The following is a 57,055-nucleotide window of genomic DNA, read 5'->3' as shown; positions in this document are numbered from 1 at the left end:
ACGAAAAGGGGCGGGCACATCCGCCACGGCAAGGCGTTCGCGGATGGCGGCAAACAGAACCATCACTAATGAAAAACCGACGGCGGCGGAAAATCCGTACAGCGCCGACTGAAGAAAGTGATGACCGAGATTAATATTCAGTAACGCTACGCCCAGAACCGCACAGTTAGTGGTAATCAGTGGTAAGAAGATGCCTAACAAGCGGTATAACGCCGGGCTGGTTTTCCGCACAACCATTTCGGTAAATTGCACGACCACAGCAATGACGAGGATAAAGGCCAGCGTCCGCAGATAAATCAGATCCAGCGGAATAAGTATCCAGGTGTCGATAAGCCAGGCGCATATCGACGCCAGCGTCATGACAAAGGTCGTCGCGAGGCCCATCCCCATGGCGGTTTCCAGTTTTTTGGATACGCCCATAAAGGGACAAAGGCCCAGGAATTTGACCAGTACAAAGTTATTGACCAGTACAGTTCCGACAAAGAGCAGCAGGTAATCAGTCATGTTTCGGCCTGAAATAAAAAAGCCGCCTATTATCTGTCAAACTACCACAGGCGACAACAGGTTAACTGTAGGGTTATTACGGATTAACAAACGTTGTTTTAACGCGAGCTGAACGTTTGAGATAAGGCACAATGAGCGCCGTCGCCAACAGTGGGAAGAGTAACTGACGCACGGCAAAGGCATCTGAGACGGGCGAAAAGGCAAATGCTTTAACCGCCAGTAACACCGACACCAGCAGCCAGATAATGTAATGCTTCGGCACGCAGCGTCTGCGTTTGAAGAATGCGATTGTCAACCACAGGGTATAGTACCACATGGCGATAGCGGTAATAAATGAAATGCCCCATAGCAGTAAATTACCGGTTTCCTGTCCGCTAAGCGTCTTGAACGTTTGCGGTGTGGCAAGCGCCATAACGTAGAGTAATAACGCCAGCGAGGCGCTCAACAACGCGACTAACAGCCAGGCTAACGGGCCAAGAAGCCAGCCTCCAATTCGTTGTGGCGGTGTTGTAGTCATATCTTCTCCGGGGTTACGCGCATTAACGGTCATGCCGCTCATTTTGGGGCAAATATTATAAGGTTTTTGATGTTAAACGCTACTTTCTTTATTGCACATAGCGCCAGACGGATTGCGGAACCTGACCTACATCAAACAGGCGTCCTCCGGAAACCAGTTCGGCACGGCGGTGATCTGCAGCGCGATACATATTAACAATGTCCATGTCATCAGTAAGGGTATAGTTAAGGTGGTCGAACAGTTTTTCCAGACTTTCGAGCGAACTAATTTTGCGGAATTTTAATAGATAATCCTGAACAGTCATATAAAGTTGATCCATATTAAATATAATGCCAACGGAGTAGTCACTGATAAAAAATAAACAAAACCGCACCAGTGAGAGGTCAGGGGTGCAGGTAAAAAGGGAATATTCTTACCGGTAAAGAGTCAGGCGCCACATGGCGCCTGGGGCGAAAGGTTAACGCGCTTTCCTACAACAGGCAATAAACGTCAGACCAGATAGGACATATTTCGTTTTTTTTGCCGGTTTTTGACTTTTCTTTGCACCCCCCGGGGCGCCGCTTACCGTACCACGCGAAAATGCCTTTACATTATCTGACGCTTACTTCTTCTGGACGGAAGCCGTGGGCTCTGGTGGTTGGTAATTGTCAATATGGTTGGCAATACCTAAAAGAATGACTGAGATAACGAGAACTATCCACCCAGTTAATTCAATAAGACGATTCATTATTGACGACATTTGCTTTGATTTATCCATAAACACAGGGGGTAAATGTTACTTTCCTGGCGAACGGTCGGCAAGAGGGAGGGAAACGATTTCAGCCTCTGTTCTGTAACAAGTTAATCATTTGATGCTATGTTGATGGTCAGGACGCTATTGCGGCTAATCGCACGATGGTGTGGAATAGCGATATCTAAAACCGGAGGCAGTGAGATGAATGACAAAATCCGCGTTGGGTTAATCGGTTATGGCTACGCCAGTAAAACCTTTCATGCGCCCTTAATTATGGGAACGCCAGGGCTAGAGCTTGCGGCGGTATCCAGCAGCGATGAAACAAAAGTGAAAGCAGATTGGCCGGCGGTTTCCGTGGTCTCTGAGCCCCGACATTTATTTAACGATCCGCATATCGACCTGATCGTGATCCCGACGCCCAACGATACCCATTTCCCGCTGGCGAAAGCTGCGCTGGAAGCCGGTAAGCATGTGGTGGTTGATAAACCCTTTACCGTGACACTGTCACAGGCGCGAGAATTGGATGCGCTTGCGCGGAGCACTGGTCGGGTACTTTCCGTCTTCCACAACCGACGCTGGGACAGCGATTTTTTGACGCTGAAGGCCTTACTGGCGGATGGCGTGCTCGGCGAGGTGTCCTTGTTTGAATCCCACTTTGATCGTTTCCGTCCCCAGGTGCGCGACCGCTGGCGCGAGCAAGGCGGGCCAGGAAGTGGTATCTGGTACGATCTGGCGCCGCACTTGTTGGATCAGGCCATTCAACTTTTTGGCCTGCCGGTCAGTATGACGGTGGATTTAGCGCAACTGCGTCCGGGCGCGCAATCTACAGATTATTTCCACGCGATTTTATCCTACCCCCAGCGCCGCGTGATTTTGCACGGTACGATGCTGGCCGCGGCGGAATCCGCGCGATACATCGTTCATGGTTCGCGCGGTAGCTATGTAAAATATGGCCTCGATCCCCAGGAAGAACGGTTAAAAAACGGCGAGCGTTTACCGCAGGAAGACTGGGGATACGACATGCGTGACGGCGTATTGACCCTGGTTGAGGGAGAGACGCGCAAAGAAGAAAACTGGCTTACGTTGCCGGGTAACTATCCGGCATATTATGCCGCCATCCGCGATGCGTTAAACGGTAACGGTGAAAATCCCGTGCCGGCAAGTCAGGCGATTCAAATTATGGAGTTGATTGAACTGGGCATGGAATCGGCAAAACATCGCGCGACGCTGTGTCTTGCCTGAGATGTCGCATTTCTCCGCCTGGGATAGCATTAAACCGCAGGCGGAGAAGAGCGTTAGTGTCAATAAAGCAATCTTACGCCGCGGCCACTTTTTCGCGCAGCGCACGTTTTTCGCTATCGCTCAGAAAGGCGATTTCCAGACCGTTAATCTGCGCCTGGCGAATCTGTTCGCGGCTCAATCCTGCCGCTGGCGCGGCGACGTGATATTCATGGATAATATCTACGCCCTGAACAGCCGGATCGTCCGTATTAAGACTGGCGAGAACGCCATGCTCAAGGAAGGTTTTGAGCGGATGATCTGCCAGCGATGCGACGGTACTGGTCTGAATATTCGAGGTCAGACAGGATTCAATACCGATACGCTGCTGTGCAAGAAAATCCATTAACGCGCGATCTTCGACAGCTTTTACGCCATGTCCGATACGTTCGGCCCCCAGTTCGCGAATCGCCTGCCAGATACTTTCCGGCCCTGCGGCTTCGCCAGCGTGAACGGTAATATGCCAGCCCGCATCGCGCGCCCGATTAAAGTGCGACAAAAACAGACTGCCGGGAAAGCCCAGCTCATCACCGGCTAAATCCAGCGCGGTGATTTTCTCTCTGTGCGCCAGCAGCGCATCAAGCTCCTGTAAACATGCCGCCTCGCCGAAGGTACGGCTCATAATGCCAATGAGTCGTGCCTCGACGCCAAACGTGTTACAGCCGTCGCGTACACCGTCGATAACGGCTTCAACCACGCCTGCGATCGGTAACTGATGCGCCATCGCCATATAGCCGGGCGAAAAGCGAAGCTCGACGTAATGCAGGCCGTTACGTGCGGCATCTTCAATATTTTCAAAGGCCACACGGCGGCAGGCGTCAAGCGATGCCAGGACTTTTACCCCCCAATCGAGCTTCGTGAGAAAGCTCACTAAATCGGGTTCGGTTGAGGTGACCTGGACATGCGGAATCAGCGTTTCCAGCGTTTGGGCGGGAAGGGCGATGTTGAACTGCCGACCAAGATCCAGAATTGTTTGGGCGCGAATGTTGCCATCAAGGTGGCGGTGGATGTCAGTCAAAGGAAGCGTAATATCAATCATGGGCGCACTCAATTTTTAATAAAAGTGCGCACCATTATACTACAGATTGATAATGCTCTGGAAATTTTGCAAAAACGGAGTCATTACGTTGCAACTTCGCGAGAGCGCGGGAGAAATTTTGTATCATTCTCTTTAACGCGCCCCCGGTCAGCTCACGGGGGCCGTCTCTATTATCGCCTCTCAGGATAAAGGGTCAACCCCCCGCCTGTAGACAGTATCAGCGAACGGTGCGGATAGCGTTAATCAATCCGTTGACGCCTTTTTCAAGTTTCAGGCGAGGGCATCCGGCATTCAGACGCACAAATCCCCGGCCTTCTGCGCCATAGGTATCGCCGGGCATAATGGCGACTTTCTCCTGATGAATGAGCGTGTGCTGTAATTTTTGATCGTCAATGCCGAGTGGACGGAGATCAATCCAGGCCAGATAGGTCGATGGCGGCGCTTGCCAGTTCAACGTCGGAAAGGCGCCATTCAGCGCCTGCTCAATATAGCGCATATTAGCCGCCAGCGAGGCGCGTAACGCATCCAGCCACGGCGCGCCGTGCTGATACGCGGCAATATGCGCCGTGAGCGAGAGCACCGCTGGCGAAGAAGAGCGCAGGCCGACGCACAAGGAATTCCGGTGGTGTTTGCGTCACGCGCCAGCTATCTTGATGATGCGGATACCGTTCGGCCTGACAACATGCAGGCGGCGCAACTCCTGACGGAGTACCTTATTCGTCAGGGCCATCAGCGCATCGCCTGGCTGGGAGGACAAAGCGCATCTTTAACCCGCGCGGAGCGCGTGGGCGGCTATTGCGCGACGTTGTTAAAATACGGTCTACCGTTTCACAGCGAGTGGGTCGTGGAATGCGCTTCCAGTCAGAAACAGGCAGCAGAAAGCATTACCGCGCTGTTGCGATACAATCCGACCATTAGCGCTGTCGTTTGTTACAACGAAACCATTGCGATGGGGGCGTGGTTTGGCCTGCTGAGAGCCGGACGACAGAGTGGCGAGAGCGGTGTCGATCGTTATTTCGAGCAGCAGGTGTCGCTGGCGGCGTTTGCTGATGTGGCGGAGAACGCCCTCGACGACCTGCCGATTATCTGGGCCAGTACGCCGGCGCGAGAAATAGGCTATACCCTGGCCGAACGAATATTGCAGCGTATTGCTCACGACGAGCACCATGTGCGGAGTCAAACGATAGCCGCTCGCCTGGTAACGCAAAAGTAGAGGCTGCGCGTCGTTCGGCGCAGACCGGGTGCAGTGTCGCGACACCCGGCAAGGCGATTATTGTTGAGGCAGCGCCGGAACGTCCGGTACGGAAAGCGCTGGCATTCCAAACAGGCCGACAAAGTCTTCCAACGGCATTTTTTGTCCGTTGAGCGTGATCTGGCCATTGGCGTACTGCAAACTGGAGGCGATAGTATTATCCTTCAGCGTTGTCAGTCGGAACATCTGACCCATTGCGGACAGCCCCTGAACCTGCTGTTTTGCCAGTTTTTCCGCATCATCCTGCTGATAGCCTTCCAGCTTTGCTATCTGCGTCATAAACTCGACCGCCATGTCCATCGGAATTGCCAGTTTCGCATCCAGCGATTTCACGGAGCGGTCGACTTCCTGCGCCAGCGTTTGCGGTTGTGCCGTTGTGGTTGCCGGATCTTTGAGGAACAGCGACAGATTCAGCGTGGTTTCCCCTTTGGCGTTTTTCCAGCTAAGCGGCGCCAGGGTCAGTACCGGATCGCCTTTTAACAGCACGGGGAGAGCGCTAAAGAACGCTTCAGTGACTTTTTGCTGATAAAGCTCAGGATTCTGCGCCACGTCCGGCTGATTCAACAGCGCCTGCGTTTGCGCATGATATTGCTGACTAAACTGGTGCCAGGCTTCGCCGTCGATTTGACCGACTTTCAGCGTTAATTTACCGCTGCCTAAATCCTGATTCTGCACTTTCAGGCTGTTAAGCGAGTAATCCAACTGGCTGTTAATGGTTTTTCCGTCGTTGACGAGATCGGACTTGCCGGCAATTTCCATCCCTTCCAGCACCGCCATCTCTTTACCCTCAATGGCGATGGACAGTTTATCCAGCGTTAACTTTTGGTCGCCTACACGCTCGCCAAAGCTTGCCAGCTTACTGGTACCGTCGGTTTTCAAATTATTAAAGGTGAGTTGGACCTTCTGGTTATATTCGTTAACGGCATCGACCAGGCCGCTCTGCGCTTCGCCCGACAGCGAAACCACATTACCGTCTTTATCGGCGTTAAGCTGGAGCTCGCCGCCGCTAAAGGCGACCTTTTCACCGGCATTCTCGTAGTTTAACGGCTTGAGAGAGATATCGGAGCGGGTATCGCCGCCATAACCAATGCGGGTATTGATAACAAAGGGCGTGTCGCCTTTCGCGATATCAAAGAGGGGTTTTGCCGCATCGTTATTCACCAGGGTGGTTTTTACCGACGCCATAGAAGGGATCAGATTGAGCGTTTTGAGCTGGGCGAGCGGGAAGGGGCCATGTGAAACGGACTCGTCCAGCACAATGCTTTGCCCGGGTTTCAACCAGGTAGTGTCTGCGCCGGCAACCGGTTTGACAACCAGTTGCAGATGGCTACTGAACACGCCACGCTGGTAGTTTTGATAACTTAATTCGACACCGGCCTCCGGCGCAGTACGCTTGAGCTGTTCATTGGCCTGAGTCACCATTTCTGCAAGATGGTTCTCCAGCTTTTTCCCCGTATACCAGGCGCCGCCTGTCCAGACGATGCCAAGTGCAATTACTACACCTGCAGCTACCAGTGTTTTTTTCATATCAATTGTCCATAAAAATGAAACCAGGCGGATTAAACCGCCTGGAGGAGTTTTACGTCTGTTATAAGCTTAGCAAGAGTTGTTAAAAAATTCAGTACGTTGCTACAGCTTGTTATAAACACGCGCTAAACGGCCCGTGCCGCTGGCGTTAACCGGAGACTCATCCGCGCCGATAAAGGCCGATTCACCCGGCTTCAGTACCAGACGCTGTTCATCTTTACGTAACACCGCCTCACCCTCAACGCAGAACAGAATCGCGGCGCTGTGTTGGCCGATGCTCGTCTCCTGAAGCGCCAGGTCGTGCAGTGAAAAAGCAAAATCGTCAACCGGAATTGGGAAGTCCAGCTCCGCGCCGCTTTTCACCGGGGCAGTCAGCAACTTGCCGGCAGGCTTAGGTTCGAACTTCACGTTCGCGACCAGCTCAGGGATGTCGATATATTTTGGCGTAAGGCCAGCGCGCAGAACGTTATCGGAGTTCGCCATGACTTCCAGCGCAACGCCCTGCAGATAAGCATGAGGCGTTTCGGCAAACAGGAACATCGCCTCGCCGGGATTCAGTTTGACCACATTCAGCAACAAAGGAGAGAAAAGCCCGCTGTCGTCAGGATAATACTCTGAAATCACGCGGATCGTTTGCCACGGTTCGCCTTGCTGGCTGTTAAGCGCCGCTTTGAGTACGGCTAACGCGCGGGATTTTTCTTCGCCTTGCATATTCAACAGGCTGGCGAAAAGCTGGCTCAGACGTTCAGCATTCGGCGCCTGCAAAAAGTGGGCGATAGCGGAATGCGCGCCGGCGACAGGTTGCAGTAAAGAGACAATGTCAGAAAATTCGCGGAACGCGTTCATCGCCAGGAAAGGCGTCAGGGCAAAAACCAGCTCTGGTTTATGGTTAGGATCTTTATAGTTCCGCTCTGCGGCATCCATGGGGATACCCGCCGCATTTTCTTTCGCGAAACCGATTTCGGAGTTGCGTTTATTCGGGTGCACCTGAATAGAGAGCGGTTGTGCGGCGCACAGTACTTTAAACAGAAACGGCAGTTCGCCGAAACGGTTGGCTACCGCTTCGCCCAGCATGGCGGTTTTATTCTTTTCGATGGCGTCACGCAGGGAGACGGTTTCGCCGTTGGCGGTGGTGATTCGCGAGCTGCTTTTGGGATGCGCGCCCATCCAGAGTTCAGCCATTGGCTGCTGCTGCGGATTGGCGATGCCATAAAGTTCCGTTAACGCAGTTTTACTTCCCCAGGCATAGTTTTGCACTGAGTTAATGAGTTTTTGCATTATCAAGCCCTGTTTCAATGTGGAGATCAATGGGAGGTATTAAACCAAGAAACCCGCATGAAGTAACCTCCGGGCGTAAAAAGTCGTACTTGTCTCAGTTTTTGTTAAAAAATTGTGTAGGATAGTGTTACTCGCTTTTAGTCGGGCAATGGAACACCTGCCCAGAGAATAACCATACCGAGCGGTAAGTGAGAGCACAATGTCAAACAAACCCTTCTTTTATCAAGACCCTTTTCCCCTCAAAAAGGACGATACCGAGTACTACTTGTTGACCAGCGAACATGTTTCCGTCGCCGAATTCGAAGGACAAGAGATCCTGAAAGTCGCGCCGGAAGCGCTAACGCTGTTGGCGCGTCAGGCCTTCCACGATGCGTCTTTTATGTTACGTCCCGCGCATCAGCAGCAGGTGGCGGATATTCTGCGCGATCCGCAGGCCAGTGAAAACGACAAATATGTCGCGCTGCAATTCCTGCGAAACTCCGATATCGCGGCCAAGGGCGTGTTGCCCACCTGCCAGGATACCGGTACGGCCATTATTGTCGGCAAAAAAGGCCAACGCGTCTGGACTGGCGGAGGTGATGAAGCGGCGCTGGCTCGCGGCGTATATAACACCTATATCGAAGATAACCTGCGCTATTCGCAAAACGCGGCGCTGGATATGTACAAAGAGGTCAATACCGGTACTAACCTGCCAGCGCAGATCGATCTCTACAGCGTCGATGGCGATGAATATAAATTCCTCTGTATCGCTAAAGGCGGCGGATCGGCGAATAAAACCTACCTCTATCAGGAGACAAAAGCGCTTCTGACGCCGGGTAAGCTCAAAAATTATCTCGTTGATAAAATGCGTACGCTGGGCACCGCCGCCTGTCCGCCGTATCACATTGCGTTTGTCATTGGCGGCACCTCGGCGGAAGCGAACCTGAAGACCGTTAAGCTGGCCTCGGCAAAATACTATGATGCGCTACCAACCGAAGGCAATGAACACGGGCAGGCCTTCCGCGATATTGAGCTGGAAAAAGAATTGTTGCTTGAGGCGCAAAATCTTGGCTTGGGCGCGCAGTTCGGCGGCAAATATTTCGCTCACGATATTCGTGTCATCCGATTGCCGCGCCACGGGGCATCGTGTCCGGTAGGTATGGGCGTGTCCTGCTCCGCGGATCGAAACATTAAAGCGAAGATCAACCGGGAAGGGATCTGGATCGAGAAGCTGGAGCGCAATCCCGGTAAATATATTCCAGAGGCGCTGCGCCAGGCGGGAGAGGGCGAGGCGGTGCGCGTTGATCTTAACCGTCCCATGAGCGAGATACTGCAACAACTGTCGCAGTATCCGGTATCAACGCGCCTGTCGCTGAACGGCACAATTATTGTGGGCCGCGACATCGCGCACGCTAAACTGAAAGAACGGATGGACAGCGGCGAAGGTTTGCCGCAGTACATCAAAGATCATCCTATCTATTATGCGGGGCCGGCAAAAACGCCGGAAGGGTACGCCTCCGGGTCGCTTGGGCCGACTACCGCAGGACGGATGGACTCTTATGTTGATCAGCTCCAGTCGCAGGGCGGCAGTATGATCATGCTGGCGAAAGGCAACCGCAGCCAGCAGGTGACCGATGCCTGTAAGAAACATGGCGGCTTCTACCTGGGCAGTATCGGCGGCCCGGCAGCCGTTCTGGCGCAGGGTAGTATCAAGCGCCTGGAGTGCGTGGAATATCCTGAACTGGGTATGGAGGCTATCTGGAAAATTGAAGTGGAGGATTTTCCGGCCTTTATTCTGGTGGATGATAAAGGCAACGATTTCTTCCAGCAGATTCAGTCATCGCAGTGCGCACGCTGCGTTAAGTAATGTCGCCGCCCTGCGGGGCGGTAACATGATTTGCTATTTTGCCGGAGAACGGCGCAAGCGCCTTATCCGGTCTACACCGTTGTGTTGTTATCGTTAATACTCATAAGACCGCAAACATGTGAGCAATGTCGACACATGATCTCATCAACTTGAGTAAGGAGCAGGTAATGGTAACGGTACGCCGCGAGAAAGATTCAATGGGCGCGATTGAAGTCCCGGCAGATAAACTGTGGGGAGCGCAGACTCAACGTTCGCTGGAGCATTTTCGGATTTCCACGGAGAAAATGCCCGTCTCGCTCATTCACGCTCTGGCGTTGACCAAGCGCGCTGCTGCGAAGGTCAACCAGGACTTAGGGTTGTTGGCGGCGGAAAAAGCCAGCGCGATTATCCAGGCGGCTGATGAAGTGCTGGCGGGAAAACATGCTGATGAGTTTCCGCTGGCGATTTGGCAGACCGGGTCCGGTACGCAAAGCAACATGAATATGAATGAAGTGTTAGCGAACCGCGCCAGTGAAATTTTGGGCGGCGTTCGCGGTATGGAACGCAAGGTGCATCCCAATGATGACGTCAATAAGAGTCAAAGCTCAAACGATGTGTTCCCAACCGCCATGCACGTGGCGGCGTTACTGGCGTTACGCGAACACCTCATCCCGCAATTATCTGCATTAACGGATACGCTTCGCGATAAATCCCACGCTTTCGCCGATATTGTCAAAATTGGCCGTACTCACCTGCAGGACGCGACGCCGCTCACCTTAGGCCAGGAGATTTCCGGTTGGGTAGCCATGCTGGAACATAACCTCAGACACATTGAGCACAGTTTACCGCACGTCGCGGAACTGGCGCTCGGCGGAACCGCAGTAGGGACAGGGCTTAATACCCACCCGGAATATGCCCGGCGCGTGGCCGAGGAACTGGCGACGATTACCGCGGCGCCGTTTGTTACCGCCCCGAATAAATTCGAAGCGCTGGCGACCTGTGACGCGTTGGTACAGGCGCATGGCGCATTAAAAGGACTGGCGGCCTCGCTGATGAAAATCGCCAACGATGTTCGCTGGCTGGCGTCCGGCCCGCGCTGCGGCATTGGCGAGATTGCTATCCCGGAGAATGAGCCAGGCAGTTCCATTATGCCTGGTAAAGTGAACCCGACCCAGTGTGAAGCGGTAACGATGCTATGTTGCCAGGTGATGGGTAACGATGTGGCCATCAATATGGGGGGCGCATCGGGCAACTTTGAGCTCAACGTCTATCGTCCGATGGTTATCCATAATTTTCTGCAAACGGTGCGCCTGCTGGCCGATGGCATGGCGAGCTTCAATCAACACTGTGCGTCAGGAATCGAGCCAAACCGCGAGCGTATTACGCAGTTGCTGAATGAGTCGCTGATGCTGGTCACTGCGCTCAATACGCACATCGGTTACGATAAAGCGGCGGAGATTGCGAAGAAGGCGCATAAAGAAGGGCTGACGCTCAAAGCCTCAGCCGTGGCATTAGGATACCTTAGCGACGAGGAGTTCGACGCCTGGGTACGTCCGGAGTTGATGGTTGGCAGTATGACGCCGGGACGTTAATCCGCCACATACAGGTGCAGTCGCGGAATAATCAGTCGCAGCGGCTGCGCCTGTGGTTTAAAACGGTGCTGAATATTGTCGGCATCATAGTTTTCCAGCCCGCCAATATCCGGCACGCCAGCGCCGTTGTCCGTGTTGATTAATGCGATAATCGGCGTGGGGCAGGCGTGTTGCACCTGTTTCTGCTGGCCTTTATACCAGATGCGGGCGATCGGCTGTACTTTAACCGGACGCTTAATCTTGAGTCGGGCCTGCTGTGGTAAGGCAGCGATATCCTGATATTCCCGTTCCAGCTTGAATTGCCATTGTTCGCGCGTCCACGGCGGGACGCTGCGCGGCGACGCGAGGCTTTTTTTCAACTGGCTCAGAACCTCATCCCGGCTTAAATTTTTAATAATATGTTTATTTGCCCAACCGAAACGTATGGTGGCGGGGTTATTGATAAGCGTCAGCGTGCGGTAAGCGTTCAGCGTAATTAAGCCGGGTAGATGCCGATGCACCCACTCAAAACGTGCCGCTGAGGGAAGACCGGACTCTACCGTAACCATCTGCTCGAAGGTGGTTTTCAACTGGTTAATGCGCTGTACCTGATTTTCCAGATCTAGCTGTGTCGCATTATCCACTTGATAGCATAAAACGCCAGGCAGGCGGACGGCGGCTTTACTGCTGCGGTTTTCGGACTGCTGTTGAATAAACAAATGGCGATAGTGACGTAGCGCCAGCGCTTCGGCCTCTTTCCCCAGATGTTGCGTTACCTCGATAGTATCCAGCGGCGCATGTTCCGCCTCTTTGGTCACCTGCGGCAGTGAAAAGACACGGGCAATAAGTAGCGAATGCTGTTGTAGATTATCCGTCAGCGCCGCCAGGTGTTGTTCTATCTGGCGAAAAGTGCCATTCAGGCGTTCAACGAGATCGTAGCGGGACATGGTATCATTCACTTTAGTTACAACATACTATCTGTATAGCACAGTTCCCGCCGCTCAACCAGCGTGCAAAATGCGTCAGGCAGCGGTCATGTCGGGCATCGCGTGCCAGACCGGCCAGCGAAAGCTAAATTTTGCGCCGCCCAGTTCGCTCTCGTCACAGACGACGCTACCGCCCATCGCCAGGGCGATAGAGTGTACGATGGCGAGTCCAAGCCCGCAGCCGCCTGTCGCCCGGTCTCTACTGGGGTCGAGTCTGACAAAAGGTTCAAATATGCGCTCACGCGCATCCGCTTCAATGCCGGGGCCATCATCTTCGACTATCAGCGTTGCCTGACTGCCGTCGAGTAACAGACTGACCTGAACGGTGGTACGACTGTAGCGCAACGCATTATTCAGCAGGTTATCCAGCACTCGCGACATTAACCGCATATCAAGCGCGCCATAATCGCCGATTACACATGTGACAAGGTTTACGGCGCGTTCCGGGGTCACGCTCTGCACATCCTGCAAATGCGCGAGCAACCAGGCGGGGAGGTCGGGTTCGGTCAACATCAGTTCATTTTGCGGTCGGTCAAGGCGCGCATAGGTGAGCAGTTCTTCAATCAGCGCTTCCAGTTGACCAATATCGCGATTGAGCGCCTGTGATTCCGGCGGTGTCAGATTTTCACTCATTTCAAGCCGATAGCGTAAACGTACCAGCGGCGTGCGAAGCTCATGGGCGATACCGTCAATCAGCTGTTTTTTACTGGCGATCAGAGCATTAATGTTATCCGCCATCTGGTTGAACGCTACACCCAGACGTTCGAAACTGGAGCCATTATCGAAGTGCAGGCGTTCAGTCAAATGACCCTCGCCAAAGCGCTGCGCGGCGGATTCGAGCCTGAGCATTTCTTGCCAGTGCGGGCGCATCCAGATAAACACAGGAAAGGCGAGAGAAAAGGCAATGAGCGCCATTAAAGCGATATCCAGCAGTCGCATTTGATGCAGGAAATAGAGGTAGGGAACCGGGCCAACCGCCAGGACGTAATGGCTGCGCGGGATACGCTGAATAAAGGTGTATTGATCGTCAAGCGCGACAATATCGCCTTCACGCAGTCGCTGCGTGGTGGCGGCATCAAGCTTATAGTGATTTAACGGTTCAACGCGTAAATCGAAAGAGAGGTTCAGGTCCATCTCTTTTAACGTTTTCCCCCATTCACGCGGCGGAATTTCCCGCAGTTCGCTGCGCATCAGATAGAGCGAACTTTTCATCAGATCGTCGAGCGATTGTCTGCCCGCGCGTTCGGCGGTGAATTTGTACACCAGTCCGACCAATAAGGTCATGACCAGAAAACAGACGAACAGCAAAAGGTAAAACTGCACAAACAGCTTTTTCATCAACGCCCACCGGATCTCAATACATTAGCTCTATCGCGCGCTGACGAAAAAGATTTCCCGTCAGCGCCGCTGGTGGGTTATAAAAGCAGGCTTTGCGTCAACTGACAACCTCATTGTCCGGCGTTAAGGTCCGGACTTTCGTGAACAATGCGTCCATCGACAAGCGTCAAAACAGCGCGAATGGTATCAATACTGTCTTCGGGCATCGTCATAAATGGCTGATTGAGTACCGCCAGATCGGCCTGTTTTCCGACGCTAAGCTGGCCCCGGTGTTGTTCGGCAAAGGCGAGCCAGGCGGCATGACGTGTATATAACGCTAGCGCTTCCAGACGCGTGAGCCGCTCGCTGGCGGGTTTACGCACGGAACCGCCTGACGCTATACCGGTGATATGATATTCGATAGCGTGCCAGACACCGGCAATGCCAATACGCGTCGAATCGGTGCCGCCAGCTACGACAAGCCCTTTATCCAGCGCCAGTCGAACCGGCGGCGAATTGTCCGTCGCGCCGGGTGGATTGGCGTCACGGATGGCAAGTCCCTCAAAGTAAGGCCCCATTTGCACAGTGTATGCCAGGCCCAGCTTACGCATTCGCTCAAGCGTCTGTGGCGAACCGGTATTCAGATGCGCAATAGACCAGCGGAGAGGGCGCAGATCGTACTGCTGCGCTACCTGCTCAAAAATCGTCAATATCGCGTCGGCGCTGTCATCGGTATAGGCGTGGATCTCAAGCGGTATTCCCCGTTTTGCCGCAAACGTCGCGACCTGGCGAAGCGCGGTTTTGTCTTGCTCTGAGGAAGAAAAACCTGGGGCCATCCGCACGCCGTCATTCATTCCGGCCACCAGGCTTTCCCCCAGACCCAGAAAAGCCAGTTGCCCGTCATCGGCACGCGCCGGGCGAAAGGCCATCAGGTTGCTGAACCACTGCGCTTCATGACCTTTCGCTTCTGGCTGTACCGGAATGCGATACCCCACGCGCAGCGGTAAATCCCCCTGGTTTCGCATTGCAAATAAAGGCTCATAAGCGGCGGCAGGCCCGGCAGAGGGGTCAATGATACCGGTCACGCCGCGAGCGTTCATATCAGCGAAAAATTGCCGCAGACCACCCTCGCGATCGGCGTTACTACTTATGCTGGCAAAAAGCTGATTGAACGCGGCGATATCACCAAATAATTTCCCCGTGGCGCTACCTTTTGCGTCGCGCTCTACGCGGATTCCCGCTAAATCAGGAGGAGGGGTGTTGTTAAGGCCAAGTGCGTCTATACCGCGCTGATTCACTAACGCATAGTCGTACAGATACTGAATATAAGCCGGATGATCGGGAAGGGCGTGACTCAATTCGGCTACCGTCGGCGCCCGGTTTTCTGCAAATTGCGCCGGTATCCACGATCCCACTACGGCTACCCATTGATCATGGGGACGACGGTTAGCGTCGGCGCGTAATTTATCCAGCGCGTCTTTAAGCGAAGGGCTGTCGTACCAGTAGGTTTCGAATGTCCAGGTTTGTCCGCCGCGAATGGCGTGGATATGGGTATCGGTCAGGCCGGGTATCACGGTTTTACCCTGTAAATCGATGGTACGGGTATGGTCGCCGCGCCATTCATTTGTCGCCGTATCATCGCCAATCGCCATAATCCGCGAGCCGGAAATCGCCAGCGCGCTGGCCTGCGGCTGGGCATCATTCAGAGTGATGATATTACCGTTATGCAAAATAATATCCGCTGTCGGGCGGGCGGCGGTGGCTGCGCCTGTGGCCGTGAGCAGAAAGAGAAGCGCGGTTCTGGAAAGCAGAGACGGGACGAGACTGATCATTAGCATGTTCCTTTTGTCGGGCGATAAGCAAACCATAGAGAGCGAACAAGAATTGTTCAATCTGTGCCCAGGGAACAGTGCGTTCTGTTTTTAGAACGGTGGTGATGAAAAAAGAAAAGCCCGCCGAAACGGCGGGCTTGAGAAGAATTAATGAATAATTAGAACTGGTAAACCATACCCAGCGCGACGATATCATCAGTGCTGATACCGGCATCTTTATAGAACTGGTCGTCATCATCCAGCAGGTTGATTTTATAATCAACATAGGTGGAGAAGTTTTTGTTGAAATAGTAGGTAGCACCTACATCAGCATATTTAACCAGGTCTTTATCATCGCCATTAACGTTGTTATAGGTCAAATCTTTACCTTTAGACATCAGGAAAGAAACCGCCGGGCGCAGACCGAAATCAAATTGATATTGGGCTGTAACTTCGAAGTTTTGCGTTTTGTTTGCTACGCCGCCAGCATAACCCGCATCCGTTTTACCATAAGGCGTCATATTACGGGTTTCAGAATACATAGTCGCTAAATAGATGTTGTTGGCATCATATTTCAAGCCAGCTGTCCATGCATCCGCTTTGTCGCCGCCAGCAATCGTGCCGCCAGCATTGACTTGCTCATTAGTACGATCGGAAGTGGTATACGCAGCGCCTGCGCTGAAGCCCATGCCAATATCATAGGTAGTAGAAATACCGAAGCCATCACCGTTATCGTAACGAATATCGTCGCCATTATTACGGTTATTGGTACCGATATTTACATCGTCAGCGCTTTGGCTTTCATTTTTACCCTGATATTGCAACGCGAAGTTCAGACCGTCTACCAGACCGAAGAAATCAGTGTTACGGTAGGTGGCCACGCCGTTAGCACGACCGGTCATGTAGTTGTCAGCGTAAGTATAGGAGTCGCCGCCAAACTCAGGCAGCATATCGGTCCAGCCTTCTACGTCGTACAGGACGCCGTAGTTACGACCATAGTCGAATGAGCCGTAGTCGCCGAATTTCAGGCCGGCGAATGCCAGACGAGTCCAGGAATTAGCACCTTCGCCTTCGGTAGTGTTAGCCTGAACGTTATATTCCCACTGGCCGTAACCGGTCAGTTGGTCGTTAATCTGCGTTTCGCCTTTAAAGCCGACACGCATATAGGTCTGATCGCCATCTTTAGAAGAGTCATCAGAGAAATAGTGCAGGCCGTCTACTTTCCCGTAAAGGTCCAGCTTATTGCCGTCTTTGTTATAAATTTCAGCGGCGTGTGCTGCGCCAGCAGCCAGCAGAGCCGGGATGACAAGTGCCAATACTTTTCTTTTCATTTTTTTATCCTTAAAAACTTAACTTATTTGCAAAAGATTGAACTTCTACAGATTCGTTGAATCAAAGGCATCCTAATCTGAATAATATTATTTCAGCAAATGCTAACTTTTCTTATATGTTATTAATTAATACAAAAGTTACTATCGGAAACGCATATATTTATGGTGAATATATTTGTTATTATATATTCATGGTTGTGATTTGTTTTATTTCACAATTTGCGAAAAAAGATGGCAATATAGCGGCGGGCAGACATTCTGTTATCAATTTTGTGAACTGGCTTCGAGTTTTTTTAATTTAATTTTCTTGAGCGAAAAAGACGTAATGATGAACCGAAACGCAGAGAAAACGGTAATAAAGGGGCTGTTCCGACTAATAAAAATAGCATTCATGTATACAATGTCTGTTTTTTGAACAGTGGCGGTGATGAGCATCGCCACTATGACTTAATAAAGGCAGGTAAAATCTGTCGGCTAACTTATCCCGTCGTTTCGTCCCAGGCATGAGGGGCAAAAAGATAGCCTTTATTGCGAATGGTCTTTATACGATAGGGCTCAGCAGCGCTATCCAGCAGTTTCTTACGCAGGCGGGAAATCGCCACATCCACGCTGCGATCCAGACCATCATAATTGACGCCGCGCAGCGTTTTTAGCAACGCGTCGCGATCCATAATTTGTCCGGCGTGTGTCGCCAGTTCCCAGAGCAATTCAAAATCGGCGGTGGAGAGCGATATGAAATCGCCATTGAGCTGGACCGCCCGGTTAAGGGGATCGATGGTTAACGCGCCAAAACGCAGCGCTTTATGCGGCGTAAGCGCGCTCTCCTGAAGACTTTTTGCCTGTTGCGTTTGTTCGCTTTGCCGCAGATGTAAGCGCAGACGCGCCAGCAAAACGGCCGGAGGCGTGGTTTTGAGGATGTAGTCGCAGGCGCCCATCTCCAGCGCCAGAATATGATTCATATCACTGTCCAGCGAGGTGAGCAGGACAATCGGGCCTTGCCAGCGGTGGCGTAAATCGCGGCATATCGTCATGCCATCTTTACCTGGAAGCATAATATCCAGTAAAACCAGATCGGGCTGAGTGGTGAGGATAAGATCCTCCGCCCGGTCACCACGCGGCTCAACAATGACATCAATATCATGTTTCGCCAGATAAGCGGCAATGAGAGAACCCACTTCAGCGTCATCTTCAACAAATACAATGCGGTTCATATTATAAATGGAGAATAGAAAACGCCAACATACACCGCCTCTGTTTTCCCTTCCATAAATCTTTTCTAAACGAGAGCGGTTCCGTTATGCTACACGCTGTTGTTATTAGCGTGTTAAGGCAAGGTAATGGGACTCGTGATTAAAGCTGCCCTGGGGGCGCTGGTCGTCGTATTGATTGGTCTGCTGTCAAAAACGAAAAATTATTATATCGCCGGATTAATTCCTCTGTTTCCAACGTTTGCGCTTATCGCGCACTATATCGTGGCCAGCGAGCGGGGCATCGACGCGATGCGTACCACCATCGTCTTTAGCATGTGGTCGATCATTCCTTATTTCATTTATCTTGCAACGCTATGGTATTTCAGCGGCGTGATGCGCCTGCCCGTCGCGCTTGGCGGTGCGGTGGTCTGCTGGGGGCTAAGCGCGTGGCTGCTGATTTTTTGCTGGATTAAATGGCATTAATATTGGCAAAGACCGTGGTTTCCCCATCGTAATACAGACGGATATTACGATGGGGAGGTTGTTAACCCACCAGCATCCACGTAGCCGGAACCGCCGCGACCAGCAATAAACCAATCAGCACGACTTCCTGACGATTTAATACATTGTCATGCTTGTGCGTCCGACGCGCATACAGGAAAACCAGTAATCCAGGCGCGTACAGTACGACGGACAGCAGCAGGTGCATAGGGCCCGACGCATATAATAACCATAAGCCATAAATACAGGCTCCGATACCGACCGCCCGATGGAGGGGACGCGTTGCAATCTTCAGCAGAAATGCGCCGACCAGAAAGTAGGGCACCAGAATCATTTCTGACGCAATCGTCAATAGCGTGTTGTAGTCCGAACCGGTCAGCCAGATCAGCATCAGACAGATTTGTACACAGATATTGGTGAGCCATAACGATGCAGAAGGCGCGCCTTGCGCATTTTGTCGCGCGAAGATGCCCGGGAAGGATTTATAGGCTGCCGCCAGAAACGGCACCTCTGCCGCCATGATAGTCCAGCTTAGATAAGCCCCGCAGACAGACACAATCAGTCCCGCTGCAATAATAATTTCTCCCCACGGCCCCATCATTTTCACCATCAGACCGGCCATCGACGGGTTGCGCATCTCCGCCAGTTCCGGACGCGCAAGAACGCCAAGAGAAAGCAGCGTGACCAGGAGATATATTCCCAGCGCTGCGAGTACTGCCAGTAGCGTGGCGCGGCCTACATCGCGTTTATTTTTCGCTCGGGCCGAGACGACGACGGCGCCTTCAACGCCAATAAACACCCACAGCGTAATAAGCATGGTGTTCTTGACCTGTTCCCATACGGGAATACCGAGTTCAACACCGGTGAAGTCCAGTGTGAAGGTATCCAGTTTGAACATCATGATAGCCAGCACAATAAACGCGCCGAGCGGCAACAGTTTCGCCAGAGTCGCGACCAGATTGATGCTGGCTGCCGTTTGTACGCCGCGCAGGATGAGGAAATGGACAATCCAGAGCAGGACTGAAGCGCCGACAATAGCCTGCCAGGTATTACCGTCGCCAAACAGACGCAGCGCAGGCGTATCGGTAAAGAAACTCAGCGCTGAAAAGACGATAACCAAATAGGATACGTTGGCGATGACCGCGCACAGCCAATAGCCCCAGGCAGAACAAAAGCCAATCAGTTCGCCGAAGCCTTCGCGGGCGTAAGTAAATATACCGCCGTCAAGCTCGGAGCGAATGCGTGTAAGGATTAACATGGCGAATGCCAGTAAGAGTATCCCCACGCCGGTAATGGCCCAGCCAATTAACAACGCAGCCGGACTGGCAACGGCGGCCATATTCTGGGGCAGGCTGAAAACACCTGCGCCAAGCATTGAGCTTAAAACCAGCGCGGTCAGCGCGCTCAGTCCCAGTTTTTTTTCCATTGGTATCCAGCTATAAAAATGAAATTGGAAGAATAATTATTATGGCAAAACGCATAAAAATGGTGAAAGCCACTAAGGCGCGGGATTTTACGGAGAGAAGGGACCGCATGCAACGGCCTGGATAAGATTTATCGCCAAAAAAGCGAAAAGTGAGATTCATCGCGATATTTGACGGAACTGGCATCCCGCGAGAAAGTGCCGGATGGCGGCTTATCAGGCCTGCCGTTGAACGATAGTGTAGGCCTGATAAGGCAGGTATGCCGCCATCCGGCGAGAAAGCCTGATGGCGACGCGCGCCTTATTTATAGAGGTCGGCGCTGATGGTGATGTTATTGCCGCGCTCCTGCCACTGACGCGTAATATGATAATACTTAGCGCCTTTCTTCGCCGCGCGTTTGGCGACCTGATAGGAGATTTCTGTCATATTGCCGTAGTTGCCGGTGAACTTAACGCTGTCGAAAGGCACCATCATCGCAGCCGTCGCTTTATTCAGCTCCTCAACTTTTGTGCCATCCGGAAGTGTGACAGTGTAACGTCCGCCTTTGGAGGATTGCGTTTCGAAGAAACGGCCTACTTCGGCGCTCGGCGAGGCTGACGTGGCGACGCCTGGAATTTCGACTTTCTTCGCAGCTTCGCCGCCCTGAGCCAGCGCGGCGCGGCCAGCTTCAGAGTCTGCCGGAATAGCGTCCGGGCTCTGGACGATGCGTTTTTTCGCATCTTGTTTATAGATAAATGCAGTGATGCGCTGGTTTCCGCCCTGATTCGCATCTATCTGACGAACAATATAGAAAGCGTATGCGCCTTTTTGTTTCGCCGCTTTCGTAATGGCATCGTTAACTTCCGGCTGGCTACGGTAGAAGCCCTGAACGGTGACGGTGTCATACGGTTCTAATTGTACGGCCTGGTCTTTCGGTAATTCCACGATGCCATTAATGACACGATTTTTGGGCGCGTCGGCTTTCGGCGCGTCGGCTTTATACACGTCCGCCACAACACGCCAGTTACCACTGTTGCCGAACTCCGAGGTGTCGACAACATAGAAGGAGGCTGCGCCTTCTTTATCTGCGCGGCGGGACACGGCGGAGACCGCATCGCCAATAGCATTAAAACGACCGGTAATAACGATGCGGTCATAAGGTTTTAGTGCAGCCGCTTGCTCCGGCGTCAGTTCTGTTGCTGCATGGACAGAAAAAGCAGCCGCAGAAAGCAGAGCCGACGCCAGGAGAGTGTTCTTAAGCTTCATAAAAATAATCCTTCGCCTTGCGCAAACCAGGTACTGGTATTGTTATTGACTAGAAACGTGGCTGATTATTGCATTTAAACCATATGGATGTCTGCGGGATTTTTCACGCATCGTGTCATGTATCCTATCTTTGATGATAACATTTGCCGATATGTCGAAAAAAACGGCGTCCGGGCGGCTAAGCTAATGAAGCGCATAAATTTAATAAGTTAATTTAATGTTAATTTCTTGATCTCACCAGGGGTTTAATGATGTTTTGCTGTCAAATTTGAGCGAATTATCAGCCCTCGCAGGCCATTTTCAAGGCATTATGGCTGCTTAGCGGCTGAATCGTTCATGTTTTGCAAATTTGATAAAAAATTCTGTTTTTTGGCGCTAGATCACAGGCGTTATTTTCAGTAGGTTATAGAGAGTTTGTAACGGTTTTATTCTGCTGGGGTAACATTTACCTCAAACGCGGGCAGGCGTACGCTTCTCGCGCTTACTGACAAACCATCATCAAAAATACCGATGGAAGGGAACATTTATGCGAATTGGCATACCAAAAGAGCGGTTACCCAATGAAACCCGTGTCGCTGCGACGCCGAAAACGGTAGAGCAGCTACTGAAGCTGGGGTTTAGCGTCGCTATCGAAAGCGGGGCGGGTCAACTGGCAAGTTTTGACGACAAAGCGTTTGCGCAGGCTGGCGCGGATATTGTAGACGGCAATGCTATCTGGCAGTCGGAAATTATTCTCAAGGTTAATGCGCCTGAAGAAGAGGAAATCGCTTTACTGAACCCCGGGACTACGCTGGTCAGTTTTATCTGGCCTGCGCAAAATCCTGGGTTAATGGAGAAACTTGCCGAACGTAAGGTTACGGTGATGGCGATGGACTCCGTGCCGCGTATTTCCCGCGCGCAATCGCTCGACGCGTTAAGCTCAATGGCGAATATCGCGGGTTATCGCGCCATTGTAGAGGCCGCGCATGAATTTGGGCGCTTCTTTACCGGCCAAATCACTGCCGCCGGGAAAGTGCCGCCGGCGAAGGTGATGGTGATTGGCGCGGGCGTAGCCGGTCTTGCGGCTATCGGCGCGGCAAACAGCCTGGGGGCGATTGTCCGCGCGTTTGACACTCGTCCTGAAGTCAAAGAGCAGGTCCAGAGTATGGGGGCTGAGTTCCTCGAACTGGATTTTAAAGAGGAAGCCGGTAGCGGCGATGGTTACGCCAAAGTGATGTCCGAGGCGTTTATCAAAGCGGAAATGGCGCTCTTTGCCGCCCAGGCCAAAGAGGTCGATATCATCGTTACCACCGCGTTGATTCCGGGCAAACCAGCGCCGAAGCTGATTACCCGCGATATGGTCGATTCTATGAAGGCTGGCAGCGTGATTGTCGACCTGGCCGCGCAGAATGGCGGTAACTGCGAATATACCGTCGCCAATCAGGTTGTGACGACGGACAATGGCGTAAAAGTGATTGGCTACACCGATCTACCGGGGCGTTTGCCGACGCAGTCATCCCAGCTTTATGGCACCAACCTGGTTAACCTGCTGAAGCTGCTGTGCAAAGAGAAAGACGGCAATATTGACGTGGATTTTGACGATGTCGTGATCCGTGGCGTGACGGTGATTCGCGACGGCGACATTACCTGGCCTGCGCCGCCAATCCAGGTTTCCGCGCAGCCACAGGCCGCGCCTAAAGCAGCACCTGCGCCAAAAGAGCCGGAAAAGCCCGCTTCACCCTGGCGGAAGTATGCGTTAATGGCGCTGGCGATCATTCTTTTTGGCTGGCTGGCCGATGTCGCGCCAAAAGAGTTCCTCGGCCATTTTACCGTGTTTGCGCTCGCCTGCGTGGTTGGTTATTACGTGGTGTGGAACGTGTCTCATGCGCTTCATACGCCATTAATGTCGGTGACCAACGCAATTTCAGGGATTATTGTTGTCGGGGCATTATTGCAAATTGGTCAGGGCGGCTGGGTCAGCTTCCTGAGCTTTATCGCGGTGCTTATCGCCAGCATTAATATTTTCGGTGGCTTCACCGTGACTCAGCGTATGCTGAAAATGTTCCGGAAAAACTAAGGGGTAACACATGTCTGGAGGATTAGTTACAGCTGCATACATTGTTGCCGCGATCCTGTTTATTTTCAGTCTTGCCGGGCTTTCAAAGCATGAAACGTCCCGCCAGGGGAATAACTTCGGTATTGCCGGGATGGCGATCGCGTTGCTGGCGACCATTTTCGGGCCGGATACCGGCAACGTAGCATGGATTCTGGTCGCCATGATTATTGGCGGCGCGATTGGCATCCGCATGGCGAAAAAAGTTGAGATGACCGAGATGCCGGAGCTGGTCGCGATTCTGCACAGTTTCGTGGGCCTGGCGGCGGTACTGGTTGGTTTTAACAGCTATCTGTACCATGACGCCAGTCTGGCGCCGGTGCTGGTGAATATCCATCTGACCGAAGTCTTCCTCGGTATCTTTATTGGCGCAGTCACTTTCACTGGATCGATCGTAGCGTTTGGTAAACTGCGCGGCAAAATCTCTTCTAAGCCGTTGATGTTGCCTAACCGTCACAAAATGAACCTGGCGGCGCTGGTTGTTTCTTTCCTGTTGCTGCTGGTTTTTGTTCGTACCGAAAGCGTGGGTCTACAGGTTCTGGCGCTGCTGCTGATGACCATTATCGCGCTGGCGTTTGGTTGGCATCTGGTCGCTTCTATCGGCGGGGCGGACATGCCGGTGGTTGTTTCAATGCTGAACTCCTATTCCGGTTGGGCTGCCGCGGCGGCTGGCTTCATGTTGAGCAACGATTTGCTGATTGTGACCGGCGCGCTGGTCGGTTCGTCAGGCGCGATCCTGTCTTACATTATGTGTAAAGCGATGAACCGCTCTTTCATCAGCGTTATTGCTGGTGGGTTCGGTACTGACGGCTCCTCAACGGGCGACGATCAGGAAGCTGGCGAACATCGCGAAATCACGGCGGAAGAGACCGCTGAGATGCTGAAAAACTCCCACTCCGTCATTATTACGCCGGGGTACGGGATGGCGGTGGCGCAGGCGCAGTATCCGGTGGCGGAAATCACCGAAAAACTGCGTGCACGCGGTATCAACGTGCGTTTCGGCATTCATCCGGTGGCGGGTCGCCTGCCGGGGCATATGAACGTGCTGTTGGCGGAGGCGAAAGTGCCTTATGACATCGTGCTGGAAATGGATGAGATCAACGATGATTTCGCCGATACCGATACCGTGCTGGTGATTGGCGCGAACGATACGGTGAACCCGGCGGCGCAAGACGATCCCCGCAGCCCGATCGCCGGTATGCCGGTTCTCGAAGTGTGGAAAGCACAGAATGTCGTGGTCTTTAAGCGTTCAATGAATACCGGTTATGCTGGTGTGCAGAACCCGCTGTTCTTTAAAGAGAATACGCAAATGCTGTTTGGCGATGCAAAAGCCAGCGTGGATGCAATTCTGAAAGCGCTTTAATCTTTTAAACGTGCGGCGGCCTCTTCGGAGGCCGTTTTTATACACTTCATCCTTTAAGCTGCCTCTTTGTTGGCTGCACTCAGAAACCCCGGACACATCGTTATCTATGCTCCCGGGGATTTCTTCCCTTGCCGCCGCGAGGCATCTTGAATGATTTTGTGTATATATTGCATTTTATCTTTTGTTTAAATCGCTAAGCAGAACGGCGATACTCTGCCCGCCGGTGGTCTGTTCGAGGGCGATTTTGACAATGATGGTTAACGGAACGGAGAGCAACATGCCCACCGGACCTAATAGCCAGCCCCAGAAAATTAACGACAAAAATACCACTAAGGTTGAAAGGCCTAAACCACGTCCCATAATTCGTGGCTCAAGGATATTGCCGAAGACCAGATTAATCAGCAGATAGCCTGCCAGCACCAGCAGCGCATCATAAAACCCGTTAAATACCAGCACCTGAATAATGGGCGGCAGGGCAGCGAGCACCGATCCAATATTAGGGATATAGTTCAGCGCGAAGGCCAGTAGACCCCAGACAAAGGCGAAGCGGACATCCAGTGCGGCCAGCATTCCCCATGCGACCAGCCCCGTCACGATACTGATCGCTGTTTTTAACACCAGATAATGGGAAACGCTATCAAGCGCGCGTTGAATTGCCGCCATGCCTTCCGCCGGACGGCTCATCATCTGCTGCAGTTTTTCAGGCAATTGTGGAACCTCCAGCAGCATAAATACCACGGTCAATAACAATAAAAAGATGGACGACATGGCATTGGACAGTTGGGTGAGCAGGTTCGTTACCAGAGTCATGGCGGCGTTTGGATCGATATATTTCGCCAGCTCATCAACCGACACGCCAATGCCTGCTCGCTGTAACCACGGTTCAATACGTTGCAACGGTATCACCAATGAGGAGCGATATTGCGGTAGGGTACGAGCCAGTTCATTTAATGATGTCCCCAAATAGGCCAGTAGCAGTACCATTAACATAACAATAATCACAATGAGCAATGATACTGCGATAACGCGCGGAATTCGGCATCGGGTCATCCGTTGCACAACGGGATTGAGAACGACTGCAATAAATAACGCCAAAATAAAGGGAACAATGATATCTGCGGCGAAGCGGATACCGCTCAGAATAACCACCAGCATTCCCAGCATAATGACGATTTTTAGACCATTGAGCGTGATGATCGGTTTTGCCATATCAGTCCCTGTTTTCTGATGCCGACACGAATAATAATGTGATGTCGGTCGACCTGTTCTGGTTAAAATCAAACACTTCAGGTAAAGAAGTGAAAATATTTTGAGTTAATTCCTGGCTTATGATACAAATCAGGCGTGTTCAACTACCGAGGACAATTATCATCCGCGATGACGAGAAGCAACACTGCGGATAATTGTAATATTATGGACAATATGTTCAGCGCTTTTTTCTCCACGCAAACGCATCTTCACTCTACCTCCTTTTTCCTGCTTATCGGCGAGCAGCACTGGCGTAACGCGCTTTAGTCTCTCACTTCTGCCTGAGCTGGCGCAATGCGCTGTGCTAACTGATTTTATTTTTTAGTTTGCTGCGTGCAGCAGACTCGAAAGAGTATATTCTCATGCAGGAGAAGTGTCATGTTTTACTGGATTTTATTAGCTCTGGCTATCGCGACTGAAATTACCGGCACGCTCTCAATGAAATGGGCTAGCGTGGGTAATGGCAATGCGGGTTTTATTTTAATGCTGGTGATGATCACGCTGTCATATATATTTCTTTCTTTTGCGGTAAAAAAGATTGCCCTGGGTGTAGCGTATGCCTTATGGGAAGGGATCGGCATTTTATTTATTACCATTTTTAGCGTGCTGCTATTTGATGAAGCATTATCAACCATGAAGATTGCCGGCTTGCTGACGCTGGTCGCCGGCATCGTATTGATCAAATCAGGGACGCGTAAACCCGGCAAACCGGTGAAGGAGGCGACTCGTGCAACAATTTGAATGGATACACGGCGCCTGGCTTGGGTTGGCAATAATGCTGGAAATCGCGGCTAACGTACTGTTGAAATTTTCGGACGGCTTTCGCCGTAAATGCTATGGCATCTTATCGCTTGCCGCTGTTCTGGCCGCCTTCAGCGCGCTTTCCCAGGCGGTAAAAGGGATAGACCTGTCGGTGGCGTATGCGCTATGGGGCGGTTTTGGTATTGCCGCCACGCTGGCGGCGGGCTGGGTGCTCTTCGGCCAGCGCTTAAATCCCAAAGGCTGGGTTGGCGTGATATTGCTGCTCGCCGGAATGGTCATGATAAAATTTGCCTGAGACGATCGCTGCCGGTCAGGCAGCGATTCGCGTATTAGTCCTGCGCCAGGGCTTTCAGCTTATCGCGAAAGCCGGTGACGGATATAGCGCGGTTATCGGCGCGCCAGCGATCTTTAGCCGCAGGGGCGGAGCTTTGTACGCCAATGAGCTGCCATCCGCTATCCGTGTGCAATAATAACGGCGAGCCGCTGTCGCCAGGTAACGTGTCGCACTGGTGTGAGAGTACGGCATTCTGCGCCCAGCCGGTCACGACGCAATCCTGATGGGAATAGAGCGCATTCAGATGATCTTCCGGATAACCAGACTGCGTGACTTTTCGGTCTGCGGCTTTCAACGCCGCAGTGAGCGCCGCTTTATCGCCGGTAAATAAAGGCACCGGCGTGATACCGGAAGGTGGGTAGCGCAATATTATCAGACCAAAATCCCAGCTTGCCGCGGCAGGCGGCACAATCCAGCCATCGCCATCCGCTTTCAGGCGTCGGCCCAGCGACGGTTCAACGCGGCCTTCAATGCCGTGGATTTCATAGCGCCATACTCCTTTTCGCGCCACAAAACGCAGCGCAACCGCTTTGTCTGGTTTTCCTTTCGGAGGCGTTAGCAGGCAGTGACCTGCTGTCAGGGCGATATGCGGGGAGATAAGTGTTGCCGTACACAAATTACCGCTGGCGGTCTCTAGTTGCCCGATGGCATCCCACGGCGATTGGGTAGGATCGGCGACGGGCACCCGATCGTCATGGTTAAAAAAAAGCGTTTTGACGTCGCTGGCATCCGTGGCGTCTGTTTCAGCCCCCCTGGCTTTCGCCATAACCGGTAAAAAACACACTATGCCCAGTAATACAGCAATGGTTTTATGCATATCACACTCTGGTGGGTAATTATGATTATTAACAACAAACCCTCAGTACTACTATAGACGTGACGGTAAGAAAGTGGGAGTAAAATCAGATAACTACACTCAGGAAAGATAGAAATGCGTGGCAATAACGGCGCATAAAATAAGCACGATAAGAATGAGCTCAAAGCGGTAGCGAGACACTTTTTGCCCTCCCGGAAGGCGGCGCTAAACCAGAACAATTTAGCGCCGTAAAAACGGGCGCGGGGGCGCGCCGCAGCATGTTACGACTTACGCAGCCGGTTGAGTAGTTGGTTTTGACGTGGTTTTGGCTGGCGCTTTACCACCTTTTTTCTGGTGCTTTTTAGCTGCCTGCGCTTTTTGCTCAACGGTTTTTTTATGCTGTTTTTTGTGGTGCTGGGTGGTCTGGGTTGTTTTGGCAGGCGCTGCGGTTTTCGCAGGCGTTGCAGTCTCAGCCGCGAATGCTGCGGAAGAGAGACCCATTGCAGCGGCAACAACCAGAGCTAATACTTTTTTCATTTTGATACCCTCGATTTGGTTTTCATTCAACCCCACTGCGGGGCCGGTGAAATGACTATATCGCTGTTATCAAAAGGCTTCCGTGAGTGATTGGTTTCGGCATGTAACGCTATGTACAATCCTCCGGTAACGCGATGTAAGCCCCCACCATAATAGGTAGCTTTACGTTACCGGCCGTTATTTTTGGTCGCAGAGTCGGTAATATCCGCCCTCCAGAATAACAGGCACACCGTATATGAATCCGATAATCTGGGTGGTATTTACGCTTCTGGCGCTGGATGCAATCAGAGAAGTTATGGGCGTATCAAGCCTGACAGGTCTATGGTGAACAGTGAGTCGTGGCGTGAAACCAGCCCGGCGATAGCGCACGTTGCTATCGCCGGATTATTTCTTTTCAGGCGTGAAGACGATGATGTAACCGCGTCCCGACCAGGATGGCCAGCACCAGCATTAGCGCGATAAAACCGCCTACGCCGTTCCAGCCGTAACTATGCCAGAATACGCCGCCTAGCGTCCCGGCGATGCTGGACCCCAGATAATAGCTGAAAAGATAAAGTGACGAGGCCTGTCCCTTCGCCCGGCGCGCACGCGGGCCAATCCAGCTACTGGCCACGGAGTGCGCGGCGAAAAAACCGGCGGAAAAAAGCAGCATCCCGGCAAAAATCAGCCAAAGCGAGGTAAAAAGCGTCAGTAAAAGCCCACCCAGCATTACTGCGGTAGAGAACAGCATCACCGGCCCCCGGCCATAGCGTGAGGTCATTGCGCCAGCTTTCGGCGAGCTCCATGTGCCGGTGAGATAGGCTACGGATAACAGTCCGACCACGGCCTGGCTTAATTCCCAGGGGGAGAGCATCAGGCGATAGCCAATGTAGTTAAACAGGGTGACGAACGCGCCCATCAGTAAAAAGCCTTCCGCAAACAGCAGAGGTAACCCCCGATCGCGCCAGTGGAGACGGAAATTAATAAATAGCGTTTTAGGCCGTAGCGACGTGGGACGGAAATGTTGAGAGGCGGGTAAAATCTTCCAGAACATCAGCGCGGACGCCAGCGCAAAGCATCCGATGGCCGCCAGCGCGATGCGCCAGTTAAAAAAGTCGGTCATGACGCCGCTTAATAAACGCCCGCTCATCCCGCCGATGGAATTACCGCTAATATAGAGCCCCATAGAGAAAGCGACAAAGCTGGGATGGATTTCTTCGCTCAGGTAGGTCATTCCCACCGCGGCGACGCCGCTTAACGACAGACCGATCAGCGCGCGCATAATCAGAATACCATGCCAACTGGTCATCATGGTTGATAACAATGTGCAGCAGGAGGCTAATAACAACGCGGTGACCATCACCGGTTTACGGCCTATCGCATCAGAAAGCGGGCCGGTAAAAAGTAAGCCGATAGCCAGCATGGCGGTAGAAATAGAAAGTGAAACGCTGCTGCTGGCGGGGGAGACGCCAAACTCCTGGGAAAGTACCGGTAGTATAGGCTGAACGCAATAAAGGAGCGCGAAAGTCGCCAGGCCCGCGGAAAAAAGAGCCAGCGTGACGCGCATGAAAGGCGCTGTACCGCGTTTAATAAATTGAACCGGCTGAGAATGGCGTTGTTCATCGATATCGCTCGCCGTGGCGTCATCGAGAATAGTTGTACGACTCACGTTAAATCCTTGCTTTACATCTCCGTCAACAGGAGACGGGTATAACCGACATGTAAAGCATAGAAAAAGCAAAATATTCTGTCTAATATATTAATTGTCTCAAATAAGACGTTAAAAATATGAATATCGAATTACGTCATTTACGTTACTTTGTGGCGGTAGCAGAAGAGCTGCATTTTGGTCGCGCCGCCGCGCGCCTCAATATCTCGCAGCCGCCGCTGAGTCAGCAGATACAAATTCTGGAGCAGCAGGTCGGCGCGCGATTACTGGCGCGGACCAACCGCAGCGTAGCGTTAACGGCCGCCGGGCGACAGTTTCTGGTGGACAGCCGACACATCCTGAGTCTGGTAAACGACGCCGCCGCTCGCGCCGAGCGGCTGCATCAGGGCGAAGCGGGAGAAATCCGTATTGGCTTTACGTCTTCAGCGCCTTTTATTCGGGCGGTATCGCATACCTTTTCGCTGTTCCGCCAGTCCTATCCGGGGGTGCATATGCAAACGCGTGAAATGAATACGCGTGAGCAAATCGCGCCGCTCAACGAAGGCGTACTGGATATTGGCTTGCTGCGGAATACGCCGCTGCCCGACACACTTAATCGCGAGGTGATTTTGCATGAGCCGCTTATGGCCATGATCCCGCGCGAACATCGGCTGGCGCAAAAGCCGGTCGTCAGTCTGACAGAACTGGCGGAAGAACCTTTCGTCTTTTTCGATCCGCATGTCGGGACGGGCCTCTACGACGATATTCTCGGCTTGATGCGGCGCTATAACCTGTCGCCGACCATCACGCAGGAGGTTGGCGAGGCAATGACTATTATCGGTCTGGTGGCGGCGGGACTGGGCGTCTCGATTCTGCCGGCATCCTTTAAGCGTGTACAGATGAGCGAGATGCGCTGGGTTCCCCTGGCAGAAGAGGACGCCGTATCTGAAATGTGGCTGGTATGGCCAAAGCATCATGAACAGAGTCATGCCGTACAGCGGTTTTGCCAACTGCTATTACTGGCTGCCCGACGGGATTAATTACGCTTAAAAAGGGTGAAAATGTGCAGTTAATCACACGGCTAAGCAAAAAGTTGACGGCGAGTATTGAAGTGTTTCACCATAGCACACAGATTATTTCGGAGCGCGAAAATAAAGGGAGTGAGCGGTGGTTGCTGATAGTCAGCCTGGGCATATCGATCAAATTAAGCAGACCAATGCTGGCGCAGTGTATCGCCTGATTGATCAGCTCGGACCGGTATCGCGAATTGACCTGTCTCGTCTGGCGCAGTTGGCGCCTGCCAGTATTACGAAAATTGTTCGCGAAATGCTGGAAGCGCATTTGGTTCAGGAACTTGAAATTAAAGAGGCGGGCAGTCGTGGACGTCCCGCCGTCGGACTGATGGTGGAAACGGAAGCCTGGCACTATTTATCTATTCGTATTAGCCGTGGCGAAATTTTCCTTGCACTGCGCGATCTTAGCAGCAAACTGGTGGTAGAAGAGTGTCTGCCGCTGCCGTTAACCGAAGCCACGCCGTTGCTTGAGCGAATTATTACGCACGTTGATCGGTTTTTTACCCGCCATCAGCAGAAACTGGAGCGTCTGACCTCCATTGCCATTACGTTACCGGGCATTATCGATACCGAAAACGGCGTTGTGCACCGGATGCCGTATTATGAAGATGTCAAAGAGATGCCTTTGGGAGATGCGCTGGAGCGGCACACTGGCGTACCGGTTTACATTCAGCATGATATTAGCGCCTGGACGATGGCAGAGGCGCTTTTTGGCGCTTCACGCGGCGCGCGCGACGTTATCCAGGTGGTGATTGATCATAATGTGGGGGCGGGCGTTATCACCGACGGTCATTTGCTTCATGCGGGCAGTAGCAGTCTGGTAGAGATTGGGCATACCCAGGTCGATCCTTATGGTAAGCGCTGTTATTGCGGTAATCATGGCTGTCTGGAGACCATCGCCAGCGTCGATAGCGTGCTGGAACTTACGCAGCTTCGGCTTAATCAATCGATGAGTTCAATGTTGCACGGCCAGCCGTTAACGGTAGATTCACTGTGTCAGGCGGCGATGCAGGGAGATCTATTAGCAAAAGATATTATTAGCGGCGTTGGCGCGCATGTCGGACGCATTCTGGCTATCATGGTGAATTTATTTAATCCGCAAAAAATTCTTATTGGTTCGCCGCTAAGTAAAGCAGCTGATATCCTTTTTCCGGCCATTGCTGACAGTATCCGTCAGCAGGCGCTGCCCGCCTACAGTAGGAATACGGTAGTGGAAAGCACGCAGTTTACCAACCAGGGCACGATGGCCGGGGCGGCGTTGGTAAAAGACGCGATGTATAACGGCTCTTTGTTGATTCGTCTATTACAGGGTTAACATTTTTTAACTGTTGTACAAAAATTTGCGCTAACTCAAGCTGATTGCCCTTGCCATATCTTAGACTTTCTCCACTGTATTATTTTCCTGGCTTATATTTTCGAAGCATAACGGTGGAGTTAGTGATGCTGAAGCGTTTCTTTATTACAGGTACAGACACTTCTGTTGGGAAGACGGTGGTTTCCCGCGCATTACTACAAGCGTTAGCGTCGGGTGGTAAGAGCGTTGCAGGGTATAAACCTGTCGCTAAAGGGAGCAAAGAGACTGCAGAAGGGATGCGCAACAAAGACGCTCTGGTATTGCAAAGCGTCTCTTCGCTGGAGTTGCCGTATGAGGCGATTAATCCGATCGCGTTAAGCGAAGAAGAAAGCAGCGTCGCGCATAGCTGTCCTATAAATTACACCTTGCTGTCCAACGGTCTGGCGAGCCTGAGCGATAAAGTGGACCACGTGGTTGTGGAGGGTACTGGCGGCTGGCGTAGTTTGATGAATGATTTACGTCCATTGTCCGAATGGGTGGTACAGGAACAGTTACCGGTATTGATGGTGGTAGGGATTCAGGAGGGGTGCATTAATCATGCGCTACTGACTGCGCAAGCTGTCGCTAACGATGGACTGCCATTAATTGGCTGGGTGGCGAATCGTATCAATCCTGGGCTGGCGCATTATGCTGAAATTATTGATGTGCTTGGGAAAAAACTGCCAGCGCCGCTGATTGGCGAGTTACCGTACCTGCCGCGCGCCGAGCAGCGTGAGCTGGGGCAGTATATTCGTTTGTCAATGCTCGGCAGCGTGCTGGCGGTAGATAGAATCATGGCGTAATGTTCGCGAGAGCACTGACGCGACTACACAGGCAATCAGCAGACCGGGGAGTAACTGATACTCGCCGGTCATTTCACAAATCATCAGGGTGGACATTATCGGCGCATGGGTTGTCGCCGCCAGTAGCGTCGCCATACCCGCCAGCCCCAATAAAATCGCTATTTCATTCGAGCCTGGCAGCCAGAATCCCCATATCCGACCCAGAAACATTCCAATGGATAATCCGACAAATAATGTTGGCGTAAAGACGCCGCCCGGCGCGCCAGACCCGCTGCTGGCGAGCACCGCCAGGATTTTGCACACAAAAATTCCGCCAATCAGCGAGAATAGCGGCGGAGAGAGCAAAAATGATTGTACGACGCTATAGCCGTTTCCCCATACCGTGGGCGTGAGTAACGACAGTAATCCGACAATAAGCCCGCCCAACGCCAGTTGCCAGGGCGGGGACAGTTTTAAACGTAAGAAACTATTATGGCTGGCCGTCATCAGCCACATCAGCAATGGGCCGCATAGACCGGCGACCAGGCCGGTACTGACTATCATGACGTACTCCCGCGCGTGGAGATCAACGGTCAGATGCACGGTATAGAGTAGTGAATCGCTACCGTTTAATACATGGGTGGTTAGCAGGGCAACGACGGCGGAAACGACAACCGGGCCGAGGGAAGCCAGCATTAAGGTACCGAACAGGATTTCCGCGATAAACAGGCTGCCCGCCAGCGGCGCATGGTAAGCGCCCGCCATGCCCGCAGCGGCGCCGCTGGCGATCCATAATTTCCATTCCTCACGCGGCGTGAAGCGTCGGGCAAAGCTGAATGCCGCCAGCGCGGCGAGGAGGATCATTGCGCCTTCGCGACCAATTGCGCTGCCGCTGACCACGACCAGCAGCGAGGCCAGCGATTTCACCAGACTGGCGCCAACGTCAAATTGCCCGTCGGTTTGCAATGCTTCCATATAGTCAGTGGGCGCATGGGGGCGCTGTTGGTTCATTTTTTGCCACCCCCACAGCAACAGACCAGCGGCCAGGCCGCCAAGCGCCGGCGTAATCAGCCTTCGCCAGGGCGAAAGCCCCTCAGCCGCATTCACCAGACTGCCGGTGTCATTACTCAGGAAAATCCACTCCAGCAATTGCATCGCATGACGGAAGGCGGCGACAGCCAGCGCCGCGAGAATACCGATGAGCGTAGCGATCAGCAGGCGACGAAACATCGCGCGCAGATCCGGGTAAGCGTGTAAACGATGCATGAGCGGGTAAACAGGGAGTTTCAGGATAGCCTATTCTGCGGGGAAATGGCGTCAGACGCAAAAGCACTATGTGCGATATAATATTGCGTACAATAATGATACTGCCGGATAGCGAGAGGCCATCCGGCGGTAGCGTTAGCTGTTTTCGTGAATATTTAGCGCCCGACGCGTGCGGCCTGAGCTGAGATAGTCGGCGATGTAATCCTGAGAGATTTCACCATTATAGCGCCCGTCTTCATCAACGATCGGCATCCAGCTGGTATTACTTTCGTACAATCTGGACAGCACAATACGCAGATTATCTTCCGCTTTGCCCGTAATACGGAAAGGATGGGTGATATCGGCGCAGATTCCGCTGGCGTTCCGAGCCTCCCGGCGCTTCACAAATCCCAGTGGCTTACCGTCGTTGTCAATGACGGTAATGGCGCGAATATCGTGATCATCCATAATGCCGAACGCCTCGCTTAACGGCGTGGAAGGCCGCGCGGTAATGGTTGGCTGTTGGTCGGTCACATCGCCTGCGGAGACCAGTAGCAAACGCTTTAACGTTCTGTCCTGACCGACAAACGACCCGACAAACTCGTTAGCCGGTTTGGCCAGCAGTTCATCAGGACTGGCGCACTGTACAATTCGCCCCTGACGGAACACGGCGATACGGTCGCCGAGCTTTAGCGCTTCGTCGATATCATGGCTGACCAGCATTACGGTCTTTTTTAGCTTACGCTGCATATCCAGAAACTGGTTCTGGATCACTTCGCGGTTAATGGGGTCCACCGCGCCGAAGGGCTCATCCATCAGCAGTACCGGCGGATCGGCGGCCAGAGCGCGGATCACGCCAATACGCTGTTGCTGTCCCCCGGACATCTCCTTTGGATAGCGATGCAGAAATTTTCTGGCATCCAGCGCCACCATGTCCATCAACTCTTCGGCGCGTTGCTTGCAGCGCGCTTTGTCCCAACCCAACATGCGCGGCACAACGGTAATATTTTCTTCAATCGTCATATTAGGAAACAGGCCGATCTGTTGGATAACATACCCAATATTGCGGCGTAGCGTTACCGTATCCATATCGTTGGTATTCTCGCCGTTGATAAGAATATTACCGCTGCTGGGCGCGATCAGCCGATTGATCATCTTTAACGTGGTGGTTTTGCCGCAGCCGGAGGGACCGAGCAAGACGCACATTTCGCCTTCCGGCACGTTCAGGTTGACGTTGTCGACGGCTTTTAGCGGCTGACCCTTTTTCTGTACAAATTGTTTGGTGAGATTTTCCAGTTTTATCATTATCGTATCCCCTTAGGTGTCAGTACGACTTGCAGACGATGCAACAGCCAGTCAAGTACAATTGCCAGTAGACAGATCATCAGCGCGCCGGCAATTAACATGCGAATATCGCTGCCGCTAATGCCGTTTAACAGTAGCAGCCCCAGACCGCCGGCGCCGATCACCGCGGCAATCGCCATCACGCCGATATTCATCACTACCGCGGTGCGGATACCCCCGAAAATAACCGGTAGGGCCATTGGGATTTCGACCCAGCGCAGCCGTTGCCAGAAAGTCATACCGATGCCGCGTCCCGCTTCACGCAGACCGGGCGGCAAACTATCAAGCGCAGTATGGGTATTCCGGACAATCGGCAGTAAAGAGTAGAGAAAAACAGCCGTCACGGCGGGCAGAACGCCAATACCATGTCCGATCAGCGAAAAGAGCGGGATCATTAATCCAAACAGCGCGATAGACGGAATGGTAAGAAGTAGCGTGGCGGCGCCCAATACCGGCGTTGCCAGCCATTTGTGGCGTACAATCAAAACGCCTAACGGTACGCCGATGATAATCGCCAGACCGACGGCCAGCGCGACCAGCCAGAGATGCTGAAAGGTAAGGCTGGCGAGATAGCCTGCGTTATCCAGCATATAATGTATCGTATCCATAGGCGCTCCTTACAGCAGACCTTTGTCCTGCAAAAATTGATGGGCTACCTGTTGCGGCGTACGATGCTCGATATCGACCTGGGCGTTTAGGGTCGATATCACATCGTTATTGAGCAGGCCGGAAAGGGTGTTTAAGGCGTCATCAAGGCCAGGATTGGCTTCCAGCACCTCTTTACGCACTACGGGCGTGACAGCGTAACTTGGGAAGAAGCCTTTATCATCTTCCAGCACTTTCAGATCAAACCCTTTCACCCGTCCGTCGGTGGTATAGACCAGCCCGGCGTCAACCAGCCCATCCCGAACGGCGTTATAGACCAGCCCTGGGTCCATCTGTCGTATTTGCGGGCGATCAAGCTGCATCTGGTAGGCTTGCTGAAGGGGCTTCATTCCGTCGCTGCGCCCGGCAAATTCCAGATCGAGGCCGAGCATCCAGTTGTGGTCAGGATCGTTCTGCCGGACCTGTTCGATTTTTGCCACCATTTGCGAGATGGTGGTGATATTTTCCGACTCGGCGCGTTTGCGCTGCATCGCGAACGCGTAAGTATTGTTCATGTCAGCCGGTTTGAGCCATACCAGGCCCAGCTTCGCATCCAGGCGTTTTACCGTGTCGTAGGTTTCCTGTGGACTCATGCGCTTATCGATACGGTTGAAAATAATCAGCGATGTACCGGTGTATTCCCAGGTAATATCAATTTGTTTATTCACCATCGCATTACGTGAAATCACCGCGGCGATATTGGTTTGCGGCTGAACCTGAAAGCCTTTCTTCTGCAAATACTGAACGGTCATAGCGGAAAGAATATGCTGCTCGGTAAAGCTTTTGGTGGCGAGAACCAGCGGCGCGGCCTGCGTCTGGCTACTGAACAACAGCGTTGCGGCAAGCCATCCCAACAGGTGTTTTTTGAATCTCATTTAACGCTCCTTATTGTTATTTATGCGTTCAGACGGTATGAGGGCTAAGGCGTCGCCCAAACCAGGCAAGCAGAGTGTCAAGAATCAACGCGAATAACGCCGTGGCCGTTGCGCCGAGGATCAACGTCGGAAAATCGTTGAGATAAATTCCCGGGAAAATCAGCTCGCCGTAGCTGCTGGCGCCGATCAGAAAGGCCAGCGGCGCGGTGCCGACATTGATGGCGGTCGCGATGCGAATACCGGACAGCATCACTGGCCACGCATTAGGTAGCTCTACCTGGCGAAGCCGCTGCCATTTTGTCATCCCAATCCCGTTCGCCGCTTCAATCAGTGAGGCGGGAACGGAACAGAGGCCCGCATAGGTATTGCGGACGATAGGCAGAAGGGAGGCCAGAAATAGCGCGACAATGGCGGGCGTATCGCCGATCCCGATAATCACCATCGCTAAGGCCAGGACGGCCAGCGGCGGCAAGGTATTACCAACATTAAAGATTTGCATGACATATTCAGCAAATCCCTTTGCCGCAGGACGGCTGAGTAAAATCCCACTCGGGATACCGACCAGTAAAGCAAAAAACATGGACGTAAAGACCAGCATCAAATGCCGTTGTCCGAGATACAGCAGATCGACCTGACGCGCTTTCAGCGTCTCCAGACCGATTCCCCAGATAAACAGCGCCAGTAACAGCAGAATGACGATAGTGAACCCAAGTACGCGTTTTAGGGTGTGGGTGTGCATTGCGGTGTGTCTCCCTGTTTGCATGTGTTATGGCGACGTTAAGAGTCGCGTGTTGTTATGCCATGTTCCGGCAGGGTACTTTGAGCTATAGCAACAGGTTGGGAAGGATTCCAGCGAAGCGTGATGTTTAACACTATTAAACATCTATTAACAATTATGCTTTGCCCTTATGCGGCTTAGCGTAAACATTCACGATAAAGAATTATCTTAAAAACAGATGCGTAGTGTGACGTTGTCACTTTTTGTAGATAAAAATAGGCCGCAATGGGAGAAAAGGCAGGTAAAATCCTGCCTTTTGTGGGGATTAACGGAATAACGGTTTTACAGCGACGGGAATAATGAGTTGAGCTTGCCATTGCGCCAGCGTCAGACGCGCCAGTTGCCCCAACGCCTGATAAAACGGATGCCCGGCATGATCGATAAATACGTCCAGAAAGCGGGACGACCACGGAAACAGATGCCAGGCCAGGAGTTGTTCGCATTCATGATGACGGCCATTCTCGGCAAGCCAGGCCGCCAGCAGCAACAGCGACCCAAAATGATCTTCTGGCTCGTTTTGCTGCATTTCAAACTGAATTCCGTTTTCGCGCATCCACTGACGTAGCGCCAATGTAGAATCGCCAAATAATACGCTCTCACGATCCAGCCAGACGGAACCCCACGGCGGAGACGGCAGAGCGTAAGGGCCGATAAACAGACGCTGCCAGGCCTGTGGCAACGACTCTTCGCTGTGGGTCTTAAACATAGCCGCCACAGGCGCAAGCGCCTCGGCATCAAGCGGCCACTGCGCCTGCCAGTCGTCGTTTAATAGCGCCTGGACCAGAGGAGCGGTTTCGTGGCTTTCCGGCGAATAATAAAACAACGCGCCAAGAACACGCGCCGTTACTGCAAAATCATCACGTTGTAAAAAAGTGGTCATTCAAACAATCCCGAAAGGTGCGGGTCGCCCCGCACGCATAAATTAATCTGCGACGGCCATACCTACGGTCATATGCAGGCCATAAAAAAGTCCGCGGCCAATAATTTCGCCTGCCAGCACCAGCACGACACCGAGCAGCAAACCAACGGTATGCGGTTCGCGGCGACGGATTAGCGGACATAGCCAGCAGCCTAATCCGGCAGCAAGCAAGACAATGCGCCAGACCTGTAGCATACCGTAATCCGGTGCGAGATGGCTGGCCTGTTGCACGGAACTGTGAATGGTTGAGAGAGACAGTCCTTGTAGTACGATGACCGTCACGCACACCACCAATGCCAGGCCGCTAATACTGGCAAACGTCACGCTGCAAAATGGGACGCGCGCGATGCGTAGCAGTAACGCCGCAAACACCGGGCCGCACAGGAATGCCGTGAGGAAAAAGGCCAGCGTGGTGTAGCCATTATACCAGGTTGGCACGGTATCTATCTGATAAACGAGCGTCATTGCCCAGATGAATGCAACGCCGAGCGCCATACTGACCAGCAGCCACGCTTTACCCAGCGCCGGGGGCATTTTACCGAGTACCGCCACCAGCCACCAGATGCCGCCTACGGCAAAGAACACCGATCCTGCGGCGATTTCATTACTCAGTGCGGAAGCGCCTACGCGGTTAAGCGAGTTAAACGCGCGCATCGGCGAGCCGAGATGCATAATCGACGCGAGGAATCCCAGTCCCATCACTAGCCACAGAAAAAACATGCTGCGCACGATGCGCTGACGGGCGATGGTATCGTCTTTTGCCGTCAGCCAGCCCAGTCCGCTAACGATTAACGCGCCGACCACGCACTGACCAAAGACCGTGAAGATCATCAACGGCCATTCATGCCATCCACTTCCCATCTTATACCTCCTTCGGATTGGCCAGATAACCGGTAGTGTCCCCGGTCGGGCGGCTGTTGGCGTTGGGTTTAATCACAATATTCGGCTTCGTGAAATGCGCGCGCGGCAACGGCGCGACGGCAGCCAGCTCTCCGTGTTTTTTACGCAGTTCGTCTATCGGGCCAAAGTCCAGCGCCCGCAGCGGGCAGGACTCCACGCAAATCGGCTTTTTGCCGTCGGCGACGCGATCATGACAGCCGTCGCACTTAGTCATATGACCTTTGGCGGCGTTGTACTGCGGCGCGCCGTACGGGCAGGCCATGTGGCAGTAGCGACAGCCGATACAGACCTCTTCGTTCACCACCACAAAACCGTCATCGCGCTTGTGCATCGCGCCGCTCGGGCAGACTTTGGTACAGGCCGGGTCTTCGCAGTGGTTGCATGAAATGGAGAGATAATAGGCAAAGACGTTCTGGTGCCAGACGCCGTTATCTTCCTGCCAGTCACCGCCCGCATACTCATAAATGCGGCGGAAGCTGACGTCGGGAGTGAGATCTTTGTAGTCCTTGCAGGCCAGTTCGCAGGTTTTGCAACCGGTGCAACGGCTGGAATCAATAAAAAATCCATACTGGGTTGTCATCGGTTACTCCTTACGCCTTTTCAACCTGAACAAGATTACTGTGTGACGGATTACCTTTCGCCAGTGGGGAAGGCCGGTGCGACGTCAGAATGTTAATGGAGCCGCCGCGATCGACTTTGTCGCCAAACATGTCGGCATTTAACCAGGCGCCCTGGCCGATAGCGGTGACGCCAGGCAATATGCGCGGCGTGACTTTTGCCGGAATGAGCATCTCTCCGTTCTGGTTAAAGACCCGCACGGTGTCGCCGTGCTGAATGCCGCGTGCTTGCGCATCAATCGGGTTGATCCAGATCTCCTGCGGACATGCCTGTTGCAGGACGTCGATATTGCCGTAGCTGGAGTGGGTACGCGCTTTATAGTGGAAGCCGGTTAGCTGTAGCGGGTAGCGCTGACGAAGCGGATCGTCCCAACCGTCAAAGCCTGGCGTATAGGCGGGTAAAGGATGGATAATCTCATCTTTCTTCAGCTCCCACGTGTTGGCGAGGGTTGCCAGACGCTCGGAATAGATTTCGATTTTACCGGACGGCGTTTTCAGTGGGTTGGCGGCAGGGTCTTCGCGGAAGGCGCGGAAAGCGACGTAGTGCTCCTCCGGGCATTTTTTCTTGAAAATCCCTGTTTGTTTCATCTCTTCGTAATCCGGCATTTCCGGGTTACGCGCTTTGGTTTTTGCGTGCAGGTATTTGACCCACTCATGCTGCGTGCGGCCTTCTGTGAAGGTCTGGTATACGTCCGGACCAAGCCGTTTAGCCACTTCACTGAGCGTCCAGTAAATGGGCTTTCTTTCAAATTTCGGCGAGGTGGCGGGCTGACCAAGAATGACATAGCCCATATTGCCTGCGGATTCGTGGGAAATCAGATCTTCCTGCTCGGTCGGCATTAAATCAGGCAGCAGAATGTCGCAATATTTTGCCGATGCGGTCATAAAGTGCTCGATGCCGACGATCATTTCACATTTACTGTCGTCCTGAAGCACCTCGTGGGTGTGGGCGATATCGCCATGCTGATTGATCAGCGTATTACTGGCGTAGCACCACAAAAATTTGATCGGCACGTCGAGCTTGTCTTTTCCCCGCACGCCGTCGCGTGTGGCGGTCATTTCCGCACCATGATCGATAGCGTCGGTCCAGGTAAAGACCGAAATCTGGGTTTTTACCGGGTTCTCCAGCATAGAAAACCATTCGACGCCCAGATCCCAGGTGCCTTCGCGCACGCCGGAATTACCGCCATTTATGCCGACGTTACCGGTGAGTACAGACAGCATGGCGATTGCGCGTGCGGTCTGCTCCCCGTTAGAGTGGCGTTGCGGTCCCCAGCCCTGGCAAATGTAAGCCGGTTTCGCCGAGCCGATTTCCCGCGCCAGTTGAATGATTTTTTCCGCCGGAATACTGGTAATCTGCGCGGCCCATTGCGGCGTTTTAGCAATACCGTCTTCGCCCTGACCCAAAATATAGGCTTTATAGTGCGCGTTACGCGGGGCCGAGGCGGGCAGAGTGGTTTCGTCGTAGCCGATGCAGTATTTATCCAGAAACGGTTTATCAATAAGATCTTCGGTAATCAGCACCCAGGCGATTGCCGCCGCCAGCGCGCCATCGGTACCCGGGCGAATCGGCAGCCACTCGTCTTCGCGGCCGGCAGCAGTGTCGTTATAACGCGGGTCAATCACGATCATCCTGGCGTTGGAGCGCTCGCGCGCCTGTTCGACATAGTATGTCACGCCGCCGCCGCTCATACGTGTTTCCGCGGGGTTATTGCCAAACATCACCACCAGTTTTGTATTGGCGATATCATCCGGACTGTTGCCGTCGTTGCCGCCGAACATATAGCTCATGGCCGCGCTGATTTGGGCGGTGCTGTAGCTACCGTAACGGCTGAGATAGCCGCCGCAGGCATTCATCAGGCGATACGGTACGTTAGAATTGGTAATATTGCCGCCGTCCACGCCGGTACCGTAAAGCACATGTACCGCTTCGTTGCCGTAGTCCTTGAGGATACGTTTCAGGTTATCGCCGATGGTATCCAACGCTTCATCCCAACTGATACGTTCGAATTTGCCTTCTCCTCGTTTACCAACGCGTTTCATCGGATATTTCAGGCGATCGGGATGATTCATCCGGCGACGAATAGAACGACCGCGCAGGCAGGCGCGTACCTGATGGTTGCCATATTCATCGTTGCCCGTGGTATCTGATTCAACCCAATATACGGTGTCATCTTTTACGTGCAGGCGCAGCAGGCAGCGGCTGCCGCAGTTAACGGTACATGAACTCCAGACCGCTTTTTCTGCCACATTGCCAGATGCGAGATCTGCTGCGGCGTGGGCGATGCGGGAGAACGGAAGGGTGAAAGCGCTACTGGCAAGCGCAAGGCTACCGATAGCGGAGGTTTTCACCAGGCTTCGTCGGCTGATACTGGCCGCCATTAATGCCTCAGGGTTGGTGATTTTCATAACAGCTCACTATGCTCATCCAAAAAAGAGTTTTAAATGTCGTTGTGTTCGCAAAACGGGGAGCTCCGGGCGCGTAAAAACGTCCCGGAGCAGGCGGCTTAGATTTTTTCGATTTCCACCAGATTTGTATGTTGAGGATTCCCTTTTGCCAGGGGGGAAGGACGCAGCGTCGTGAGCGTATTGATGCAGGCGCCGTGGTCAATTTTATCGCCAGCCATATCCGCATTATGCCATGCGCCCTGACCCATCGCGCTGACGCCCGGCAGAATACGCGGCGTGACTTTGGCGGGTAGACGCACCTCTCCACGATCGTTAAAGACGCGAACCTTATCGCCATTCGCGATACCGCGTTTTTGCGCATCGAGCGGATTTATCCACACCTCCTGGCGACAGGCGGCCTGCAGAACATCAATATTGCCGTAGCTTGAATGGGTACGGGATTTATAGTGAAAGCCAAACAGCTGTAGCGGGAAGGTGTTCCGCTTCGGATCGTCCCATCCTTCAAAAGTAGGGGTATAAATCGGCAGTGGGCTTATCACGTCGCCTTCCGCCAGCTCCCAGGTACTGGCGATATGAGCGAGTTTGCTTGAGTAGATTTCGATTTTACCGGACGGCGTTTTTAACGGATTGGCCTGCGGATCTTCACGAAATTTTTTATAGGCGACAAAATGGCCGTTGGGATCTTTGCGTTTATAGATGCCCATTTTTTTCAGCTCGTCATACGCGGGCAATGCCGGATCTCTTGCCTGCATTTTGGCGTACAGATATTGCAGCCATTGCGCCTGGGTACGGCCTTCGGTAAACCGCTGATACACATCGTCGCCGAGGCGTCTGGCGATTTCGCTGAGTACCCAGTAGATGGGCTTGCGCTCGAACTTAGGCGTCGTCGCCGGTTGGATAAAAATCAGATATCCCATATTGCCGGCGTAATCATTGGGGATGATATCTTCCTGTTCGACGGTCATGAGATCCGGCAGTAAAATATCGGCGTACTTCGCGGAAGAGGTCATAAAGTTGTCGATGACCACAATCATTTCGCATTTCGCTTCATCCTGAAGAATTTCATGGGTTTTATTAATATCCGAATGCTGATTAATCAGGGTGTTGCCAGCGTAGTTCCATAGAAATTTGATCGGGACATCCAGCTTATCTTTGCCGCGTACGCCGTCGCGCAGGGCGGTCATTTCCGGGCCGCGCGCAATGGCGTCCGTCCAGCTAAAGCAGGAGATGGCGGTTTTAACGGGATTCTCCAGGACCGGCAGACGTTCAATGGTAATGGTGTAAGTGGATTCGCGTGCGCCGCTATTACCGCCATGAATGCCGACGTTGCCGGTCAGAATCGGTAACATGGCGATGGCGCGAGCGGTTTGTTCGCCGTTCGCCTGACGCTGCGGGCCCCAACCCTGACAGATGTAGGCCGGCTTGACGCTACCTATCTCGCGCGCCAGTTTGATAATTCGATCGGCGGGGATGCCGGTAATGTGTGACGCCCACTGCGGCGTTTTGGCGATACCGTCCTCGCCCTGGCCCAAAATATAAGCCTTATAATGACCATTGGGGGGCGCGTCAGCCGGAAGGGTCTTTTCATCGTAGCCGATGCAATAGTTGTCGAGAAAAGGCTGGTCAACGAGATTTTCGTTAATCAATACCCAGGCAATTCCCGCCACCAGCGCGGCGTCGGTGCCGGGGCGAATAGGTATCCACTCGTCTTCACGTCCGGCAGCGGTATCGGTATAGCGCGGATCTATCACGATCATGCGCGCATTTGAGCGTTCACGCGCTTGCTCCAGAAACCAGGTAATGCCGCCGCCGCTCATGCGTGTTTCAGCCGGATTATTGCCGAACATGACCACCAGTTTACTGTTTTCGATATCAGATGTGCTGTTGCCGTCGTTGGAGCCATAGGTGTAGGGCATGGCGCAAGAAATTTGCGCGGTACTGTATGAGCCGTATTGATTCAACGAACCGCCGTAGCAGTTCATCAAACGCTTCACCGGCGAGGCGGCAGGCGACGAGCGGGTTATGTTGCCGCCTACGATGCCGGATGAATAGTGGATATAAACGGCTTCATTGCCGTAGGTCTCTACGGTCTTTTTCAGGCTGGCGCTAATGGTGTCCAGTGCTTCCTGCCAGCTAATGCGTTCAAATTTGCCTTCGCCGCGGCGGCCAACGCGTTTCATGGGATAGTTAAGGCGATCCGGATGGTTAATGCGCCGACGGATTGAACGGCCCCGCAGACAGGCGCGAACCTGATGATTGCCGTAGACATCGTCGCCAGTATTATCAGTTTCAACCCACCAGACTTCATTATCTTTTACATGCAGACGCAGGGCGCAGCGACTGCCGCAGTTGACCGAACAGGCGCCCCAGACGATTTTATCTTCTTCGTTGCGCATGGCCTGCTGCACCGCCGCGGTCGCGGTACGCATCCCAAACGGTAAAGATACGCCTCCGGCAGCCAGCGCCAGTGAGCCAAGCGCCGCTGATTTCACTAACGTCCTGCGGCTAACGCCTGTTTGTTGCTTTTCTCCGGGCATCACTCACTCCATTGTCGTTATTATTTCGCTATATATTGATAACTATAACGAAATTATTAACATGCTAATGATGTAATGAGTTTACCCCTTTGGGAGTAAGGATTATTAATCCATGTCAAAGAGCGTTACCCTCCGGACCCGGAGGGCAGGAGGAGGTTATTGCGGTTCGGCGGATGAACCGTCCTGAGCGGGAGAGGTATTGGCTGGCGCATTGCCGCTGCTGGTGCGGGTATAAAGAATTTTATGCGTATCGTTCGCGCAATGGCCCACCACCTGTGAGTCCGGCTGATCGGCCTGGTCGTTAGGAACGATAGTGAGCGTAAAATTATCCGCCGGCACGCCGTTATTGATGATACGTTGTTCAATATCGCTTTTTACTCTCTCGCACGATCCCGGTGCCGCCATCACCAGCGAGGGGGCGCTGACTAACGCCAGAGCGGCTATTGCAGTTGCGATTTTCATCATGAACTCCTGTGATTAATGACGATGTTCTAAGCTTAGCATTTTTCGTGTAAATAACTGTATTTGCTAATATGATGATGAATATCTTTTCATCCTGGTGATACGTGTGAAGAAACCCCTTTTACTGACGTTATTGTGCATGATACTGGCAGGTTGTGATAATCCGAAATCCCTTGAGTCTTTTACGCCGGAAATGGCCAGTTTTTCGAACGAATTTGATTTTGATCCATTACGTGGTCCGGTAAAGGATTTCAGCCAGACATTGATGAGTGAGAATGGCGAAGTGGCGAAGCAGGTCACCGGTACGCTTTCACAGGAAGGCTGTTTTGATACGCTTGAGTTACACGATCTGGAGAATAATACGGGGCTGGCGCTTGTGCTGGATGCCAATTATTACCGGGATGCTCAGACGCTGGAAAAAAAAGTGCAGTTACAGGGGAAGTGCCAGCTGGCGGCGTTGCCTTCGGCGGGCGTGACCTGGGAAACGGACGACAACGGTTTTGTGGTATCGGCGACGGGCAAAGAGATGAAGGTCGAGTACCGCTATGATAGCGAAGGCTATCCGTTAGGTAAGACAACCATAAACTCGCAGAATACGCTCTCTGTGACGGCAAAACCCTCCGCAGACCCGCGTAAAAAGCTGGATTACACGGCAGTCAGCCGGGTGGATGATCGACAGGTCGGCAACGTCACACAGAACTGCGAATATGATGCGTACGCGAACCCTGTTGACTGCCGGCTTGTTATCGTCGATGAGAGCGTTAAGCCGGCAGTGTCCCACCATTACACCATTAAAAATCGTATCGATTACTACTAAACCGGGCGCGGTGCGATTCTCCGTGACTGCCGCGCCGCGTTTACTGCGCGGTGGGTTTCAGGAGCGTAGAACCGGACGTTTTATGTTCATCCAGATACTGCTGCTGGAAGATACACATGCGGATGGTGTTACGGTATTCTCCGTTAATGAAGAACTCATGAATCAGCTCGCCTTCTACTCTAAACCCGAGTTTACGGTAGATGTGAATCGCTTTTTCATTCTCTTTATCGACGATCAAATACAATTTATAGAGATTGAGTACGGTAAATCCGTAATCCATCGCCAGTTTGGCCGCGCGTGACGCCAGGCCTTTTCCCTGGTACTCCGGCGAAATAATAATCTGAAATTCCGCCCGCCGATGCACATGGTTAATTTCCACCAGTTCTACCAGCCCGGCGTTTTCACCATCGCATTCGACGACAAAGCGCCGTTCGCTTTGGTCGTGGATGTGTTTGTCGTAGAGATCCGACAGTTCGACAAAAGCCTCATACGGCTCTTCAAACCAGTAACGCATAACGCTGGCATTATTATCAAGCTGGTGGACAAATCGTAAATCTTCACGCTCAAGCGGGCGCAGTCTGACCTTGTAGTCACTTGTCATACTGTATCCTTACACTTCCTTTTAGTTATCCTGCATCAGGGCGTAATAACGCGACCTGTACGACGATCCAGACACCGCAGCGTATTGGGTTCCCAATAGGCGTTGATGTTGGCGCTTTGCTCGCATTTATCGCGGTTATCAAAGGCGGCATCGGCTTTGTCCCACTCTTTTTCTGCGCGGGTATTCACTTTCTGACGCAGACTGCGAGTGTCGTTCCATTGTTCCTTTTCCATCGCCGCTTCCTGACGACTTTGTGCGCTATCTCCCGATTCAATCACCAGTTTACTGGTTTCAGCGAATGCGGAAGTAGTATATACAACGGCCGCCAACGTAAGCATTGCCGTCAGGCACAGGCGTTTGCTCAGCGTATTGTTCATCACAACATCCTTTCATTAGAGGGGAAAAAGCGGTAAACCACCTGTAAATTCTACACCAATCCTTATGCCTGGCATATACACAAGAATGGCCGGATAACCGTAACGATATTCTGTTGTATTATCACTTATCATTTCGTAACCAAATGAATCTCATGCTAAAGACGACTCTGCTTTTCTTTGTCACCGCCCTCTGTGAAATCATTGGATGTTTTCTTCCCTGGCTATGGCTTAAGCGCGGCGCCAGCGTGTGGTGGCTTCTGCCCGCCGCCGCGTCACTTGCGTTATTCGTCTGGCTTTTGACCTTGCATCCGGCGGCGAGTGGGCGGGTTTATGCGGCTTACGGTGGGGTATATGTCTGTACTGCGCTCCTGTGGTTACGTGTTGTCGATGGCGTCCGGCTCACGGTTTATGACTGGTGCGGCGCGCTGATCGCGCTGTGTGGAATGCTGATTATCGTCGTCGGATGGGGACGTACGTAACATTGCCGCGGACCAGAACATTTTGTGATCTGGCAGCGCTTTTTACATCAATATACTTGTATGGTAGTAGCTCAGTTGGGTAAATTTCCTGCATCCCATAATGCGATGTAAGGAATAAAAATGAAGATTGTAGGGGCTGAAGTTTTTGTTACGTGTCCAGGGCGTAACTTCGTCACCTTAAAGATAACCACGGAAGACGGGATCACCGGTCTGGGGGATGCCACCCTGAACGGACGCGAGCTCCCGGTGGCCTCGTACCTTACCGATCACCTGTGCCCACAGCTCATCGGGCGGGATGCTCGCCGCATCGAAGATATCTGGCAGTTCTTCTACAAAGGCGCGTACTGGCGCCGTGGCCCTGTCACCATGTCCGCCATTTCCGCGGTTGATATGGCGCTATGGGATATTAAAGCCAAAGCCGCCAATATGCCGTTGTATCAGTTACTCGGCGGCGCTTCGCGTGAAGGCGTCATGGTGTATTGCCATACCACAGGCCACACTATCGACGATGTGCTGGAAGACTACGCGCGTCATAAAGAGCAAGGGTTCAAAGCAATCCGCGTGCAGTGCGGCGTTCCGGGGATGAAAACCACCTACGGCATGGCGAAAGGCAAGGGGCTGGCCTATGAGCCCGCGACAAAAGGCCAGTGGCCGGAAGAACAATTGTGGTCAACGGAAAAGTATCTCGATTTTACGCCAAAGCTGTTTGACGCCGTGCGTAATACGTTCGGTTTTAATGAACATCTTCTGCACGATATGCATCACCGACTGACGCCTATTGAGGCTGCCCGCTTTGGCAAATGTATTGAAGACTATCGTTTGTTCTGGATGGAAGATCCGACGCCGGCTGAAAATCAGGCGTGCTTCCGCCTCATCCGCCAGCATACGGTCACGCCGATTGCCGTAGGCGAAGTCTTTAACAGTATCTGGGATTGCAAACAGCTCATTGAAGAGCAATTGATTGACTATATCCGCACCACGCTTACCCATGCCGGTGGTATTACCGGGATGCGCCGCATTGCCGATTTTGCCTCGCTCTACCAGGTGCGTACCGGTTCGCATGGGCCGTCCGATCTGTCGCCGGTTTGTATGGCCGCTGCATTACATTTCGACCTGTGGGTGCCTAACTTTGGTGTGCAGGAGTTTATGGGCTACTCCGAACAGATGCTGGAGGTTTTCCCGCATAACTGGACGTTCGAGGGCGGCTATATGCATCCGGGCGACAAGCCAGGACTGGGCATTGAGTTCGATGAAAAACTGGCGGCGAAATATCCGTACGATCCAGCCTATTTGCCGGTGGCCCGCCTGGAAGACGGCACACTGTGGAACTGGTAAGGAGCGAAAAATGAAAAGCATCGTAATCGAAAAACCGAATACATTAACTATCGAAACGCGCGCGCTTCCGCAGCCTGCGCCGGGTGAAGTTCGCATTAAAGTGAAACTGGCGGGTATCTGCGGTTCCGACAGTCATATTTATCGGGGACATAATCCCTTTGCAAAATATCCCCGTGTCATAGGCCATGAATTTTTCGGTGTCATCGACGCGGTAGGCGACAACGTCAATCGCGACCGGATAGGAGAACGGGTATCCGTCGATCCGGTGATCAGTTGCGGGCATTGTTACCCTTGTTCAGTCGGTAAACCCAATGTGTGTACCTCGCTGGTGGTGCTGGGCGTGCATCGTGACGGCGGTTTCAGCGAGTATGCGGTGGCGCCGGCCCGTAATGCTCATCGCATACCGGACAACATCGCAGATCATCATGCCGTCATGGTTGAGCCGTTTACCATTGCGGCAAATGTGACGGGGCAGGTGAATCCAACCGAGCAGGACGTGGCGCTTATCTATGGCGCTGGCCCGATGGGACTGACGACCGTACAGGCGCTGAAGGGGGTTTATCAGGTTAAAACGGTCATAGTCGTTGATCGCATTGAAGAGCGTTTAGCGATGGCGAAGCAGAGCGGCGCTGACTGGACCCTCAATAATGGTCAACATTCACTGGCGGAATTTCTACAGCAGAAGGCGCTAAAGCCGACCTTGATTGTCGATGCCGCCTGTCATCCCGCTATCCTGCAAGAGGCGATTACCCTTGCATCGCCTGCGGCACGCATTGTCCTGATGGGATTTTCCAGCGACCCGTGTGAGATTGTACAGCAGGGTATTACCGGAAAAGAGCTGGCTATTTATTCATCGCGTCTTAATGCCAATAAATTCCCGGTCGTGATTGACTGGCTGAATAAAGGGCTTATTGATCCGGATAAGCTGATAACGCATACATTTGATTATCAACATGTCACCGACGCGATTGAGCTTTTCGAGAAAGACCAGCGTCAATGCTGCAAAGTCTTACTCACGTTTGCGAAATAATATAAATAATTGCGAGTAAGTGGTACGCATCTTACCTCTTAGAGATTGCCTATATGACACAAATAAAGCATGAACGATCGACTCAGGATTTAGTGCGCGCTGCCGTATCTGGCTGGTTAGGCACCGCGCTTGAATTTATGGATTTTCAGTTATATTCACTAGGCGCGGCTCTGGTCTTCCATGAGATATTTTTTCCGGAACAGTCTGCCGCGATGGCGCTTATTCTGGCAATGGGCACCTATGGTGCAGGTTATATAGCCAGAATTATCGGCGCCTTTGTTTTTGGTAAAATGGGCGACCGCATCGGACGAAAAAAAGTATTGTTTATTACCATCACCATGATGGGGATCTGCACCACGCTGATTGGCGTACTGCCGACGTATGCGCAAATCGGCATTTTTGCGCCAGTATTACTGGTGACATTGCGAATTATACAGGGGTTGGGCGCCGGGGCGGAAATTTCCGGCGCGGGTACCATGCTGGCCGAGTATGCGCCGAAAGGAAAGCGTGGCATCATTTCCTCGCTGGTCGCGATGGGCACCAACTGCGGTACGTTGAGCGCGACGGCGATCTGGGCGGTGATGTTCTTTGCGCTTGAACGCGAACAACTGATCGCCTGGGGATGGCGTATTCCTTTCCTGGCGAGCGTCGTTGTCATGATATTCGCGATCTGGCTGCGAATGAATCTGAAAGAAAGTCCGGTATTCGAAAAAGTAAGCGAAGGCGAAAAATCGCCAGCGTTAACGCCTGCGTCAGAAAATACATTGGGCGCGATGTTTACCAGCAAATCTTTCTGGCTGGCCACCGGTTTACGTTTTGGGCAGGCGGGGAATTCCGGGCTTATTCAAACCTTCCTTGCCGGATATTTAGTTCAGACGTTATTATTTAACAAATCTATCCCAACCGATGCGTTAATGATAAGTTCCGTAATTGGTTTTATCACTATCCCACTCTTGGGGTGGTTGTCCGATAAATACGGTCGTCGGCTGCCGTATATAATATTGAATATCTCCGCGATTATTCTCGCCTGGCCGATGCTGTCTATTGTGGTAGATAAAACGTATAGCCCTGGCGTAATTATGGCGGCGCTCATTGTTATTCATAACTTTGCCGTGCTGGGATTATTTGCGCTGGAAAACATCACCATGGCGGAAATTTTCGGATCGCGTAATCGCTTCACCCGGATGGCGATTTCAAAAGAGGCAGGAGGCCTGGTGGCGGTTGGCTTTGGCCCTGTTCTTGCGGGGATCTTTTGTAACATGACCGATTCCTGGCTGCCCATCTTAATTATGCTGGTGCTCTACTCGTGTATTGGTCTGATTTCTGCGCTGTTGATGCCGGAGGTCAGAGATCGCGACCTGAGTTTGCCTGAGGATGCGGCGGAAGCGACAGCGGCAGAGAAGTTACGCCACTCCGCAACCCAGACGAGTTAAATCGTGTCGACGGTATGGCCGGAACGCTAATGCGGTTTCGGCCATGCTGTCCGGTCACTTTTGTTTAATTAGCGTAAATCCAAATGCACCAGGGCAGGCGTTACCCTGCGACTGCTCCGCTTTCAGAATATAGAGGTTATAAAATGCAAAACAGGCTTTTATCGGCAAAGGCGACGCTTCCTGATTACGATCGCGCGGCGCTGGCGGCGCGGATGGTCCATCTCGGTTTTGGCGCGTTTCATCGCGCGCATCAGGGGGTTTATACAGATATTCTGGCTGCGGAGCAGCATAGCGACTGGGGCTATTATGAGGTTAATCTTATTGGCGGCGAACAGCAGATTGCCGATCTAAAGCAGCAGGATAACCTCTATACAGTGGCGGAGATGTCGGCGGAAGCCTGGACGGCGCGTGTGGTGGGCGTCGTCAAAGCGGCGTTGCATGTTCAGGTTGATGGTCTGGAACGTGTGCTGGCGGCGATGTGCGAACCGCAAATAGCGATTGTGTCTCTGACCATTACCGAGAAAGGGTATTGTCATTCGCCAGCCACGGGCCAACTTCTGCTGGAACATCCCATGATTGCCGCCGACCTGCAAAATCCGCATCAACCGCTAACGGCACCGGGTATTATTGTCGAAGCGTTAGCGCGTCGTAAAGCCGCAGGCTTACCGGCATTTACCGTGATGTCCTGCGACAACATGCCGGAAAATGGGCATGTGACGCGTCAGGTTGTGACGGCTTACGCCCGGGAGGTGGATGCGGAACTGGCGATATGGATCGAGCAAAACGTGACATTTCCGTCAACCATGGTTGATCGGATTGTCCCTGCGGTCACGCCGGAGACGCTGGATAAAATCGAACAACTGACCGGCGTGCGCGATCCGGCGGGCGTCGCCTGCGAACCGTTTCGTCAGTGGGTGATAGAAGATACGTTTGTGGCGGGGCGTCCGCAGTGGGAAAACGCGGACGCGACGTTGGTCGCCGACGTGGTTCCGTTTGAAGAGATGAAACTGCGAATGCTTAACGGCAGTCATTCATTCCTGGCTTATCTGGGGTATCTTGCCGGCTATCAGCATATTAATGACTGCATGGCTGACGACAACTATCGTCTGACCGCGCAGGCGTTAATGTTACGCGAGCAGGCGCCAACGCTGAAAGTCCAGGGGGTAGATTTACAGCGTTATGCCGATCAGTTGATTGCGCGTTACTGTAATCCGGCGCTGCGTCATCGTACCTGGCAGATTGCGATGGATGGTAGCCAGAAACTTCCGCAGCGTATGCTGGACTCCGTTCGCTGGCATCTTGCTAATCATAGCGATTTTGATTTGCTGGCGCTGGGCGTGGCGGGGTGGATGCGTTACGTTGGCGGCGTGGATGAACAGGGCAAGGCCATCGACATTAGCGATCCGCTATTGCCGGTTATTCAGCGCGCCGTGGCAAACAGTGAAGAAGGCGCCAGTCGTGTTAAGGCGCTGCTGGGAATGGCTGAAATTTTCGGCAACGATTTGCCGCAGGCGGCGCGGTTTACGCAAAAAGTGCAAGAAGCCTATGACAGTTTACTGACATATGGCGCGAAAGCGAGCGTGGCGAAATATGCCGAGCGGTTGAAGTAGCGCAACAGAGACCCGGTAGCATTATGCTACCGGGAAGGCCGGAGCGGTTCTTAGCGGCCAGTGGTATCAGTTCATGCCAAGACGAATCAGTTCGACCGGCGCGAATTTACCTTCACAACCTTCGACAATCACCGTTTTGCCGCGGCGAATTTGACCTGCATCCAGACCTTCGCTCTCAATGGCTTTGATAATCCCGGTATGACCCGTGCCGCTTATCATGACCCGGCTACCGGTAGTGATTGCGTTACGGTTACGATCGTATGTCATCATGGTGTTTTCTCCTTTCAAACTTACTGCCAAAGCCCGCAGGTTTCCCCGCATGACGGGCGACATATAAATACGCTTATCGTTGCGGATTTTTTTTGTTTTTGATCAAGCTCACGGCTTTTTAGGCGGGAATGTGCAGGGTGAGAAAGCGGAGAAGGCGTCTCACCCTGACGTTAAAGGGGGTTAGTCTTCGCTAAACCAGCCGCTGTTTTCCTGACGGATAAGCTGAACGGATTCGCTAATTTCCTGCAAATGCTGGGTCATTGCGCTCTCAACCGCATTGCCGTCACGATTTTCCAGCGCGGAGAAAATATCATGGTGCTGGCGCAACAACATCTCCGGCGGAGAAACATGATCCAGACTCATATAGCGAACCCGGTCGATTGTCGCTTTGATATTTTCAATGGTATCCCACGCTAACTGGCAATCGGCGATCTGCGCCAGCTTTTGGTGGAAATCGTCATCAAGCTGGAAAAAATCATCAATCTGTTTGCGCTCGATGGCAATATGTTGCAGGTGCAGGTTTTGCGCCAGTTGATAGCACTGGTTGTCGGTGATCATCGCCGCCGCACGGCGGACCACCGCGCATTCGATTGCCTGCCGAACAAAGCAGCCATTCTGTACCTGAGAAAGCGAAATCTTATTCACATAACTACCGCGCTGAGGGCGGATCTGAATCAACCCATTTTCCGCCAGCTTTATAAAAGCCTCGCGCACCGGTTGACGCGAAACGTTAAAACGGGTTGAGACCTCTTTTTCTGATAGCGGCGTGCCAGGCGGGATCAGGCAATGCACGATATCACGCCGAAGAATACGGTAAATTTGCTGGTTGACAGGCTGTGTAGGGTTAAGCTGCGTTTCGACGGTCATTCATTCTTACTTTTTAGGCGGTTGACCCGGATACTCTACCACTTTTCCGTGGTGGTCTATACCGATCATGTTCTTGGTTGCAGATACGTTTGCCAGGGATTACCCGGCCCGCAGACCGGGTATAACCCCTTAGCTACGGTGGACGCAGAGCCCTGCGAAGGATTGGGTAACAGGCATCATTTCAACGGTATTAATATTCACATGCGCGGGGAGTGTGGCCACCCACCATACCGCTTCGGTAATGTCTTCTGGCGTGAGCGCGGTGGTATTTTCGTAGGTTTTACCCGCTTTCTCATCGTCGCCTTTGAAACGGACGCTGGAAAACTCGGTACCGCCAACCAGACCCGGTTCAATGTCGGTCACGCGAACCGCCGTGCCGTGTAAATCCGTGCGCAAATTCAGGCTAAACTGGCGCACAAAGGCTTTCGTCGCGCCATAGACGTTGCCACCAGCATAAGGCCAACTGCCGGCGGTTGAACCGATGTTAATGATATGACCGCGATTACGTTCGACCATTCCTGGCAGCACGGCGCGGGTCATATAAATTAAGCCTTTATTATTAGTATCGATCATAGTTTCCCAGTCTTCTACGCTGGCTTTATGCGCCGGTTCAAGACCCAGCGCCAGACCGGCGTTATTGACCAGCACATCAATATCGCGCCACTGCGCAGGCAGAGAGGCCATCATCTCTTCGATGGCCGCGCGGTTGCGCACGTCCAGTTGGGCGGTCAATACGTTCTCGCCAAGCTCATCTTTTAACGCTTGCAGGCGTTCATGACGACGTCCCGTGGCAATGACTTTATGTCCATTCTCAACAAAACGGCGTGCAATGCACTCGCCAAACCCTGCGGTTGCTCCAGTTACTAAAACGATCATCACACAGTTCCTCAACGCTTTTTGTGTTGTATTACCATAGCACGCGGCGTTTATGAAAGGGTAATCCTGGTTAACACGGTTGCGGTCAGCATAGGGGGAAGCTTACTCTTATGATCAACCTATTTTCAGGAGTGAAAAATGTCGACGAATCCTTTGTTAGACCAGAGTATGTTGCCTTATCAGGCACCGCGTTTTGATCGGATCAAAGATTGCCATTATCGTCCTGCTTTTGATGAGGGCGTGCGGCAAAAACGCGTGGAAATCGAGGCCATCGTCAATCATCCGGCGGCCCCTGATTTTACGAATACGCTTCTGGCGCTGGAGCAAAGCGGGGCGCTTCTGTCACGCGTCACCAGCGTTTTTTTCGCGATGACGGCCGCGCACACTAACGATGAACTCCAGCGGTTGGATGAGGTCTTTTCTGCCGAGCTGGCGGCGCTCTCCAACGATATTTATCTGAATAGCGCGTTATTCGCTCGCGTGGATGCCGTCTGGCAACAGCGTCACTCACTGGGGCTGGATGATGAGTCGCTACGGTTGGTCGATGTGATCCATCAGCGTTTTGTGTTGGCAGGCGCGCAGCTTGCCGAAGAGGATAAAGCGCGGCTGAAAGTATTGAATACTGAATCCGCGACCTTAATGAGTCAGTTTAATCAGCGTCTGCTGGCGGCAAGTAAAGCGGGCGGGCTGGCGGTCGATGACGCGCATTGCCTGGCAGGATTAAGCCCGGAAGAAATGACCGTCGCTGCTGAAGCGGCGCGTGAAAAAGGCCTGGAGGAGCGCTGGTTCATTCCGCTCCTTAATACGACGCAACAGCCTGCGCTTGCTACGCTGCGCGATCGCCAGACCCGCGAAAATTTATTCGCAGCGTCATGGACTCGGGCGGAAAAAGGAGATGCCCACGATACCCGCGCTATCGTTCAGCGTCTGGTAGAGATTCGTCGCTGTCAGGCAAAACTGCTGGGTTTCCCCAATTATGCCGCATGGAAAATGGCCGATCAGATGGCGAAAACGCCGCAAGCCGCACTGAGCTTTATGCGTGGCATTGTGCCGCCAGCGCGTCAGCGTGTACTCAATGAACAGGCGGAAATTCAGAACGTCATTGACGGTGAGCAGGGCGGCTACACCGTTCAGGCCTGGGACTGGATGTTCTATGCCGAACAGGTACGGCGGGAAAAATATGCGTTAGATGAAGCGCAACTGAAGCCCTATTTTGCCTTAAATACGGTCTTGCAAGAAGGGGTTTTCTGGACCGCCAACCAGCTATTCGGCATCACCTTCGTCGAGCGTTTTGACATTCCGGTGTATCACCCTGATGTTCGGGTATGGGAGATTTTCGATTCCGATGGTGTC

At 52.7% G+C, this 57,055-nt stretch carries 54 protein-coding genes and 2 pseudogenes (2 of these 56 only partly in view); 21 read left to right on the top strand and 35 right to left on the bottom strand.

Features of this window, described 5'->3' with window-relative positions; translation table 11 throughout:
• From rsxA to blr, 4 genes are all read right to left on the bottom strand, one after another.
• Positions 1-504: the 5' portion of an electron transport complex subunit RsxA gene (gene rsxA, locus ACLJR2_RS07290; protein WP_000133179.1), read on the bottom strand. Its footprint begins 78 nt before the window's first position; the window shows 504 of its 582 coding nt (coding positions 1-504); the start codon lies at positions 502-504; its stop codon lies off the left edge, out of view.
• Positions 505-580: 76 nt separating this feature from the next.
• Positions 581-1,021 carry a DUF2569 domain-containing protein gene (locus tag ACLJR2_RS07285; RefSeq protein ID WP_000214061.1) on the bottom strand — a complete coding sequence of 147 codons (441 nt, stop codon included), beginning with the start codon at positions 1,019-1,021 and terminating at the stop codon, positions 581-583.
• An 88-nt stretch (positions 1,022-1,109) separates the two neighbouring features.
• Entirely contained in the window at positions 1,110-1,325 is a 216-nt protein-coding gene (gene ydgT / locus ACLJR2_RS07280; RefSeq protein WP_000217946.1) for a transcription modulator YdgT, read from the bottom strand.
• A 297-nt stretch (positions 1,326-1,622) separates the two neighbouring features.
• Positions 1,623-1,748 carry a division septum protein Blr gene (gene blr, locus ACLJR2_RS07275; protein ID WP_001708800.1) on the bottom strand — a complete coding sequence of 42 codons (126 nt, stop codon included), beginning with the start codon at positions 1,746-1,748 and terminating at the stop codon, positions 1,623-1,625.
• Positions 1,749-1,955: 207 nt separating this feature from the next.
• Here blr and ACLJR2_RS07270 point away from each other — a divergent pair, with 207 nt between their 5' ends.
• Positions 1,956-2,996 (top strand): oxidoreductase, encoded by a 1,041-nt coding sequence (locus ACLJR2_RS07270; RefSeq protein ID WP_000998242.1) that lies wholly within the window; start codon positions 1,956-1,958, stop codon positions 2,994-2,996.
• A 73-nt stretch (positions 2,997-3,069) separates the two neighbouring features.
• On the opposite strand, the gene add is transcribed toward ACLJR2_RS07270, so the two are convergent.
• Both add and ACLJR2_RS07260 read right to left on the bottom strand, forming a co-directional pair.
• The gene (gene add, locus ACLJR2_RS07265; protein WP_000565566.1) at positions 3,070-4,071 is read right to left on the bottom strand and encodes an adenosine deaminase; all 1,002 of its coding nucleotides are present in this window, start codon (positions 4,069-4,071) and stop codon (positions 3,070-3,072) included.
• A 217-nt stretch (positions 4,072-4,288) separates the two neighbouring features.
• Positions 4,289-4,663: pseudogene (locus tag ACLJR2_RS07260) on the bottom strand (aminotransferase class I/II-fold pyridoxal phosphate-dependent enzyme); the annotation flags it as partial.
• 18 nt (positions 4,664-4,681) lie between these two features.
• On the opposite strand from ACLJR2_RS07260, the pseudogene malI reads away from it, so the two are divergent.
• A pseudogene (gene malI, locus ACLJR2_RS07255) lies at positions 4,682-5,284 on the top strand (Mal regulon transcriptional regulator MalI); the annotation flags it as partial.
• A 57-nt stretch (positions 5,285-5,341) separates the two neighbouring features.
• On the opposite strand, the gene ACLJR2_RS07250 reads toward malI, so the two are convergent.
• Both ACLJR2_RS07250 and manA read right to left on the bottom strand, forming a co-directional pair.
• Positions 5,342-6,850 (bottom strand): YdgA family protein, encoded by a 1,509-nt coding sequence (locus ACLJR2_RS07250; RefSeq protein ID WP_000753336.1) that lies wholly within the window; start codon positions 6,848-6,850, stop codon positions 5,342-5,344.
• A 102-nt stretch (positions 6,851-6,952) separates the two neighbouring features.
• Positions 6,953-8,128, bottom strand: a complete 1,176-nt coding sequence (manA, locus tag ACLJR2_RS07245; RefSeq protein WP_001170624.1) for a mannose-6-phosphate isomerase — start codon at positions 8,126-8,128, stop codon at positions 6,953-6,955.
• A 199-nt stretch (positions 8,129-8,327) separates the two neighbouring features.
• Here manA and fumB point away from each other — a divergent pair, with 199 nt between their 5' ends.
• A complete protein-coding gene (gene fumB / locus ACLJR2_RS07240) occupies positions 8,328-9,974 on the top strand; it encodes a class I fumarate hydratase (protein ID WP_000066611.1) in 1,647 nt (548 codons plus the stop codon).
• Positions 9,975-10,141: 167 nt separating this feature from the next.
• Complete coding sequence (gene fumC / locus ACLJR2_RS07235) at positions 10,142-11,545, top strand: class II fumarate hydratase (protein WP_000259117.1); 1,404 nt, start codon at positions 10,142-10,144, stop codon at positions 11,543-11,545.
• Here fumC and tus read toward each other — a convergent pair.
• From tus to rstA, 5 genes are all read right to left on the bottom strand, one after another.
• Positions 11,542-12,471, bottom strand: coding sequence for a DNA replication terminus site-binding protein (gene tus / locus ACLJR2_RS07230; protein ID WP_000092492.1), 930 nt, complete (start codon positions 12,469-12,471; stop codon positions 11,542-11,544). The two genes, fumC and tus, sit on opposite strands and share 4 nt — an antisense overlap.
• 75 nt (positions 12,472-12,546) lie before the next feature.
• Positions 12,547-13,848 carry a two-component system sensor histidine kinase RstB gene (gene rstB / locus ACLJR2_RS07225; protein WP_000732953.1) on the bottom strand — a complete coding sequence of 434 codons (1,302 nt, stop codon included), beginning with the start codon at positions 13,846-13,848 and terminating at the stop codon, positions 12,547-12,549.
• A gap of 110 nt (positions 13,849-13,958) precedes the next feature.
• Complete coding sequence (locus ACLJR2_RS07220) at positions 13,959-15,665, bottom strand: amidohydrolase (RefSeq protein ID WP_000928685.1); 1,707 nt, start codon at positions 15,663-15,665, stop codon at positions 13,959-13,961.
• Between the two features lie 152 nt (positions 15,666-15,817).
• Positions 15,818-16,969, bottom strand: a complete 1,152-nt coding sequence (gene ompS2, locus ACLJR2_RS07215; protein WP_000824320.1) for a porin OmpS2 — start codon at positions 16,967-16,969, stop codon at positions 15,818-15,820.
• 479 nt (positions 16,970-17,448) lie between these two features.
• A complete protein-coding gene (gene rstA, locus ACLJR2_RS07210; RefSeq protein ID WP_001080048.1) occupies positions 17,449-18,180 on the bottom strand; it encodes a two-component system response regulator RstA in 732 nt (243 codons plus the stop codon).
• A 126-nt stretch (positions 18,181-18,306) separates the two neighbouring features.
• Between rstA and ACLJR2_RS07205 the strand changes: the two genes are divergently transcribed.
• A complete protein-coding gene (locus ACLJR2_RS07205) occupies positions 18,307-18,642 on the top strand; it encodes a GlpM family protein (protein WP_000524877.1) in 336 nt (111 codons plus the stop codon).
• A 61-nt stretch (positions 18,643-18,703) separates the two neighbouring features.
• On the opposite strand, the gene ACLJR2_RS07200 is transcribed toward ACLJR2_RS07205, so the two are convergent.
• Both ACLJR2_RS07200 and ydgH read right to left on the bottom strand, forming a co-directional pair.
• Positions 18,704-20,086: an amino acid permease gene (locus ACLJR2_RS07200; RefSeq protein ID WP_001534098.1), complete on the bottom strand. Its 1,383-nt coding sequence runs from the start codon at positions 20,084-20,086 to the stop codon at positions 18,704-18,706.
• Positions 20,087-20,384: 298 nt separating this feature from the next.
• Complete coding sequence (ydgH, locus tag ACLJR2_RS07195; protein WP_000769294.1) at positions 20,385-21,329, bottom strand: DUF1471 family protein YdgH; 945 nt, start codon at positions 21,327-21,329, stop codon at positions 20,385-20,387.
• A gap of 526 nt (positions 21,330-21,855) precedes the next feature.
• Here ydgH and pntA point away from each other — a divergent pair.
• Positions 21,856-23,385, top strand: a complete 1,530-nt coding sequence (gene pntA / locus ACLJR2_RS07190; protein WP_001219360.1) for a Re/Si-specific NAD(P)(+) transhydrogenase subunit alpha — start codon at positions 21,856-21,858, stop codon at positions 23,383-23,385.
• A 10-nt stretch (positions 23,386-23,395) separates the two neighbouring features.
• Complete coding sequence (gene pntB, locus ACLJR2_RS07185) at positions 23,396-24,784, top strand: Re/Si-specific NAD(P)(+) transhydrogenase subunit beta (RefSeq protein WP_000014056.1); 1,389 nt, start codon at positions 23,396-23,398, stop codon at positions 24,782-24,784.
• Positions 24,785-24,958: 174 nt separating this feature from the next.
• Here pntB and ACLJR2_RS07180 read toward each other — a convergent pair whose 3' ends face one another.
• Positions 24,959-25,993: an AI-2E family transporter gene (locus tag ACLJR2_RS07180; RefSeq protein ID WP_001118267.1), complete on the bottom strand. Its 1,035-nt coding sequence runs from the start codon at positions 25,991-25,993 to the stop codon at positions 24,959-24,961.
• Positions 25,994-26,161: 168 nt separating this feature from the next.
• On the opposite strand from ACLJR2_RS07180, the gene ACLJR2_RS07175 reads away from it, so the two are divergent.
• From ACLJR2_RS07175 to mdtI, 3 genes are all read left to right on the top strand, one after another.
• On the top strand, positions 26,162-26,299 hold the full coding sequence (locus ACLJR2_RS07175; RefSeq protein WP_000198592.1) for a hypothetical protein: 138 nt from the start codon (positions 26,162-26,164) through the stop codon (positions 26,297-26,299).
• 111 nt (positions 26,300-26,410) lie between these two features.
• Entirely contained in the window at positions 26,411-26,773 is a 363-nt protein-coding gene (gene mdtJ / locus ACLJR2_RS07170; protein ID WP_000500278.1) for a multidrug/spermidine efflux SMR transporter subunit MdtJ, read from the top strand.
• Complete coding sequence (gene mdtI / locus ACLJR2_RS07165; RefSeq protein ID WP_001183821.1) at positions 26,760-27,089, top strand: multidrug/spermidine efflux SMR transporter subunit MdtI; 330 nt, start codon at positions 26,760-26,762, stop codon at positions 27,087-27,089. The genes mdtJ and mdtI overlap by 14 nt, the downstream gene beginning before the upstream one ends.
• Positions 27,090-27,123: 34 nt before the next feature.
• Here mdtI and ACLJR2_RS07160 read toward each other — a convergent pair whose 3' ends face one another.
• Both ACLJR2_RS07160 and asr read right to left on the bottom strand, forming a co-directional pair.
• Complete coding sequence (locus tag ACLJR2_RS07160) at positions 27,124-27,945, bottom strand: trypsin-like serine peptidase (protein ID WP_000549647.1); 822 nt, start codon at positions 27,943-27,945, stop codon at positions 27,124-27,126.
• A gap of 267 nt (positions 27,946-28,212) precedes the next feature.
• Positions 28,213-28,461 (bottom strand): acid resistance repetitive basic protein Asr, encoded by a 249-nt coding sequence (gene asr / locus ACLJR2_RS07155; protein WP_000756314.1) that lies wholly within the window; start codon positions 28,459-28,461, stop codon positions 28,213-28,215.
• 235 nt (positions 28,462-28,696) lie between these two features.
• Between asr and ACLJR2_RS07150 the strand changes: the two genes are divergently transcribed.
• Positions 28,697-28,789, top strand: coding sequence for a KPN_01571 family protein (locus ACLJR2_RS07150; protein WP_001068154.1), 93 nt, complete (start codon positions 28,697-28,699; stop codon positions 28,787-28,789).
• A gap of 66 nt (positions 28,790-28,855) precedes the next feature.
• On the opposite strand, the gene ACLJR2_RS07145 is transcribed toward ACLJR2_RS07150, so the two are convergent.
• Entirely contained in the window at positions 28,856-30,109 is a 1,254-nt protein-coding gene (locus ACLJR2_RS07145) for an MFS transporter (protein WP_000091796.1), read from the bottom strand.
• Between the two features lie 119 nt (positions 30,110-30,228).
• Between ACLJR2_RS07145 and ACLJR2_RS07140 the strand changes: the two genes are divergently transcribed.
• The 3 genes from ACLJR2_RS07140 (at position 30,229) to bioD (ending at position 33,297) form a co-directional block, all read left to right on the top strand.
• Positions 30,229-31,128, top strand: a complete 900-nt coding sequence (locus ACLJR2_RS07140) for a LysR family transcriptional regulator (RefSeq protein WP_001019577.1) — start codon at positions 30,229-30,231, stop codon at positions 31,126-31,128.
• 127 nt (positions 31,129-31,255) lie between these two features.
• On the top strand, positions 31,256-32,476 hold the full coding sequence (gene mlc, locus ACLJR2_RS07135) for a sugar metabolism global transcriptional regulator Mlc (protein WP_000225094.1): 1,221 nt from the start codon (positions 31,256-31,258) through the stop codon (positions 32,474-32,476).
• A 125-nt stretch (positions 32,477-32,601) separates the two neighbouring features.
• Positions 32,602-33,297, top strand: coding sequence for a dethiobiotin synthase (bioD, locus tag ACLJR2_RS07130; protein ID WP_000919206.1), 696 nt, complete (start codon positions 32,602-32,604; stop codon positions 33,295-33,297).
• Here bioD and clcB read toward each other — a convergent pair.
• The 11 genes from clcB to ACLJR2_RS07075 form a co-directional block, all read right to left on the bottom strand.
• The gene (clcB, locus tag ACLJR2_RS07125) at positions 33,253-34,542 is read right to left on the bottom strand and encodes a voltage-gated ClC-type chloride channel ClcB (RefSeq protein WP_000554897.1); all 1,290 of its coding nucleotides are present in this window, start codon (positions 34,540-34,542) and stop codon (positions 33,253-33,255) included. The genes bioD and clcB overlap by 45 nt on opposite strands.
• A gap of 135 nt (positions 34,543-34,677) precedes the next feature.
• Complete coding sequence (gene osmV, locus ACLJR2_RS07120) at positions 34,678-35,826, bottom strand: osmoprotectant ABC transporter ATP-binding protein OsmV (RefSeq protein ID WP_000593092.1); 1,149 nt, start codon at positions 35,824-35,826, stop codon at positions 34,678-34,680.
• Positions 35,826-36,473, bottom strand: coding sequence for an osmoprotectant ABC transporter permease OsmW (gene osmW / locus ACLJR2_RS07115; protein ID WP_000379677.1), 648 nt, complete (start codon positions 36,471-36,473; stop codon positions 35,826-35,828). The genes osmV and osmW overlap by 1 nt, the downstream gene beginning before the upstream one ends.
• A gap of 9 nt (positions 36,474-36,482) precedes the next feature.
• The gene (gene osmX / locus ACLJR2_RS07110; RefSeq protein WP_001211193.1) at positions 36,483-37,385 is read right to left on the bottom strand and encodes an osmoprotectant ABC transporter substrate-binding protein OsmX; all 903 of its coding nucleotides are present in this window, start codon (positions 37,383-37,385) and stop codon (positions 36,483-36,485) included.
• Between the two features lie 28 nt (positions 37,386-37,413).
• On the bottom strand, positions 37,414-38,124 hold the full coding sequence (osmY, locus tag ACLJR2_RS07105; protein ID WP_000556891.1) for an osmoprotectant ABC transporter permease OsmY: 711 nt from the start codon (positions 38,122-38,124) through the stop codon (positions 37,414-37,416).
• Positions 38,125-38,428: 304 nt separating this feature from the next.
• On the bottom strand, positions 38,429-39,043 hold the full coding sequence (gene dmsD, locus ACLJR2_RS07100) for a Tat proofreading chaperone DmsD (RefSeq protein WP_000206562.1): 615 nt from the start codon (positions 39,041-39,043) through the stop codon (positions 38,429-38,431).
• Between the two features lie 42 nt (positions 39,044-39,085).
• The gene (locus tag ACLJR2_RS07095; protein ID WP_000534692.1) at positions 39,086-39,943 is read right to left on the bottom strand and encodes a dimethyl sulfoxide reductase anchor subunit family protein; all 858 of its coding nucleotides are present in this window, start codon (positions 39,941-39,943) and stop codon (positions 39,086-39,088) included.
• A gap of 1 nt (position 39,944) precedes the next feature.
• Complete coding sequence (dmsB, locus tag ACLJR2_RS07090; protein ID WP_000213062.1) at positions 39,945-40,562, bottom strand: dimethylsulfoxide reductase iron-sulfur subunit DmsB; 618 nt, start codon at positions 40,560-40,562, stop codon at positions 39,945-39,947.
• A gap of 10 nt (positions 40,563-40,572) precedes the next feature.
• Entirely contained in the window at positions 40,573-43,008 is a 2,436-nt protein-coding gene (gene ynfF, locus ACLJR2_RS07085; protein ID WP_000705282.1) for a selenate/tellurate reductase subunit YnfF, read from the bottom strand.
• Between the two features lie 98 nt (positions 43,009-43,106).
• The gene (gene ynfE, locus ACLJR2_RS07080) at positions 43,107-45,545 is read right to left on the bottom strand and encodes a selenate/tellurate reductase subunit YnfE (protein WP_001117620.1); all 2,439 of its coding nucleotides are present in this window, start codon (positions 45,543-45,545) and stop codon (positions 43,107-43,109) included.
• A gap of 156 nt (positions 45,546-45,701) precedes the next feature.
• Positions 45,702-46,010 carry a DUF1161 domain-containing protein gene (locus ACLJR2_RS07075; RefSeq protein WP_000975516.1) on the bottom strand — a complete coding sequence of 103 codons (309 nt, stop codon included), beginning with the start codon at positions 46,008-46,010 and terminating at the stop codon, positions 45,702-45,704.
• Positions 46,011-46,113: 103 nt separating this feature from the next.
• On the opposite strand from ACLJR2_RS07075, the gene ACLJR2_RS07070 reads away from it, so the two are divergent.
• Positions 46,114-46,824 carry a YnfC family lipoprotein gene (locus ACLJR2_RS07070; protein ID WP_000743119.1) on the top strand — a complete coding sequence of 237 codons (711 nt, stop codon included), beginning with the start codon at positions 46,114-46,116 and terminating at the stop codon, positions 46,822-46,824.
• 40 nt (positions 46,825-46,864) lie between these two features.
• On the opposite strand, the gene speG is transcribed toward ACLJR2_RS07070, so the two are convergent.
• Together speG and ACLJR2_RS07060 are read right to left on the bottom strand one after the other, a co-directional pair.
• Positions 46,865-47,425, bottom strand: coding sequence for a spermidine N1-acetyltransferase (speG, locus tag ACLJR2_RS07065; RefSeq protein WP_000199997.1), 561 nt, complete (start codon positions 47,423-47,425; stop codon positions 46,865-46,867).
• A 35-nt stretch (positions 47,426-47,460) separates the two neighbouring features.
• Positions 47,461-47,802, bottom strand: a complete 342-nt coding sequence (locus ACLJR2_RS07060) for a DUF1283 family protein (RefSeq protein WP_001066440.1) — start codon at positions 47,800-47,802, stop codon at positions 47,461-47,463.
• 152 nt (positions 47,803-47,954) lie between these two features.
• Between ACLJR2_RS07060 and ACLJR2_RS07055 the strand changes: the two genes are divergently transcribed.
• The 5 genes from ACLJR2_RS07055 to ACLJR2_RS07035 all read left to right on the top strand — a co-directional run bounded on the left by ACLJR2_RS07055 (position 47,955) and on the right by ACLJR2_RS07035 (position 53,689).
• A complete protein-coding gene (locus ACLJR2_RS07055) occupies positions 47,955-48,281 on the top strand; it encodes a YnfA family protein (RefSeq protein WP_000921389.1) in 327 nt (108 codons plus the stop codon).
• A gap of 120 nt (positions 48,282-48,401) precedes the next feature.
• Positions 48,402-49,616 carry a starvation-sensing protein RspA gene (gene rspA / locus ACLJR2_RS07050; protein ID WP_000706264.1) on the top strand — a complete coding sequence of 405 codons (1,215 nt, stop codon included), beginning with the start codon at positions 48,402-48,404 and terminating at the stop codon, positions 49,614-49,616.
• Between the two features lie 10 nt (positions 49,617-49,626).
• Positions 49,627-50,646 (top strand): Zn-dependent oxidoreductase, encoded by a 1,020-nt coding sequence (locus ACLJR2_RS07045; protein WP_000836494.1) that lies wholly within the window; start codon positions 49,627-49,629, stop codon positions 50,644-50,646.
• A gap of 53 nt (positions 50,647-50,699) precedes the next feature.
• Complete coding sequence (locus ACLJR2_RS07040; RefSeq protein ID WP_000192118.1) at positions 50,700-52,079, top strand: MFS transporter; 1,380 nt, start codon at positions 50,700-50,702, stop codon at positions 52,077-52,079.
• 143 nt (positions 52,080-52,222) lie between these two features.
• Positions 52,223-53,689: a mannitol dehydrogenase family protein gene (locus ACLJR2_RS07035; RefSeq protein ID WP_001534069.1), complete on the top strand. Its 1,467-nt coding sequence runs from the start codon at positions 52,223-52,225 to the stop codon at positions 53,687-53,689.
• Between the two features lie 66 nt (positions 53,690-53,755).
• Here ACLJR2_RS07035 and ydfZ read toward each other — a convergent pair whose 3' ends face one another.
• The 3 genes from ydfZ to ydfG all read right to left on the bottom strand — a co-directional run bounded on the left by ydfZ (position 53,756) and on the right by ydfG (position 55,702).
• The gene (gene ydfZ, locus ACLJR2_RS07030) at positions 53,756-53,959 is read right to left on the bottom strand and encodes a putative selenium delivery protein YdfZ (protein WP_000989267.1); all 204 of its coding nucleotides are present in this window, start codon (positions 53,957-53,959) and stop codon (positions 53,756-53,758) included.
• Positions 53,960-54,139: 180 nt separating this feature from the next.
• The gene (locus tag ACLJR2_RS07025) at positions 54,140-54,826 is read right to left on the bottom strand and encodes a GntR family transcriptional regulator (protein ID WP_000215562.1); all 687 of its coding nucleotides are present in this window, start codon (positions 54,824-54,826) and stop codon (positions 54,140-54,142) included.
• Between the two features lie 129 nt (positions 54,827-54,955).
• Positions 54,956-55,702, bottom strand: a complete 747-nt coding sequence (gene ydfG, locus ACLJR2_RS07020) for a bifunctional NADP-dependent 3-hydroxy acid dehydrogenase/3-hydroxypropionate dehydrogenase YdfG (RefSeq protein ID WP_000636563.1) — start codon at positions 55,700-55,702, stop codon at positions 54,956-54,958.
• A gap of 138 nt (positions 55,703-55,840) precedes the next feature.
• On the opposite strand from ydfG, the gene dcp reads away from it, so the two are divergent.
• Positions 55,841-57,055, top strand: the 5' portion of a protein-coding gene (dcp, locus tag ACLJR2_RS07015; protein WP_001534059.1) for a peptidyl-dipeptidase Dcp. Its footprint extends 828 nt past the window's final position; the window shows 1,215 of its 2,043 coding nt (coding positions 1-1,215); its start codon is at positions 55,841-55,843; its stop codon lies beyond the right edge, outside the window.

It is taken from the genome of Salmonella sp. SAL03688 (genome assembly GCF_046551895.1).
Taxonomy (GTDB): Bacteria; Pseudomonadota; Gammaproteobacteria; order Enterobacterales; family Enterobacteriaceae; genus Salmonella; species Salmonella enterica.
This window is presented reverse-complemented; position numbering and strand designations above follow the sequence as displayed.

Bases quoted from the DNA above. Each gene is read 5' to 3' on its own strand.
- ACLJR2_RS07285 (WP_000214061.1), bottom strand. From the start codon at position 1,021: ATGACTACAACACCGCCACAACGAATTGGAGGCTGGCTTCTTGGCCCG.
- ydgT (WP_000217946.1), bottom strand. From the start codon at position 1,325: ATGACTGTTCAGGATTATCTATTAAAATTCCGCAAAATTAGTTCGCTC.
- blr (WP_001708800.1), bottom strand. From the start codon at position 1,748: ATGAATCGTCTTATTGAATTAACTGGGTGGATAGTTCTCGTTATCTCA.
- ACLJR2_RS07270 (WP_000998242.1), top strand. From the start codon at position 1,956: ATGAATGACAAAATCCGCGTTGGGTTAATCGGTTATGGCTACGCCAGT.
- add (WP_000565566.1), bottom strand. From the start codon at position 4,071: ATGATTGATATTACGCTTCCTTTGACTGACATCCACCGCCACCTTGAT.
- ACLJR2_RS07250 (WP_000753336.1), bottom strand. From the start codon at position 6,850: ATGAAAAAAACACTGGTAGCTGCAGGTGTAGTAATTGCACTTGGCATC.
- manA (WP_001170624.1), bottom strand. From the start codon at position 8,128: ATGCAAAAACTCATTAACTCAGTGCAAAACTATGCCTGGGGAAGTAAA.
- fumB (WP_000066611.1), top strand. From the start codon at position 8,328: ATGTCAAACAAACCCTTCTTTTATCAAGACCCTTTTCCCCTCAAAAAG.
- fumC (WP_000259117.1), top strand. From the start codon at position 10,142: ATGGTAACGGTACGCCGCGAGAAAGATTCAATGGGCGCGATTGAAGTC.
- tus (WP_000092492.1), bottom strand. From the start codon at position 12,471: ATGTCCCGCTACGATCTCGTTGAACGCCTGAATGGCACTTTTCGCCAG.
- rstB (WP_000732953.1), bottom strand. From the start codon at position 13,848: ATGAAAAAGCTGTTTGTGCAGTTTTACCTTTTGCTGTTCGTCTGTTTT.
- ACLJR2_RS07220 (WP_000928685.1), bottom strand. From the start codon at position 15,665: ATGCTAATGATCAGTCTCGTCCCGTCTCTGCTTTCCAGAACCGCGCTT.
- ompS2 (WP_000824320.1), bottom strand. From the start codon at position 16,969: ATGAAAAGAAAAGTATTGGCACTTGTCATCCCGGCTCTGCTGGCTGCT.
- rstA (WP_001080048.1), bottom strand. From the start codon at position 18,180: ATGAACCGCATTGTATTTGTTGAAGATGACGCTGAAGTGGGTTCTCTC.
- ACLJR2_RS07205 (WP_000524877.1), top strand. From the start codon at position 18,307: ATGGGACTCGTGATTAAAGCTGCCCTGGGGGCGCTGGTCGTCGTATTG.
- ACLJR2_RS07200 (WP_001534098.1), bottom strand. From the start codon at position 20,086: ATGGAAAAAAAACTGGGACTGAGCGCGCTGACCGCGCTGGTTTTAAGC.
- ydgH (WP_000769294.1), bottom strand. From the start codon at position 21,329: ATGAAGCTTAAGAACACTCTCCTGGCGTCGGCTCTGCTTTCTGCGGCT.
- pntA (WP_001219360.1), top strand. From the start codon at position 21,856: ATGCGAATTGGCATACCAAAAGAGCGGTTACCCAATGAAACCCGTGTC.
- pntB (WP_000014056.1), top strand. From the start codon at position 23,396: ATGTCTGGAGGATTAGTTACAGCTGCATACATTGTTGCCGCGATCCTG.
- ACLJR2_RS07180 (WP_001118267.1), bottom strand. From the start codon at position 25,993: ATGGCAAAACCGATCATCACGCTCAATGGTCTAAAAATCGTCATTATG.
- ACLJR2_RS07175 (WP_000198592.1), top strand. From the start codon at position 26,162: ATGACGAGAAGCAACACTGCGGATAATTGTAATATTATGGACAATATG.
- mdtJ (WP_000500278.1), top strand. From the start codon at position 26,411: ATGTTTTACTGGATTTTATTAGCTCTGGCTATCGCGACTGAAATTACC.
- ACLJR2_RS07160 (WP_000549647.1), bottom strand. From the start codon at position 27,945: ATGCATAAAACCATTGCTGTATTACTGGGCATAGTGTGTTTTTTACCG.
- asr (WP_000756314.1), bottom strand. From the start codon at position 28,461: ATGAAAAAAGTATTAGCTCTGGTTGTTGCCGCTGCAATGGGTCTCTCT.
- ACLJR2_RS07150 (WP_001068154.1), top strand. From the start codon at position 28,697: ATGAATCCGATAATCTGGGTGGTATTTACGCTTCTGGCGCTGGATGCA.
- ACLJR2_RS07140 (WP_001019577.1), top strand. From the start codon at position 30,229: ATGAATATCGAATTACGTCATTTACGTTACTTTGTGGCGGTAGCAGAA.
- bioD (WP_000919206.1), top strand. From the start codon at position 32,602: ATGCTGAAGCGTTTCTTTATTACAGGTACAGACACTTCTGTTGGGAAG.
- clcB (WP_000554897.1), bottom strand. From the start codon at position 34,542: ATGCATCGTTTACACGCTTACCCGGATCTGCGCGCGATGTTTCGTCGC.
- osmV (WP_000593092.1), bottom strand. From the start codon at position 35,826: ATGATAAAACTGGAAAATCTCACCAAACAATTTGTACAGAAAAAGGGT.
- osmW (WP_000379677.1), bottom strand. From the start codon at position 36,473: ATGGATACGATACATTATATGCTGGATAACGCAGGCTATCTCGCCAGC.
- osmX (WP_001211193.1), bottom strand. From the start codon at position 37,385: ATGAGATTCAAAAAACACCTGTTGGGATGGCTTGCCGCAACGCTGTTG.
- osmY (WP_000556891.1), bottom strand. From the start codon at position 38,124: ATGCACACCCACACCCTAAAACGCGTACTTGGGTTCACTATCGTCATT.
- dmsD (WP_000206562.1), bottom strand. From the start codon at position 39,043: ATGACCACTTTTTTACAACGTGATGATTTTGCAGTAACGGCGCGTGTT.
- ACLJR2_RS07095 (WP_000534692.1), bottom strand. From the start codon at position 39,943: ATGGGAAGTGGATGGCATGAATGGCCGTTGATGATCTTCACGGTCTTT.
- dmsB (WP_000213062.1), bottom strand. From the start codon at position 40,562: ATGACAACCCAGTATGGATTTTTTATTGATTCCAGCCGTTGCACCGGT.
- ynfF (WP_000705282.1), bottom strand. From the start codon at position 43,008: ATGAAAATCACCAACCCTGAGGCATTAATGGCGGCCAGTATCAGCCGA.
- ynfE (WP_001117620.1), bottom strand. From the start codon at position 45,545: ATGCCCGGAGAAAAGCAACAAACAGGCGTTAGCCGCAGGACGTTAGTG.
- ACLJR2_RS07075 (WP_000975516.1), bottom strand. From the start codon at position 46,010: ATGATGAAAATCGCAACTGCAATAGCCGCTCTGGCGTTAGTCAGCGCC.
- speG (WP_000199997.1), bottom strand. From the start codon at position 47,425: ATGACAAGTGACTACAAGGTCAGACTGCGCCCGCTTGAGCGTGAAGAT.
- ACLJR2_RS07060 (WP_001066440.1), bottom strand. From the start codon at position 47,802: ATGAACAATACGCTGAGCAAACGCCTGTGCCTGACGGCAATGCTTACG.
- ACLJR2_RS07055 (WP_000921389.1), top strand. From the start codon at position 47,955: ATGCTAAAGACGACTCTGCTTTTCTTTGTCACCGCCCTCTGTGAAATC.
- rspA (WP_000706264.1), top strand. From the start codon at position 48,402: ATGAAGATTGTAGGGGCTGAAGTTTTTGTTACGTGTCCAGGGCGTAAC.
- ACLJR2_RS07045 (WP_000836494.1), top strand. From the start codon at position 49,627: ATGAAAAGCATCGTAATCGAAAAACCGAATACATTAACTATCGAAACG.
- ACLJR2_RS07040 (WP_000192118.1), top strand. From the start codon at position 50,700: ATGACACAAATAAAGCATGAACGATCGACTCAGGATTTAGTGCGCGCT.
- ACLJR2_RS07035 (WP_001534069.1), top strand. From the start codon at position 52,223: ATGCAAAACAGGCTTTTATCGGCAAAGGCGACGCTTCCTGATTACGAT.
- ydfZ (WP_000989267.1), bottom strand. From the start codon at position 53,959: ATGATGACATACGATCGTAACCGTAACGCAATCACTACCGGTAGCCGG.
- ACLJR2_RS07025 (WP_000215562.1), bottom strand. From the start codon at position 54,826: ATGACCGTCGAAACGCAGCTTAACCCTACACAGCCTGTCAACCAGCAA.
- ydfG (WP_000636563.1), bottom strand. From the start codon at position 55,702: ATGATCGTTTTAGTAACTGGAGCAACCGCAGGGTTTGGCGAGTGCATT.